General features: G+C 52.9%; 48 protein-coding genes, 1 tRNA gene and 1 pseudogene (1 of these 50 only partly in view). 33 read left to right on the top strand and 17 right to left on the bottom strand.

Annotation, left to right across the window (positions count from 1 at the left end; translation table 11 throughout):
• Window positions 1-36: 36 nt before the first annotated feature.
• Together V6575_RS03680 and V6575_RS03675 are read left to right on the top strand one after the other, a co-directional pair.
• Window positions 37-113: transfer RNA gene (locus V6575_RS03680), tRNA-Met, on the top strand.
• Between the two features lie 166 nt (window positions 114-279).
• On the top strand, window positions 280-978 hold the full coding sequence (locus tag V6575_RS03675; protein WP_340272696.1) for an SDR family oxidoreductase: 699 nt from the start codon (window positions 280-282) through the stop codon (window positions 976-978).
• A gap of 69 nt (window positions 979-1,047) precedes the next feature.
• On the opposite strand, the gene V6575_RS03670 is transcribed toward V6575_RS03675, so the two are convergent.
• Complete coding sequence (locus V6575_RS03670) at window positions 1,048-1,857, bottom strand: creatininase family protein (RefSeq protein WP_340272694.1); 810 nt, start codon at window positions 1,855-1,857, stop codon at window positions 1,048-1,050.
• A 162-nt stretch (window positions 1,858-2,019) separates the two neighbouring features.
• Here V6575_RS03670 and V6575_RS03665 point away from each other — a divergent pair, with 162 nt between their 5' ends.
• Entirely contained in the window at window positions 2,020-3,030 is a 1,011-nt protein-coding gene (locus V6575_RS03665; protein ID WP_340272693.1) for a putative metalloprotease CJM1_0395 family protein, read from the top strand.
• 170 nt (window positions 3,031-3,200) lie between these two features.
• On the top strand, window positions 3,201-4,340 hold the full coding sequence (locus tag V6575_RS03660; protein ID WP_340272692.1) for an MFS transporter: 1,140 nt from the start codon (window positions 3,201-3,203) through the stop codon (window positions 4,338-4,340).
• 77 nt (window positions 4,341-4,417) lie between these two features.
• On the opposite strand, the gene V6575_RS03655 is transcribed toward V6575_RS03660, so the two are convergent.
• Both V6575_RS03655 and V6575_RS03650 read right to left on the bottom strand, forming a co-directional pair.
• On the bottom strand, window positions 4,418-5,761 hold the full coding sequence (locus tag V6575_RS03655) for an 8-oxoguanine deaminase (protein WP_340272691.1): 1,344 nt from the start codon (window positions 5,759-5,761) through the stop codon (window positions 4,418-4,420).
• Window positions 5,762-5,951: 190 nt separating this feature from the next.
• The gene (locus V6575_RS03650) at window positions 5,952-6,338 is read right to left on the bottom strand and encodes a RidA family protein (RefSeq protein ID WP_340272689.1); all 387 of its coding nucleotides are present in this window, start codon (window positions 6,336-6,338) and stop codon (window positions 5,952-5,954) included.
• Window positions 6,339-6,705: 367 nt separating this feature from the next.
• Here V6575_RS03650 and V6575_RS03645 point away from each other — a divergent pair, with 367 nt between their 5' ends.
• The 9 genes from V6575_RS03645 to V6575_RS03605 all read left to right on the top strand — a co-directional run bounded on the left by V6575_RS03645 (window position 6,706) and on the right by V6575_RS03605 (window position 14,548).
• Window positions 6,706-7,716 (top strand): ABC transporter substrate-binding protein, encoded by a 1,011-nt coding sequence (locus tag V6575_RS03645; RefSeq protein ID WP_340272688.1) that lies wholly within the window; start codon window positions 6,706-6,708, stop codon window positions 7,714-7,716.
• Between the two features lie 59 nt (window positions 7,717-7,775).
• Complete coding sequence (locus V6575_RS03640; RefSeq protein ID WP_340272687.1) at window positions 7,776-8,591, top strand: ABC transporter ATP-binding protein; 816 nt, start codon at window positions 7,776-7,778, stop codon at window positions 8,589-8,591.
• Window positions 8,592-8,627: 36 nt separating this feature from the next.
• Complete coding sequence (locus V6575_RS03635; RefSeq protein WP_340272686.1) at window positions 8,628-9,509, top strand: ABC transporter permease; 882 nt, start codon at window positions 8,628-8,630, stop codon at window positions 9,507-9,509.
• A gap of 3 nt (window positions 9,510-9,512) precedes the next feature.
• A complete protein-coding gene (locus V6575_RS03630; RefSeq protein ID WP_340272685.1) occupies window positions 9,513-10,844 on the top strand; it encodes a cytosine deaminase in 1,332 nt (443 codons plus the stop codon).
• A complete protein-coding gene (locus V6575_RS03625; protein WP_340272684.1) occupies window positions 10,841-12,247 on the top strand; it encodes an FAD-binding oxidoreductase in 1,407 nt (468 codons plus the stop codon). Before V6575_RS03630 ends, V6575_RS03625 begins: the two co-directional genes overlap by 4 nt.
• 114 nt (window positions 12,248-12,361) lie before the next feature.
• Entirely contained in the window at window positions 12,362-12,943 is a 582-nt protein-coding gene (locus tag V6575_RS03620; protein WP_340272683.1) for an NAD(P)H-dependent oxidoreductase, read from the top strand.
• Entirely contained in the window at window positions 12,943-13,530 is a 588-nt protein-coding gene (locus V6575_RS03615) for an NAD(P)H-dependent oxidoreductase (protein WP_340272682.1), read from the top strand. The genes V6575_RS03620 and V6575_RS03615 overlap by 1 nt, the downstream gene beginning before the upstream one ends.
• Window positions 13,531-13,650: 120 nt before the next feature.
• The gene (locus tag V6575_RS03610; protein ID WP_340272681.1) at window positions 13,651-14,148 is read left to right on the top strand and encodes a MarR family winged helix-turn-helix transcriptional regulator; all 498 of its coding nucleotides are present in this window, start codon (window positions 13,651-13,653) and stop codon (window positions 14,146-14,148) included.
• A 163-nt stretch (window positions 14,149-14,311) separates the two neighbouring features.
• Window positions 14,312-14,548 carry a hypothetical protein gene (locus V6575_RS03605; protein WP_340272679.1) on the top strand — a complete coding sequence of 79 codons (237 nt, stop codon included), beginning with the start codon at window positions 14,312-14,314 and terminating at the stop codon, window positions 14,546-14,548.
• Between the two features lie 43 nt (window positions 14,549-14,591).
• Here V6575_RS03605 and V6575_RS03600 read toward each other — a convergent pair whose 3' ends face one another.
• The gene (locus tag V6575_RS03600; RefSeq protein ID WP_340272678.1) at window positions 14,592-15,059 is read right to left on the bottom strand and encodes a methylated-DNA--[protein]-cysteine S-methyltransferase; all 468 of its coding nucleotides are present in this window, start codon (window positions 15,057-15,059) and stop codon (window positions 14,592-14,594) included.
• A 148-nt stretch (window positions 15,060-15,207) separates the two neighbouring features.
• Between V6575_RS03600 and V6575_RS03595 the strand changes: the two genes are divergently transcribed.
• The 5 genes and pseudogenes from V6575_RS03595 (at window position 15,208) to V6575_RS03575 (ending at window position 19,404) form a co-directional block, all read left to right on the top strand.
• Entirely contained in the window at window positions 15,208-16,149 is a 942-nt protein-coding gene (locus V6575_RS03595) for a DMT family transporter (RefSeq protein WP_340272677.1), read from the top strand.
• Window positions 16,150-16,265: 116 nt separating this feature from the next.
• A pseudogene (locus V6575_RS03590) lies at window positions 16,266-16,911 on the top strand (L,D-transpeptidase).
• Between the two features lie 79 nt (window positions 16,912-16,990).
• A complete protein-coding gene (locus V6575_RS03585) occupies window positions 16,991-17,506 on the top strand; it encodes an OmpA family protein (protein ID WP_340272727.1) in 516 nt (171 codons plus the stop codon).
• Between the two features lie 81 nt (window positions 17,507-17,587).
• Window positions 17,588-18,736, top strand: a complete 1,149-nt coding sequence (locus V6575_RS03580; RefSeq protein ID WP_340272675.1) for a LacI family DNA-binding transcriptional regulator — start codon at window positions 17,588-17,590, stop codon at window positions 18,734-18,736.
• A gap of 125 nt (window positions 18,737-18,861) precedes the next feature.
• Window positions 18,862-19,404: an NADPH-dependent FMN reductase gene (locus V6575_RS03575; RefSeq protein WP_340272674.1), complete on the top strand. Its 543-nt coding sequence runs from the start codon at window positions 18,862-18,864 to the stop codon at window positions 19,402-19,404.
• A gap of 49 nt (window positions 19,405-19,453) precedes the next feature.
• Here the strand turns inward: V6575_RS03575 and V6575_RS03570 are convergent, their stop codons facing one another.
• From V6575_RS03570 to V6575_RS03550, 5 genes are all read right to left on the bottom strand, one after another.
• Window positions 19,454-21,646 (bottom strand): sensor domain-containing diguanylate cyclase, encoded by a 2,193-nt coding sequence (locus V6575_RS03570; protein WP_340272673.1) that lies wholly within the window; start codon window positions 21,644-21,646, stop codon window positions 19,454-19,456.
• A 119-nt stretch (window positions 21,647-21,765) separates the two neighbouring features.
• Window positions 21,766-22,644, bottom strand: a complete 879-nt coding sequence (locus V6575_RS03565; RefSeq protein WP_340272671.1) for an isocitrate lyase/PEP mutase family protein — start codon at window positions 22,642-22,644, stop codon at window positions 21,766-21,768.
• Window positions 22,645-22,654: 10 nt separating this feature from the next.
• Window positions 22,655-23,929, bottom strand: coding sequence for a TRAP transporter large permease (locus tag V6575_RS03560; RefSeq protein ID WP_340272669.1), 1,275 nt, complete (start codon window positions 23,927-23,929; stop codon window positions 22,655-22,657).
• The gene (locus V6575_RS03555; RefSeq protein WP_340272667.1) at window positions 23,926-24,429 is read right to left on the bottom strand and encodes a TRAP transporter small permease; all 504 of its coding nucleotides are present in this window, start codon (window positions 24,427-24,429) and stop codon (window positions 23,926-23,928) included. The genes V6575_RS03560 and V6575_RS03555 overlap by 4 nt, the downstream gene beginning before the upstream one ends.
• Before the next feature lie 92 nt (window positions 24,430-24,521).
• Entirely contained in the window at window positions 24,522-25,526 is a 1,005-nt protein-coding gene (locus V6575_RS03550; protein WP_340272666.1) for a TRAP transporter substrate-binding protein, read from the bottom strand.
• Window positions 25,527-25,725: 199 nt separating this feature from the next.
• Here V6575_RS03550 and V6575_RS03545 point away from each other — a divergent pair, with 199 nt between their 5' ends.
• Window positions 25,726-26,688 (top strand): 2-hydroxyacid dehydrogenase, encoded by a 963-nt coding sequence (locus tag V6575_RS03545; protein ID WP_340272665.1) that lies wholly within the window; start codon window positions 25,726-25,728, stop codon window positions 26,686-26,688.
• Between the two features lie 34 nt (window positions 26,689-26,722).
• On the opposite strand, the gene V6575_RS03540 is transcribed toward V6575_RS03545, so the two are convergent.
• Window positions 26,723-27,904, bottom strand: a complete 1,182-nt coding sequence (locus V6575_RS03540) for a pyridoxal phosphate-dependent aminotransferase (protein ID WP_340272664.1) — start codon at window positions 27,902-27,904, stop codon at window positions 26,723-26,725.
• 106 nt (window positions 27,905-28,010) lie between these two features.
• Window positions 28,011-28,724 (bottom strand): polyamine aminopropyltransferase, encoded by a 714-nt coding sequence (locus V6575_RS03535; protein ID WP_340272663.1) that lies wholly within the window; start codon window positions 28,722-28,724, stop codon window positions 28,011-28,013.
• A gap of 230 nt (window positions 28,725-28,954) precedes the next feature.
• Here V6575_RS03535 and V6575_RS03530 point away from each other — a divergent pair, with 230 nt between their 5' ends.
• The 6 genes from V6575_RS03530 to V6575_RS03505 all read left to right on the top strand — a co-directional run bounded on the left by V6575_RS03530 (window position 28,955) and on the right by V6575_RS03505 (window position 35,316).
• Window positions 28,955-29,944 (top strand): fatty acid desaturase, encoded by a 990-nt coding sequence (locus V6575_RS03530; protein ID WP_340272662.1) that lies wholly within the window; start codon window positions 28,955-28,957, stop codon window positions 29,942-29,944.
• Window positions 29,945-30,094: 150 nt separating this feature from the next.
• Window positions 30,095-31,156 (top strand): CobW family GTP-binding protein, encoded by a 1,062-nt coding sequence (locus V6575_RS03525; protein ID WP_340272661.1) that lies wholly within the window; start codon window positions 30,095-30,097, stop codon window positions 31,154-31,156.
• Window positions 31,157-31,165: 9 nt separating this feature from the next.
• Entirely contained in the window at window positions 31,166-32,140 is a 975-nt protein-coding gene (locus V6575_RS03520; RefSeq protein WP_340272660.1) for a WD40 repeat domain-containing protein, read from the top strand.
• A gap of 44 nt (window positions 32,141-32,184) precedes the next feature.
• Window positions 32,185-32,682, top strand: a complete 498-nt coding sequence (locus V6575_RS03515; protein ID WP_340272659.1) for a DUF2937 family protein — start codon at window positions 32,185-32,187, stop codon at window positions 32,680-32,682.
• Window positions 32,683-32,709: 27 nt separating this feature from the next.
• A complete protein-coding gene (locus V6575_RS03510; RefSeq protein ID WP_340272658.1) occupies window positions 32,710-34,302 on the top strand; it encodes a gamma-glutamyltransferase family protein in 1,593 nt (530 codons plus the stop codon).
• Between the two features lie 117 nt (window positions 34,303-34,419).
• Window positions 34,420-35,316, top strand: a complete 897-nt coding sequence (locus V6575_RS03505; protein ID WP_340272656.1) for a LysR family transcriptional regulator — start codon at window positions 34,420-34,422, stop codon at window positions 35,314-35,316.
• Between the two features lie 26 nt (window positions 35,317-35,342).
• On the opposite strand, the gene V6575_RS03500 is transcribed toward V6575_RS03505, so the two are convergent.
• Window positions 35,343-36,452 (bottom strand): Glu/Leu/Phe/Val dehydrogenase dimerization domain-containing protein, encoded by a 1,110-nt coding sequence (locus V6575_RS03500; protein ID WP_340272655.1) that lies wholly within the window; start codon window positions 36,450-36,452, stop codon window positions 35,343-35,345.
• A 243-nt stretch (window positions 36,453-36,695) separates the two neighbouring features.
• Here V6575_RS03500 and V6575_RS03495 point away from each other — a divergent pair, with 243 nt between their 5' ends.
• Window positions 36,696-38,528 (top strand): HoxN/HupN/NixA family nickel/cobalt transporter, encoded by a 1,833-nt coding sequence (locus tag V6575_RS03495; RefSeq protein ID WP_340272654.1) that lies wholly within the window; start codon window positions 36,696-36,698, stop codon window positions 38,526-38,528.
• Window positions 38,529-38,563: 35 nt separating this feature from the next.
• Here the strand turns inward: V6575_RS03495 and V6575_RS03490 are convergent, their stop codons facing one another.
• From V6575_RS03490 to V6575_RS03480, 3 genes are read right to left on the bottom strand one after another with little or no spacing between them, the layout of a single operon-like run.
• Window positions 38,564-39,313, bottom strand: coding sequence for a gamma-glutamyl-gamma-aminobutyrate hydrolase family protein (locus V6575_RS03490; RefSeq protein ID WP_340272653.1), 750 nt, complete (start codon window positions 39,311-39,313; stop codon window positions 38,564-38,566).
• Window positions 39,314-39,360: 47 nt separating this feature from the next.
• The gene (locus V6575_RS03485) at window positions 39,361-40,023 is read right to left on the bottom strand and encodes a response regulator transcription factor (RefSeq protein ID WP_340272652.1); all 663 of its coding nucleotides are present in this window, start codon (window positions 40,021-40,023) and stop codon (window positions 39,361-39,363) included.
• Window positions 40,016-41,386 carry a cache domain-containing protein gene (locus V6575_RS03480; protein ID WP_340272651.1) on the bottom strand — a complete coding sequence of 457 codons (1,371 nt, stop codon included), beginning with the start codon at window positions 41,384-41,386 and terminating at the stop codon, window positions 40,016-40,018. Before V6575_RS03480 ends, V6575_RS03485 begins: the two co-directional genes overlap by 8 nt.
• A 191-nt stretch (window positions 41,387-41,577) precedes the next feature.
• Here V6575_RS03480 and V6575_RS03475 point away from each other — a divergent pair, with 191 nt between their 5' ends.
• The 5 genes from V6575_RS03475 to V6575_RS03455 all read left to right on the top strand — a co-directional run bounded on the left by V6575_RS03475 (window position 41,578) and on the right by V6575_RS03455 (window position 48,665).
• A complete protein-coding gene (locus V6575_RS03475) occupies window positions 41,578-42,678 on the top strand; it encodes a TRAP transporter substrate-binding protein (RefSeq protein WP_340272650.1) in 1,101 nt (366 codons plus the stop codon).
• 85 nt (window positions 42,679-42,763) lie between these two features.
• Window positions 42,764-43,801 carry a TRAP transporter small permease subunit gene (locus V6575_RS03470; protein WP_340272649.1) on the top strand — a complete coding sequence of 346 codons (1,038 nt, stop codon included), beginning with the start codon at window positions 42,764-42,766 and terminating at the stop codon, window positions 43,799-43,801.
• A gap of 20 nt (window positions 43,802-43,821) precedes the next feature.
• On the top strand, window positions 43,822-46,488 hold the full coding sequence (locus V6575_RS03465; protein ID WP_340272648.1) for a TRAP transporter large permease subunit: 2,667 nt from the start codon (window positions 43,822-43,824) through the stop codon (window positions 46,486-46,488).
• Window positions 46,489-46,620: 132 nt separating this feature from the next.
• Window positions 46,621-47,103, top strand: a complete 483-nt coding sequence (locus V6575_RS03460; RefSeq protein WP_340272647.1) for a TRAP transporter small permease subunit — start codon at window positions 46,621-46,623, stop codon at window positions 47,101-47,103.
• Window positions 47,100-48,665: a TRAP transporter large permease gene (locus V6575_RS03455; RefSeq protein WP_422785507.1), complete on the top strand. Its 1,566-nt coding sequence runs from the start codon at window positions 47,100-47,102 to the stop codon at window positions 48,663-48,665. The genes V6575_RS03460 and V6575_RS03455 overlap by 4 nt, the downstream gene beginning before the upstream one ends.
• Window positions 48,666-48,669: 4 nt before the next feature.
• Here the strand turns inward: V6575_RS03455 and V6575_RS03450 are convergent, their stop codons facing one another.
• Window positions 48,670-49,413, bottom strand: coding sequence for a response regulator transcription factor (locus V6575_RS03450; protein ID WP_340272646.1), 744 nt, complete (start codon window positions 49,411-49,413; stop codon window positions 48,670-48,672).
• Window positions 49,410-51,371, bottom strand: coding sequence for a PAS-domain containing protein (locus V6575_RS03445; protein ID WP_340272645.1), 1,962 nt, complete (start codon window positions 51,369-51,371; stop codon window positions 49,410-49,412). The genes V6575_RS03450 and V6575_RS03445 overlap by 4 nt, the downstream gene beginning before the upstream one ends.
• A 263-nt stretch (window positions 51,372-51,634) precedes the next feature.
• Here V6575_RS03445 and V6575_RS03440 point away from each other — a divergent pair, with 263 nt between their 5' ends.
• The gene (locus V6575_RS03440; RefSeq protein WP_340272644.1) at window positions 51,635-53,620 is read left to right on the top strand and encodes an AMP-dependent synthetase/ligase; all 1,986 of its coding nucleotides are present in this window, start codon (window positions 51,635-51,637) and stop codon (window positions 53,618-53,620) included.
• Window positions 53,617-54,273, top strand: the 5' portion of a protein-coding gene (locus V6575_RS03435) for an ABC transporter ATP-binding protein (RefSeq protein WP_340272643.1). Its footprint extends 159 nt past the window's final position; 657 of the gene's 816 nt are visible here — the first part of the coding sequence; it begins with the start codon at window positions 53,617-53,619; its stop codon lies beyond the right edge, outside the window. Before V6575_RS03440 ends, V6575_RS03435 begins: the two co-directional genes overlap by 4 nt.

Here is a 54,273-nt window from a genome sequence, read left to right as displayed (position 1 = left end):
TAAGGAACTCAAGCTTCCAGTGCGCCAAAGATATAACGCGGGGTGGAGCAGCCCGGTAGCTCGTCAGGCTCATAACCTGAAGGTCGCAGGTTCAAATCCTGCCCCCGCAACCAAATATAAAACCCGCCAGCAGAAATGCTCGCGGGTTTTTTTGTCGCAAAAAAAAAGAAACCGCAGAGGAGGGCGGAAATAAACATAACCTGAGATCGCCTAATCTTAGGTCCGCTTATAGGCTTGTAATCTATTATGTCTTCACTTCATTTTGAATGGGAGGTGGCAATGACATTGAGAGATGGCTGTGCGGTTGTTGTTGGAAGTAGCGGTGGTGTTGGTGGGGCGGTTCATCAACAGCTTCTGGATTCTGGAAGGTTTCTGCAGGTTCTCGGTTTTCACCGGAACAGCAATCCTGCCCTTGATCTGTTGGACGAAGCATCCATTCAGGCGGCTGCAAGGGCTGTTTCCCAGCCCGGATACGTGCTCCGTCTGGTGGTCGATGCCACTGGTGTTCTAGCCTGGCCTGGGCATCAACCGGAAAAGAGTTTGCGTGCTCTTTCTGCTGAGGACATGGCGCATGGGTTTGCTGTCAACGCGATTGGGCCAGCTCTTTTGATGAAGCACTTCCTTCCTCTTTTACCAAAGGATGGCAAAGCCATATTTGCGACCTTGTCTGCCCGGGTTGGTAGCATTTCAGACAATCATCTGGGCGGTTGGTACAGCTACAGGGCGTCAAAGGCGGCCTTGAACCAATTGGTTCGAACTGCTGCTATCGAGCTCAGACGTAAATGCCCGGAGGCGATCTGCCTCGCTGTGCATCCGGGGACAGTCGCGACGAACCTGTCAGAGTCCTTTGCCAAGCAGGGCTTGAGTGTGCAGACACCGGAAGCTGCTGCAAAATGTCTGTTATTAACTCTGGAAGCCCTGACGGTAGAAGATAGCGGCCAGTTTTTGGATCATAATGGACAGAAAATACCATGGTAGTTGTCTATGTAGGCCTCGCTGCGGTGCTCCAGAACACCGCAGCTGTTTTGATGGTCTAATTTCTTCGACTTAAGCGACTGGTGTCCAAAGTCGGTTCATGTCAAAAGCATGGATGTCTTTGAGGAGATCCACAAACCCCTCAGCCGCGTGGTCGAGTGACAGTTTGCCCTTTTCTGCCGATGCATTTGCTGCGTTACCAAGAGCCCCCTTTGTTCCCAGATCCTGGGCCTTCCAACCGAACTGTGCTGGCCCATGTCCGCGCAGATGTTTGAATTCTTTCATGAAGTCCTGTTGGGCGGATTTGAAATCCTCGGCGTTTTCCATCCGGACTAGTTCCGGGTGCAGATGGAGCATGATCGAGGTTTCGACGTCGCCGCCATGAATTCCGTAGGTGAATTCATCTGCGGGGAAGATGCCTTCTGGCTGGCCAAATCTAGCCCACGCTGTAGCGGTGACCAGCATGTCGTGGCTGACCCTCAGCTCGCGCGCAATCGTGTCGATGATCGGCACATTGCCGCCGTGGGAATTAATCAGGACCAGTTTGCGGATCCCGGCACGGGCAACGCTTTCGCCAATTTCCAACCAGGCTTTCGTTACGGTTTCCCAGGACAGGGTCAAGGTGCCGGGCGAGGAAATATGCTCGTTTGATTTACCAATTGCTTGAGTGGGCAGGAATGTAGCCGGAACCTCGTCAGGCAACAGCTCAAGTACCCGTTTGACTTGTCCTTCTGCGATCGCGGTGTCTGTGTAAACCGGCAGATGGGGGCCATGCTGCTCGATGGCGGCAACTGGAAGAATGGCGATCCAGTCTTTTTTTCCGGCACCCTGGAAGTCCAGGGTGGTCATTTCGTGCCAATGGCGACGCGGTAAAGCGCTCATAGTCAGACCTCGATAAAGGGGTGAAGTTACCGGAGCTTAACGCAAACACATTCGTTCGTCAGGTCGATTATTGGGGAAAGATAGCAGTCTGCTCACGATAATCTGATCGATTGTCTTAAGGCGCATTAACCTTCCTATAAGGCAAGTTTGCTGAAATAGGTCATGATTTCGGCTCTTTTGACCAATTCGGCGATCAGCAGCCCACGTGGGAGTGGGATGCCGAGTGACGGCCAACGCGAAGCTGAGCGGGAAACGCTCGGCCGCGGTGTCGATCGCCCTGATGACTCTGCAGCTTCTCAACAAGCAGTATCTACCCGCTCTGGCGCCGTTCCGTCGTTGACAGCAGAAGCAGTACTCGCCCTTCAGGCTCTAGACGAGAGCAAGGGCACGGACCGGCAGCGTGGCTATGACAATGAGCAGGGTAGAGGCAATTCGTCCGGCGAGCTTATTGCGCGGGCAGGAGAAGACAGCGGTACTGCTGGGTCTGCTTCAGGCGGAGCGTTTGCAGCTGGAGCGCAAGCGGCCGGCGGGCAAGCTGCTGTTCCAGCGCCGTCTGCTGGCGGCGAAGACGAGGTCAGTGATCCTGAAGGCCTGAGCAAGGAAGAAAAAAAGCAGGTCGATGACCTGAAGCAAAGAGACCGGGAAGTGCGAGCACATGAGCAGGCTCATGCCAGAGCAGGCGGTGCTCATGCCGGTGCGCCGAGTTATACTTTCCAGCAAGGTCCAGATGGCCAACGTTACGCAATAGGCGGTGAAGTTTCGATTGATACGTCGTCAGAACGAACGCCGGAAGCGACAATTCGAAAGATGCAGATCGTTATGCGGGCCGCCACGGCACCAGCCGAGCCATCTTCTCAGGATCTGAAAGTTGCGCAGCAGGCACGGTCCCAGATGGCAGCTGCGCAAGCAGAAGCCCGCGCTGAGAGTGCAGAGGAGCTGCAGGGCGGGGACGAGGCTGCATCGGCTGATGGAGAGGTATCGCCGACGTCGGCCGTTTCATCTTCACAGGCTGCCGAAGAGGGAAGCGGGCCAACCTCGGATCCTGAGAGAGTGTCTGAAAATCTCGAGTCAGATGACCGTGATCGACGGAGTGAAGCTGAGCAGGTGTCTCGCATTTACGCACTTGCTGGCAGCGCCCAATCCGGCTCCTCAAGCATTGCAGTTGTCGCTTAGGGCTGGTCGGCGTTAATGAGGATATAAGCACAATTATAATCGGAAATGACTTATCGCGTATAACTAGGGACGCCGTGAGCCCGTGACTGCTTGTCAAAGGGACTGCTGAGCGGATAAGTGTGCTGTGGTAGAGGACTTCCCGCTGCTGCTTTTTCCGAAGAGAGACGTTCATGAACACCAGACGTGCCCGGCATGCGGTCGGCTTCGTATTTTTGCTGCTTGGTTCTCTTGTTGGCGTCTGGGCGACACGGATTCCTGATATCAAGCAGTTGCTTGGGCTGGATGATGCAGCATTCGGCTTGTTATTGTTGGCGATGGCTATCGGTGCTGTGATTGGTATCCCAATATCTGGCTATTTGATGGACCGATACGGGGCTGCCTATATCACAAAAGTAGCTTCTGTCTTTATCCTCTTCGTGTTTTCTGCCATTCCGCTGGGGGCCTCGGTTCTATATTTGGTGCCAATCATATTTATCGTTGGATTTTGCATCGGAACCCTTGATGTCTCCATGAATGGCTGGGGGGCTGAAGTAGAGCAGGCACTTAAGCAACCGGTCATGTCATCCTATCATGGGCTTTTCAGTCTGGGAGCCGGGCTTGGTGCTGGCGGCGGTGCACTTGCTATCTGGCTTGGTTTTTCTGTGGCGGTGCATTTTTCTTCTTGGTGCATGTTGATGGCGTTACCGCTTGTTTTGGTATTGAGAACAAGTTGGCTCTCTGAAACGCGGAATGAACCTGATACGAAATCCCCACTCTTTGTGTTTCCAAAGGGGGCGTTGCTGTTCGTTGCTATCATGGCACTGATTGCTGCTCTGGCTGAGGGGGCAGTGACCGATTGGGCGGCGCTTTATCAAATTCAGGAGCTTGGGTTTGAAAGTTCCCTTGCAGCGATCGGGTTTGCCGTTTTTTCAGTGGCAATGGTTGTTATGCGATTTGTTGGTGATCATCTTATCGCACGCTTTGGTCCGGTCCGCGTTGCCCGCATCAGTGGCATTGCAGCTTTTGTTGGCGCGTCGCTTTTGGTTTGGGGAGATGGTATCTGGATGGTGTGGATTGGCTGCGCTGTTATGGGGCTGGGGAATGCTGTGCTATTCCCGCTTGCAATGTCGCGGGCGGCCGCGGATCCGACCATGTCGAAGGGGGCCGCGTTGGCCTCGGTGGCGATGCTGGCTTATGGCGCTTTTTTGTTTGGCCCGCCGATGCTTGGGTTCATCGCAGATGCCATGTCCTTGCGCGCCTCTTTCGCATTTGTCGCCTGTCTTGCGCTTTTGCTACCCATGCTTGCCGGAGCACTGAAGGTCGCACGCTGATTTAGAGTCTGTGAAACTTAAATGGCCACAGTCTCAAGCAGCGCCGCGTTATTGAAATACGCGGCGCTGCTTGAGTTTTAAAGACTTTCAAGGAAGCGCTTGGAGGCAGCTCCGTGTTCATGTCGCAGTTCTGCAATATCGATTTGTGTCGGTATTCCGTCTGCAACGGTCCAGTCCCCAGCGATCATTACCCGGTCAGCTGTGTGAGCGCCACATAGCACGAGAGCTGCCAATGGATCTCCGGCTCCCGAGAACCTGAGTTCGTCCAGTTTGTAGAACGCCATGTCGGCCATCATGCCTAAGCGGATCGCGCCAATGTCTTTCCGGCCGAGGCACTTTGCAGAGCCCTCGGTTGCCCAGCGAAAGGCATCGAAGTGGGTAATGGACGCGGCATCATAGGTCAGGCGGTTGATCATCAAGGCATGACGCACACCTTCCATCAGGTTGGAATTGTCGTTAGAGGCTGAACCATCCACGCCTAACCCGACGGGGCATCCTGCTGCTTCCAATTCCTTGGTGCGGCACTGTCCGGATGCCAGAACCATGTTCGACGTCGGGCAATGGCAAATGCCGACACAGGCATGGCCAAGACGTCTGACTTCATCGTCGTTGAAATGGATGCCGTGGGCCAACCAGACACGCTCATTCAGCCAGCCGCACTCCTCAAGATAGTCAACCGGACGGCAGTTGAACTTTTCCATGCAGTAGTTGTCTTCGTCTATGGTCTCGCCCAGATGTGTGTGAAGGCGGCAGTCATATTTGTTCGCCAGATCGACGCTCTCCTGCATCAGGCGCTTGGTGACTGTGAAGGGAGCGCAAGGGGCCAGGGCGACCTGTAACTTGGAGCCTTTGGACGTGTCGTGATAGCGTGACAGAACCCGTTCGCAGTCGGCAAGGATCGTATCTTCATCCTGAACCACTGTGTCAGGCGGCAGTCCACCGTCTTTCTGGCTGAGGTTCATGGACCCGCGCGTAATGGTCATACGAACGCCGACGCGCTCTGCCTCTTCCGCCTGAATGTCCATGGCGTCTTCCAGCCCATCGGGGAACAGATAGTGGTGATCAGAGGCTGCGGTGCATCCTGACATCATCAATTCCGTAAGGGCCAGGCGGGTGCCAAGCCGGAAGTTGTCCGGCTTCACATTCTTGGCCCATATAGGATAGAGCGTTTGCAGCCAGGGGAAGAGTTCCTTGTTGATTGCATCTGGATGCGCGCGCGTCAGCGTCTGAAAGAAATGGTGGTGTGTGTTCACCAGGCCCGGCGTGATGACATGCTGTGAAGCGTCAAAGGTTTGATCCACCGGCAACATGGGCTCTTTGCCCGATGCAATCAGCTCAACGATGACGCCGTCTTCCACGATCACGCCTCGCTCTGCGCCATCGGCGAGAATTGCGATCGGGTCTTTGATCCATATGCGCATAAGAATTTGGTCCTTTTAACTGGACCTGTAGGCTTTGATAGCAGCCAGAGGTCACCGGCATGCCCGAGTTCCGAACAGGGGGTAGTAAAGTGAGGGAGGCCTCTCAATGAAGCGCTCCGATGACGTATTCTTTATGAAGTTTTCAGCCAAGCGCAAGCCTTTCTCGCCGAGCAAATGAACCTCAAACGTATTATACCTTGGCGGCGATCACTTCGACTTCAACGACAAATTCCTCACGGGTAAAACCGGAGATTATCATGAGTGTAGAAGCTGGGGCTGGATCAGATGTGAACTCATCGCGGGCTTTCATGTAGCCCTGCATGTGTTCGCGCGCTGTTACATAAGCATTGATCCGCACCAAGTGTGATAGGTCCATTTCTGCGTCAGCGAGAATGGCCTTTATGTTGTCAAAACACAGGCGCGTCTGGCTTTCCACGTCTGGGGGGATCGTGTCATCAGCCTTGATGCCCAACTGGCCTGAGGTAACAACTATTCGATGTCCGGCAGGAACTTCGATGCCATGGCTATAGCGGGCAAACGGTGGCCGGATGTTGGTTGGCGTAAGAGATCTGGTCATGGAATTGGGTGCCTGAATGAGGAGAATTCAATTTCGACCGTAAAGATCGTTTAAAGGCTCGGCAACAGAGTTGACTGATTAAGCCTGCGGCATCAAAGTGCCGCATCTGCTTAATAATCAGTCACAGCTTGGTTGTGTTTGTATTTATTATATTTAATTGGTTGCAGTGACTGTTGTTAGGCGAGTTCGTAAGTGAAGAAACTAGCCAAATGCTCTTTTAATCTGGGTTTTGGCACGCTGATTGCTTTGGTGGTCTAGCGTTAGTACATGATCCGCTCCCAGGGCCTGTGGAGGCACAGCGGTATAGTTCGTTTCTGTCTTCTTGGTTGAGGGGCGGATGTGAGCTATTTTGGAGAGGTTGGATAGCATGCGCGTACTTCAGAAAATCGGTTTCACTATGGCTGCCCTTGCTGCGTCGACGAGTGCTCATGCGCTTGAAAAAGTTAGCTTCGGGACAAACTGGGTCGCTCAGGCCGAACACGGCGGTTACTATCAGGCTTTGGCGGATGGCACTTATGAGGCATGTGGCCTTGAGGTCGAAATCAAGCCCGGTGGGCCGCAGGCCAACAACCGCATTCTTCTACCCGTCGGCAAAATTGATTTTTTGATGGGCGGCAACATGCTGCAGGCTTTCTCTGCTGTTGAGCAGAATATTCCAACGACTGTCGTGGCTGCTCATTTCCAGAAAGAGCCGCAGATTATCATGAGCCATCCTGATGCTGGTCATGATACCTGGGAAAGCCTGAAGGACATCAAGATTCTGATTGGTAAAGGTGGTTTCAATTCCTTTTACCAATGGATGATCGCTGAATACGGATTTAGTGCCGATCAGGTTCGTCCTTACACGTATAATGCAGCTCCATTTATCGCGAATAAGGACATGGGCCAGCAGGGATATGTGACATCCGAGCCGTTTGCGATCGAGACTGAAGGCGGGTTTAAGCCGAACATCTTCTTGATTGCTGATTACGGTTATAACACCTATGGCACCACAGTTGAGACGCGTAATGAACTCATCGAGACCAAGCCAGACGTGGTAAAATGTTTTGTCGATGGGTCGGCTACCGGTTGGGTTAATTTCTTGTACGGAGACAATTCCAAAGCCTTGGATCTGATCAAGAAGGATAATCCTGGCATGTCCGACGAACAGCTCGCCTTTTCTATCGAGAAGATGAAAGAATATGGCATCGTTGATTCCGGTGACAGCTTGACTATGGGCATTGGCGCAATGACCGACGAGCGTAACAAGTCATTCTTCGACAAGATGGTTGCTGCCGGTGTTGTTCACGCTGATGTCGATTACACTAAGGCTTACACCCTAGATTTTGTGAACAAGGGCGTTGGTGTGGATCTGAAAAGCAAGCTGGTCGGTAACTGATTTCAGGGGTGCCGGACAGTGTTGAATTTTGATTTAGTCCGTGGTTGTGAGGCGCTTGCATGACAGCCAAGGTAATCGGGACGGGGCAGGGTGCTTTGGCGCCTGCCCCGGCAGTTATATCCATAAAGCAGATCTCTAAGACCTTTTCGAATGGAACGGTTGCGCTGCGCGAAATGTCTTTGGACATACGTCAGGGAGAGTTTGTAAGCCTGCTGGGGCCTTCGGGCTGCGGTAAGTCGACAGTTCTCAGGATCGTTACAAGTCTGACCGGTCCGACGACGGGACGTGTGGAATGGCCCATGGAAACGGCCGCTCAGGATGATCATGGGTTGAGCTTCGTGTTTCAGGAGCCGACTTTGATGCCATGGGCGACGGTTTTTGGGAATGTCTGGCTTCCACTCAGGCTCAGGGGCGTGACCAAACGGGACGCTTATGACAGGGTGATGGAAGCTCTGGAAATGGTCGGGCTTGCTGGTTTTGCGGAGAGCTATCCGCGGGAACTGTCAGGCGGGATGAAAATGCGCGTGTCGATTGCGCGTGCATTGGTGACCAAGCCGAAGGTTCTCCTGATGGATGAACCGTTTGCGGCGCTCGACGAGATTACACGTTTCAAGCTCAACAACGATCTTCTGCATTTGTGGGAGACGTTCGGGTGGACCGTCGTGTTCGTAACCCATTCGGTTTTTGAATCTGTGTATTTGTCGAACCGGATTGTCGTCATGGCCTCCCGGCCTGGGCGGGTTGTGAATGATATGCGGCTTGATGCGCCATATCCTCGCGGCGATGAATTCCGGACGTCAGCGGAATACGGCGACTATTGCCGAACCGTTTCCGAGGCACTTCATGCAGCCATGGATGCCAACGACCACCTGTGACGCGTTCGCGCCAGTGGTATAGGAAAGAGCGAAACAATGAGTGTTCTGACTGAACAAGCTGTTGTGCTGCCTCAAGAGTCGGGGCAGGAGACACTGCTTGACCCCATGGAAATCCGCAAGGCACGTGCGGTGAAAATTGAACGTATCGGGCGTTGGGTATTGCCCGTCGTTATTCTGGCTGCGGCGATAATCCTGTGGGATCGCATATGTGTTTGGAATGAAATTCCCCACTATGTTTTGCCGCGTCCGGCTTTGGTTCTGGAGTCGCTGATCTCCGATTGGTCTATCCTCTCCGTCGCGCTCCTGAACACGTTGAAAATTACCTTTGGAGCTCTGTTTATTGCGACTTTTGGCGGGTTGGCTCTGGCGGTTCTGTTCACCCAATCGAAGTGGATAGAAATATCCTTTTTCCCGTTTGCGGTGATCCTTCAGGTCACGCCGATCATTGCGATTGCGCCACTGATTTTCATCTACGTGGATTCTGTTCAGGTTGGATTGTTGATTTGCGCCTGGATTGTGGCCTTCTTCCCTGTCTTGTCGAACACGACACTTGGACTTAATTCAGCTGATCATAATCTGAGAAACCTGTTCCAGATGTACGGGGCCACGCGATGGCAATCGCTTCGGTTTTTGAGGCTTCCTGCGGCTATGCCGTATTTCCTCGGCGGCTTGCGGATTGCTGGCGGTCTGTCCCTGATAGGGGCAATTGTCGCTGAATTCGTTGCCGGTTCTGCTGGTTCTGGGTCCGGATTGGCCAATCAGATCCTGGAGGCAAGTTATCGCCTGAACATCCCACGCATGTTCGCTGCAGTGATTTTGATATCGGCAACCGGGATTGCGATTTTCCTGGTGATGAATCTGGTTTCCCATCTTCTGTTGCGCAAGTGGCATGAGAGTGCGCTGAAGCGGGAGAATTGATTCATGGCACATGTACTTGACCGTGATGTGCAGAGCGATGGCATTCTCCACAGTGCCCATGTTCCCGCTTGTCTTTTGCCTAGCGATGTCGCGGGTTCTGACCCAACTGCTATCGTTGCCGTTGATATCGAGATCTCCGGTGGGAATCTATCGCAGATATCTCCTGCTGGAACTGGAAACTGCCAAGGAAACGCAAGCTTCAACCTCGATGGTGGTATGGTTTTGCCTGCTCTCGTCGACATGCATACGCATCTGGACAAGGGCCACATCTGGCCGCGCCAGCCCAACCAGACGGGTACTTTTGACGGCGCACTTGACGCTGTTGGGGCCGACCGCATTGCGTCCTGGACTGCAGAAGACTTGCGTGAACGTATGCAATTTGGTCTGCGCTGCGCCTATGCTTATGGCACGTCTGTCATTCGAACCCACATCGATAGCATTCCCCCTCAGGATGCGATTACCTGGCCGGTGTTCGAAGAACTGCGGGATGATTGGAAGGACCGCATCATTTTGCAGGGCTCTTGCCTCTTCGGAATTGATCGGTTGGAAGACGACTTGCCGTTTCTGGAGAGCATTGCTGATCGGATGAAATCTGCAGGCGGAGTTCTGGGAGCTGTTACCTATATGGTTCCGAATCTGGACCGGCATCTGGATGCGATCTTCAAGGCTGCCATGGATCGCGGGCTGTCGCTTGATTTCCATGTAGATGAGACGAAAGACCCGAATGCCCACAGCTTGCGGTCGATTGCTGAAGCGGCGATCCGGACGGGTTTTGACGGGAAGATAGTCTGCGGCCACTGCTGTTCTCTCGCGCAGCAAGGCGAAGATGAGATCGATGAAACGCTGGACCTGGTTGCAAAGGCTGGCATCGGCGTTGTCTCGCTGCCCATGTGCAACATGTATCTTCAGGATAGAGAGCCAGGGCGTACGCCACGGTGGCGCGGTGTGACGTTGCTGCATGAAATGAAGGCGCGCGGCATTCGGGTCGCTGTGTCCTCCGATAACACACGTGATCCATTTTATGCCTATGGCGATCTGGATTTGATAGAGGTCTACGCGCAAGCAACGCGGATCCTGCAATTGGACCATCCAATTGCAGACTGGATTTCGGCAATCTCAACGAGCCCTGCCGAGATGCTTGGTGTAGAGGCTGGGCGTTTGACTCTCGGCAAACCTGCAGACCTCATTCTGTTTCGCACTCGAAGCTGGAGTGAGCTTTTGTCCCGCCCGACAGGGGCACGCGATGTCTTGCGCCGAGGGCGTAGCTTGACCGAAAGTATTCCGGACTACCGGGAACTTGACCATTTGATGACTGGAAGCGGAGCAGTGTCATGAGCACTCTTGAAACCCTCAAAGCGACACTGGCCGGTTTGCAGATCGAGGATAATCCGCAACTGGTCAAGCAAAAAAGCCGGGATTTCTTTTGGTATTCGCCAGTTCTGAAGCGCCAGCTGGATGATGTGACAGCTGACTTTGTTGTGACGCCGAAGACCGAGGATGATGTCATTCGGGTTCTTAAGGCTTGTTATGAAGCAAATATTCCGGTCACAGCGCGTGGAACTGGGACTGGCAATTACGGTCAGGCGATGCCGTTGGCCGGTGGTGTTATCCTGAACCTCGCCGAGATGGACAAGGTGAAGGAGATCCGTCCCGGCGTTGTTGTGGTTGAAGCAGGTGCGATCATCTCAAAGATCGACGATGAATGCCGGGCTCATTCGGGGCAGGAATTACGGCTTCATCCCTCTACATATCGTACCGCGACAATCGGCGGCTTTATTGCTGGCGGATCAGGCGGCGTCGGGTCCATCAACTGGGGCGGTCTTCGTGACCTCGGCAATGTCTTGCGGCTCCGTGTGTTGACCATGGAAGCTGAGCCACGTGTCCTGGAGATGACTGGCGAAGACCTACACAAGGTCATGCATGCCTATGGGACCAACGGCATCATTACTGAAGTCGAGATGCCGTTGACCACGGCCTATGATTGGGTCGATGTGCTGGTTGGTTTTGACGCATTTATGGACGGGGTTCAATTTGCTGATGATCTTGGCAATCTGGATGGTCTGCTGGTCAAGGAAATCGCGCCGATTGCAGCCCCTTTGCCTCATGACTATTTTCTGAGACATAAGAAATTTATCGGCAAGGATCAGTCTGTCGTCGTCTGCATGGTTGCGCCTTTTGCCATGGATGCGTTTGCGTCTTTCGTGGCTCGTGATGGCAATGCATCGATTCTGTATCGTTCAGATACGGCGGAGGAGAGTGAAAAGAAGGGCCTGCCGTTTGCCTATGAGCTGGCTTGGAACCACACGACTTTGCGCGGCCTTCGCATAGATCCGAGCATTACCTATCTGCAGGTGCTTTATCCTTATCCGAACCAGATCGAAAAAGTCCGGCTCATGACGGAACTGCTCGGTGATGAGGTGCCAGGGCACCTTGAATACGTTCGTTTCGATGGCAAGATCACGTGTTTTGGGTTGCCAATCGTTCGCTATACGAGTGAAGAGCGGCTCAATGAAATCATCAAGTTGCATGAGGACAATGGCTGTCCGGTCTTTAATCCGCACCGTTACACCCTTGAAGAGGGCGGAATGAAACAAACGGATGCGATTCAGTTGTCGTTCAAGAAGGAAGCCGATCCGAAGGGGCTTCTAAACCCCGGCAAGATGATTGCCTGGGAGGACCCTTCCTACGACTATTCGTCTGAAAAGCTGTTTCTATTCCCCGGATTGCAGGGCGCATAAAACGGTTCAATTTATCCTGTCTGCCATGATCGGCCGCCTTGCTGTTTCAGCGGGCCGTCCCTTTGTCATGTCTGGACCTTAGTGTCAGGTTTGACGCAAAACATTGGAGTGACCATGCGGGTTTTGGTTTTATACGCGCATCCGGTTGAAACGAGTTTCGGAGCCTCCCTGCATAAGCAGGTTCTGACCTCACTGGCGGCCGCTGGGCATGAGATTGATGACTGTGACCTCTATGTGGAAGACTTCGACCCACGGCTGACCCGCGAGGAACGGATTGGTTATCATGATATTGAGACCAATTGTGCGCCCGTGGCTGCGTATGTTGATCGTTTGCAGGCGGCAGATGCTCTTGTGATCGTGACGCCGGTCTGGAATTTTGGTTATCCAGCCATCCTGAAAGGCTTTTTCGATCGGGTTTTCCTGCCAGGGGTTTCTTTCAAGATGAAAGATGGCAAGGCCTCGCCCTGCTTGCATAACATCAAGAAACTGGCGGTCGTCACGACCTATGGCGGCACACGTTTGCGCGCTTTTCTGGTCGGTGATCCGCCGCGAAAAATTGCAACCCGTGTTTTGCGTGCTGTGATCAAGCCTGTCGCACCAGTCGCCTATCATGCTCTTTACGATATGAACCGCCGAACGGACGCTGAATGCACGACCTTCCTCGGCAAGGTGGCGTCTGCCATGGAGAAATTTTAATGCGTGCCCTCGTCGTTTATTGTCACCCGTGTCCAGAGAGCTTCAATGCAGGCGTTCTGGAGACCGCGGTAACCACTTTGGAAGCTGCAGGCCACGAGGTAAGACTTCGTGATCTCTACAAAGAAGATTTTGCGCCGGCCATGAGTGCAGAAGAGCGCCGCGGATATCATGACATTGACGACAATGTTAAGCCGGTTCAAAAATATGTCGATGATATCTGCTGGTGCGAGATGATCGTGTTTGTCTATCCAACATGGTGGTTCGGCCTACCGGCGATGCTCAAGGGTTGGTTTGACCGGGTTTGGGTGCCGCATGTTACTTTCACAGTCCCTACGGCTACTCAAGGCATGAAGCCAAATATGCAGCATATTAAACGCATCGCTGTTGTCACCACCTGTGGTGCAACATGGTGGGTGTCCAAGTTAATAGGCGAGCCTGGGCGTAAGACCATTATGCGGGGCATGAGGGCGCTTTGTGCCCCAGTATGCAAGACGCTTTATATCGCACATTACAAGATGGACACATCCACGGATCAAACGCGTGCTCGGTATCTGGCTAAGGTCAAGAAACGCCTTTCAGCATTCTAAATATTCTTGCTTTGCAGATGATTGTCATTTGACGGTTAAATACATTCGCTAGGCTCAGCTCGAATCTGGCAATGTAATGAAGCTGGATTCTCATTCGACTGACGGGTGGGAGCCTTAGTAATGGCATTTAACTACAAGAAGAGCGTGACCTTTCGGCTTGTGCAGGCTGCTAAGGCGCAAAGGGCACGTTCAGGCAGTCATCTGATGCGGATCGGCTTGCATCCAGGTCAGGAACTTGTTCTCAAGGTCCTGGCAGACAGTGACGGGCGTACCATGAGCCAATTGGCTCTCGCGCTAGGCGTTCAGCCGCCAACGGTTACGAAAATGGTCACGCGTCTGTCCGCGCAGGGATACGTGCGTCGGCAGGTGTCTGATACAGACGGTCGTCTGGCCCGTGTCTATCTGACTGAAGAAGGCAGTGCGCTGGTTGAAGGGGTTGATCGTGCCTGGAAGCGCCTTGAGCGAGAAGCTATGGCAGGCCTTGATGACAAGGATCGCAAGAAGCTGCGCAAGCTGCTGAGGCTAATTGAAAAAAATCTTTCTCTATCCGTGGATGAAGACCCCGATCACGAAAATGATACGGACGTTGAACCAGAAACAGAGCTTGTTATCGCCTGAGATGTTTATTCAGAAGGCGGGTTAGATAACATGACGTAGAATTCGGTTTCTGAGCTTTAGCGGCTGTCCTGCTTTAACCAAACTCGCTGTCTTGTGTTGCAGGCCTTTTCCTCGATCCCTATGTGAAGTGAGAGCTTTTGAAGCGATTTCGCGAGATTGGGTTATGACACGACAAACTTTGAATGAAGAGCGCGGTGCGCGTGATGCTGCCGAATTGAAACGGCGATTTCACAAAGTTTCATCCCGTTCCAAGATCGGTGGCAGGTCGCGCTTGTTTACCGGTGGTGGTTTGAGGCCGGTGGGGCCGTCTCATGGTAAGCCAATGGGGATCGGAAAGGCTATCGTGGTTTGGTTGATGATTGGCCTGATTGCCTTTGCCATCGGCTCTTTCATCCGTTGATTTCGGAATGGTCGGCTTTGCTGCTGGCCCATGGTTCTGGTGGCTAGACTAGAAACGGATACCCTCCTTCCAATTTCAGTAGGGCTATCTTCGTTTGAACACCTCCAGAGCCTGAAAATCCGCCAAGCCCTTGGGCAGACAATACCCTGTGACACGGGATTATAATCGGGATCGGATTGGCACCACAGGCCTGCCCGACTGGCTGCCCGTAAGACTTCAGATCTTTTGCTATGTCGCCGTAGGTGCGCGTGTTTCCATAAGGTATTGCAGACATCGCACTGTAGACGGATTGATGAAACTCAGATCCCTTCGGGGCAAGCGGAAGATCGAACGTTTTTAAGGTTCCAGCGAAATAAGCATTGAGTTGGTGTGCAGCCTCCTGAAGCACGTTAGATTCAGAACTGGTACCAATATTTTCCGAAACATCCTGCCAATCCAAAGATCTGACCTTGCCCTCACTTTCGCAGATAGTGAGGTTGCCAACGGGCGATTTGATTGAAATGGATGGCATTGCGCTCTGCTTGGTCTGTATGGACTAAGCAAGACTACCCTGCGTACCGTTGGCATGGAAAGAGGCCTTTCAACGATCATCGCCCAAGCCTATCCTCGTTTGGTTATTCGGCGCTTCCGCGCGGTGCACTTTTGGAAATTTTCATATCATGGCGGGTCAGAACGAGATCAAGGTTCCAGGCGGCTCTGCCGCTGGCCCTGTCGAGGTATCTGCGAGTAACGGCGGTTTTGCGCAGACATCGCTGACAGCTATTGGACTGATCCTGCTCGCCTGCCTATGCTTTTCAGGGCTTGATGCGACGGCGAAGTACCTCAGTCAGTCTCTGCCTCCGCTTCAAATTGTCTGGATGCGTTTCGTCGTACATGTGGTTCTTGCGCTTGTTCTCTTCCGTGTCTGGAAAAACCCGAAGTTTTTTAAAACCGGACGTCCTGTCCTACAAACGGTTCGCGCATTTACCCTGTTAGGCAGCACCGTCGGCAACTTTATGGCGGTCCAGTACCTGCAATTGGCTGAGTCCATGTCGATCCTGTTTGCAGCACCGTTTGTTGTGACTGCGTTGGCGGGGCCGATGCTTGGAGAATGGGCCGGTATGCGGCGCTGGGCGGCGATTGTGGTTGGTTTCATAGGGGTTATAATTGTGACGCAGCCGGGCAGTGGCCAGATGCACTGGGCTGCCATTTACTCGGTTGGCGCGCTGGTATGTTATGCTCTCTATGCCCTATTAACCCGTAAGCTGGCAGAGACTGATTCATCTGCAAGCATGTTGTTGATCTCTGCAGCCGTTGCTGCTTCCGCAATGACGCCTGTTGGACTTTCAGTCTGGGTTGAACCACCGAGCCTGTTTCATTGGGGGCTACTGTTGTCGACGGGTGTTTATGGCTGTATCGGGCATTGGATCTTCATTCATGCGCACCGATTGGCTCCTGCGCCGGTTCTCGCTCCCTTCATTTATGTTCAAATTGTCTGGATGGTCGCGCTGGGCTATCTGGTTTTTGATGATGTTCCTGCCATAAGCACGCTTGTGGGGGCATCCGTCGTGGTGGCATCAGGGCTCTATATTCTGTACCGTGAACAGGTTAGGAAGAATTAACGGCTCCGCCTTGGCGTCGGAACGTGTTCCTGTTGACGCTTGAATGAAATTATCGCCTTAATAAGGAGCGATGATTGGAAAACCTGTCTTTTGGACAAGCAATCCGGGGGGATGCAATGTCACTGACGCGTAGAAATTTTCTTGTTGGAAGCACCTTGTTAGGTGTGGGTTCTCTTGTGAGTAGGCCTGCTTTTTCGAATGCAGCCGCGAACGCTTATTTTGATGGTTTTCGTGAGGACAACGGCTTTCGCTATCGGGTTACCAACTTCAAAAAGATCGACCCTGTTTGGCAGCGGCAGATGGTCAAGTACTTCAGCCCTTGAATCGCCCGGCACAGTGGTTGTCGATACTCGGAACCATTTTTTGTATGTTGTCTGGGAGAACAACACGGCACTTCGATATGGTGTTGGTGTCGGCCGCGAGGGCTTTCAGTGGTTTGGCCGTTCGCGGATTGATAGAAAAGCGCTGTGGCCAAGATGGGTGCCGCCGCCTGAAATGCTTCAACGCCAACCTGACTTGCCTCGTTTGGTCGAAGGCGGGGCCGCAAACAATCCGCTGGGGCCGCGTGCCCTTTACCTTTATCGGGACGGCGGGGACCTTGGCTACCGATTGCATGGCACTTTAGAGCCTTGGAGCATCGGGCGTGATGTATCCAGTGGCTGCATTCGTATGTTTCCGGAAGATATTATCGACCTTTACCAACGATGCCCAAAAGGTACGAAAGTTCTGGTTCTTAAGCATTTGGGCGCAAGTGCGGGCTAGATAATTGCATGATAAATAGGGGGCATGATTGTGCCGCCTTGCGTTTATTCTTTTGGGGGGTGATTTGACTGGTTTTGCAATGTTTGGGCGTGGTGGCATTCTGTCTGTTGTGATTGCTGGACTCTTGGTCTCTGGCTGCAACAGCGTTGGAAGTCTGAGCACGCCTGACGTCACAAATGCGACCGCACCCGGATTTGTGGATATGAAGCCGGGATCCGAAGAGGAGTTCATGCTCAACGTTGGGCGGCGTGTATACTTCGACAAGGGATCTGCGGTTGTCACAGACGAGGCGCAAATGACGATAGTGCGTCAGGCCGATTGGCTGAAGAAAAACAAAGGCTGGCTTATCAAGGTTCAGGGACATGCAGATGACCCGGGCAGTGAGGCGGTCAACAAGGCTCTTTCCGAAAAGCGCGCTGAGGCCGTCATTGCGGCTCTTGCTGCCCTTGGCGTCGACCAAAAGCGTATGTGGGCCAAGGGGTATGGCATCGAACGTCCGGTGACAAATTGTGACGACATCACGTGTCAATCGCAAAACAGGCGGGTTGTCGTGAACTTGCGTCGGGAATTCGACGATTCAGCACCTGGCCGATAAACGGATGTCTGATTGCGAGAAGCTGTCTGGCCTGTTACTGACCATTTATGTTGTTGCGCGTCGCAGGCTTGAGACTGATGTATGACCGATGATACGGCCCCTGAAAAACCGGCATCGGGTGTTTTGGCTCCTGATGGATCGGCTGTTGATGACTTTCAGGAAGATGAAGTCACAGGCGAGTTTTTCAAACCTGGAAAGCGGCTGACACTTGGGCATATTGCTGATCTTCTCGGGGTGTCGACCGCGACTGTATCGCTTGCTTTGCGAGACAGCCCTTTGGTTGCAGAGGAAACGCGCCTGAAGGTCAAGAAGACCGCCGAGGACATCGGCTACATCTACAATCGCTCTGCTGCCTCGTTGCGTACTGCCAAAAGTCAAATTGTCGGAGTTGCCGTTCACGATATTCTGAATCCCTATTTTGCTGAAGTTTTTTCCGCTCTGGAAGATGTGCTTGAAGAGCAGGGGCAGATGATTTTCATCTGCAATCACCGCGATGATGTGAAGCGCCAGAGGGCGTTCATCAACACTCTGCTGCAGCACCGGGCAGATGGGCTTATTCTGTGTCCGTCGGTTGGAACGACAACAGAAGAAATCAATCGTCTGGTTGGACAGGGCATTCCGGTTACTTTGATGTGCCGGGAGGTTCCCGGTGTTTGGGCGCCTTGTATCCGCGGCGATGATGTTACGGGTGCGTACGCAGTCACCAAACATCTTATCGACCAGGGTCATGAGAAGATCGGGATGATTGGCGGGCGACGAGAAAGTTCAGCGGGACGCTGTCGACATCATGGCTGGCGGAAAGCCCTGACGGATGCAGGGATAGACGCAACAAAGCAGCTGGATATTCCCGAGTTGATGACTCAGTCCGATGGACGGAAGATCGTGCCCGAGATCCTGAATGCCAAGAACAAGCCGACTGCGTTGATGTGCTTCAATGACTTGGTTGCCTTGGGAATGATGCCAGTGTTTCGCCGAATGGATGTGGAGCCTGGTCCCGATATGGCGATTACCGGCTATGACGATGTCGATGGAGCGGGGAGCCGGACGCCTGCCTTGACGACAGTCTGTAACCACGCTGATAAAATTGGTCGTCTGGCGGCCTTGACCCTGTTGCGCCAGATCGCAGGTGAACGGGTTCCCAACCGGCCAATTTTGATCGAGCCGGACCTTCGTATTCGAGAAAGTTCGCCTCCGCAGGGTGTTCGACTTGGGCCAAGGCTCGTCGAGTAGTCGGAGGGCAGCTGAGATTATGAGAGATCGTGAATTGCTAAATTAATGTGGTCGGTCATGATGCAGATAACGATACTAGGCAGCTTGCCCTAAGTTCGTTGAATGATCTTTTTGGGAGATGGGTTTTGTCAGGTTTAAAGCTGCTTGGAATTTCGGGTTCGCTGCGTAAAGGCTCTTTCAATACGCTTCTCGTCAAGGAATCCGCACGTTTGTTCGAGCCTGAAACGTTCATGATGGCCGATATCAGAATGCCGCTTTATGACGGGGACCTTGAAGACGCTGAGGGGATGCCAGAGGCGGCAGTCAAACTTCGGGCTGATATTGAAGCTGCGGATGCAATTGTGATCTCGACCCCGGAATACAATAAGAACCTGCCAGGCGGTTTAAAAAACGCGCTGGACTGGATCAGTCGTGCACGTCCAATGCCGATGAATGACAAGCCGGTTGCCATTTTGTCAGCCGCGGCTGGTGTTATGGGCGGCGCGCGCGCTCAATATTCCCTGCGTCATTGCCTGACGGCGTTTGCCCCCCGAGTGCTTCAGGGGCCTGAGGTTCTGATTGGTGGCGCGGCCAAGGCATTCAACGAGGCTGGCCAATTGGAAAATGACCGCAGTGTGGTGCTGTTGAAGTCGCTGATGGATGCGTTGCGGCGGGAAGTATCTCGCTAGAGCCATTTTCTGTCGGAGTATATTCGGCAATTTTTTAGTGGGGCAAAGCTCACTCCGAGATTGAAGCTGCTGCAATCTGCGGTTCAGGTCTGTAGAGGCGGCAAAGGTCTCGCCCATCTTCCTTTGCTTGATAGAGCGCTATATCAGCTCTGTTCAGCACTGTGGAGAATTCGATATCATCACGGGTAATGGGTGCAATCCCCAGACTGCAAGTCACGTCCTCACTCATCTCGGGCAGGCGGCAATTTTGACTGATTTTCTTACGCAGTCGCTCACACACCATCAATGCAGAGTCACTATCTGCGCTGTCCAGAAGGATGCAAAACTCTTCCCCCCCGATGCGCCCAAAGACATCAATTGCGCGTAGTGCACTGGTGAGCGTATCGCAAAAACGCTTGAGAACGCGATCCCCTAAGCCATGCCCATATGTGTCATTGATTGATTTGAAATTATCGATATCAAGCAGTACGGCTGAAAAGACTTTCCCCGTTCTGCGATATCTGGCGACCTCGGTGTTCGCTCGCTCCATGAAGGACCGACGATTCAAAATGCCAGTCAAATCATCAATGCTTGCAATCCGCTCCAGGCGGATCTTGGCATCCATGAGCGCCTTGTGATCTTGTTGACGCGCGATTTCGTTGCCAACCCAGTCCGCGAACTGGCGAATAATTTCCCGATCTGTTTTTGAAAAACGACGCACGTGTTTGCTTTGGCTGGAAAAATTGATAGTTCCGTAACGCTCGCCATCAACCAGAAGCGGCGCACCGATATAAGCTTCGAGTGCAAACGTCTTATAACACGGATGTTGGGCGAGGCTTGATTTGGCTGTATAGGCGATTGCGACAGGTTTGTCGGCTGCAAGAGTATGGCTGCAATAGGTATCGCCGAGCTGAAACACTGCTCCGCGCTGGATTTCATCATTGGGGCATTCAGCCCAATTTATGGCGTACTTGTCTTCGGCGATTTGACTAATGATGCCAAAAGGGAGGTCGAAATGTTCGCAGCCTATGCGAAGAATTTGCTGAATTTTCTCGTCGCTGCACAGCTCACGGGTCGAGGTCGCCGAGTAGAGCTCACTGAGTGTTGTCTCGACTTTCTTTTTTTCCGTAATGTCAGTGGAGAATATAATCAGCCCAATTGTGCCGCCAGATTCATTGGTCTTAGGGATATATTCCACCATGGCGTCACGGCGAATGCCATCTGGATAAAGCCCATTCACTTCGTGTTTGCCTCGTTCGCCAGCCAGAGCCTGAGCGAATTTCTTTTGCGTTTGAATTCTGAGGTCTTGGGACAGGATGTTCCTGATATTTTTGCCGACCAGCTCAGATGGAGCAGATGAGAACCATTGCGCGCCATATTCATTTATAAATACGCAGGTTCCATTTGGATCTACCTCGGCTATGGAGCATGATAAGCTGTCGGTCAGAATTGTAATGTCGGCGTAGGCGGTGCGCAGTTGTTCTTGTGTATTTTTAAGTTCGGTAATGTCCGTGCGAATGCCTGCAATACCGTTCGACGGCGTGCGTCGTTCGGAGATCCTGAGCCACCTGCCATCGCCGAGTTTTTGCTCTACAATGGATCCATCTGCGTTTTGGTGCCTCTCAAGCCGGGCATCAAGCCATTGGTCCATGGATTGCGAACCCGTGTCATATTGGCCATTTAGAAGACCGAACTTCAAAATGTTTTTGAAGCTTTCTCCAGGCATCATGGCCTTCGCGGAGTCGGGATATATTTTCTTGTAATTCTCATTGCAGATAACCAACTGGTCGTCTGCGTCGTACAATGCAAAACCCTCTGAAATAGATTCCATCGCATCTTGAAGGGTCGCAGCCGATTCTTCAGCCTTCTCTTCCAAGGCAATTCGATCCGAAATGTCCCTGCCAATGAAAAGAAACCCTGAATGGTCTCCTGTCTCGTTAAAAAGAGGCGTGGACATTACTTCGCAGGTAAACACCGAGCCGTTCTTGTGTTTAAACCTAACGGCGTATTTCTGACCATCTTTGTTCTGAGCTGCAGATGCATGAATTTCACCAGCTGCAGCATAGTCCTGTGGACTTGCATAGATCTGTTCGCTGGTTGCTCCAATCAATTCCTCGCCGGAATATCCAAACAGGTTTTCCATTGCGCGATTGACAAACAGTATGCGCCGACATGGGTCAACAATCGCGACGCACTCGCTCATTGCCCCAAACGTTTTTTCCAAGTCCAGACGGATGCCGCCGATTAAGTCAGGCTGATGCATCAGGAAGCCACCTTCTTATAACTCTCGCCTATACTCCTGTGTAAGTTATAATAAATTGATACCTGATGTTATTTTACTTGATATTTTGTATTTTTATTCAAGTTTAAAATAAAGTATTGTTATAATTTACACTCTCTGTTCGAGCTCTTGTATTGTTCTGAATTCGTATAATAAGAATTAAAGCCAATTTTATCGCGAAGTGTCTTGAAATCCATAAGATGTGGGTCTCTGGGGTTGTCCTTTGATAGGGCATCTAACACAGTATTCATGGCCTGCATTGCAGCGGCCATCAACGTCAGTGGGTAGGCGGCAATTGAGTAGCCGATATCTCTTAGCTCAGAATGCGGTAAATCGGGTGTTTCGCCACCTTCCACGATGTTGGCCATTTTCGGGCCTGGAAGCTCGCGGCAAAGGATCTTCATTTCTTCTTCGGTTTTGGGGGCTTCGACAAACAGTATATCTGCGCCAAGTTCCCTGAATTTCGAAGCCCGGTCGATCGCTTCAGTGAGGCCGTGATCATGCCGAGCATCTGTCCTGGCCAGGATCAGAATATCCGCGCCTTCGGCTCTGGCATCATTCGCCGCACGTATCCGGTCAAAGGCTTCCTCACGAGAAACCACCGCTTTGCCGGGCGTGTGGCCGCAGCGCTTGGGTGCCAGCTGGTCTTCGATCATAACTGCAGCTGCCCCCGCCTTTGCGAAGCCTGCGACTGTACGGCGGACATTCATGGCATTGCCATAGCCAGTGTCACCGTCCGCGATCAACGGGATCGTTGTTGCTTCGGTGATGTTGCGCGCCTGATCAAGCACCTCGCCATAGGACATCAGTCCGAGATCGGGCTGTCCGATGCGTGAGGCAGACGTGGCAAAGCCAGACATGAATGTGAGATCGAAGTTCGCCTGTTGAACCAATTTGGCTGACAGCGCGTCGAAACAACACGGCATGACATGCAGCTTGTCTTGCGCCAGAAGGGCGCGCAGCTTTTCAGCAGGGGACATGGATTCGTTCCTAGAGCTTGAAAGGAATGTAGAGAGCGAGATCGGGCCACATATACAGAAGTAATACGCTGCCCAGCATGATCAAAAGGAAGGGCATTACCCCACGGGAGACATCTGACAGGCTCGCTCGAGCCACCGATTGAATGACATAAAGGTTCAGGCCGACGGGCGGGGTGATCAGGGCACATTCCACCAGGATGACCATATACACGCCGAACCAGATGGGATCGAAGCCCATTGCAAGTGCGGCTGGCAAGAGTACTGGCGTCATGATCAGCACCATGGAGAGCGCTTCAAAAACCAACCCCATGATCAGCAGAACGATCGAGACGACAATCACAAACGCGAACGGGCTGTCGATTGTCTGGCCAATGAAGGCGGAAATGTCTTGAGGGATCCGGTACAGGGTGATGGCTTTGCCAAAGACCTTTGCTCCAGCAATGATCAGAAGAATGGCAACTGTGGTGGCCATGGCTTCAAAGGAGGCATCCCGCAGACCCTTCCAGGTCAGTGTGCGCAAAATGAATGTGGTGATGAAGAGGGCCGCTGCGAAGCCGACAGCAGCGGCCTCTGTCGGAGTTGCCGCGCCTGTATAGATTGAGCCGATTACGATGGCGGCGAGCAACATGCTAGGCAAAGCGCGTATCGTTGCCGGTTTTCGTTGTGCCCAGTTGGACGCAGGCTCTGGAGTGAAGCCACCAAACCAGCGGGCATAAATCATGGCGAAGGCAATGAAGAGAACCACCAGAAGAAGGCCCGGGCCAATGCCAGCCAGGAAAAGGGCAATGACAGACTGTTCGGTGACGAAGCCGTAGACGATCATGGGGATCGATGGCGGGATCAAAATGCCAAGCGTGCCTCCTGCAGCGAGCAGGCCATAAACGAAGCGCTTTTCATATCCGCGCTTGATCATTTCGGGAATGGCGACAGTGCCAATCGTTGCAGCTGTCGCGACAGATGATCCGGAAATGGCAGCAAATATTGCGCAGGACAAGATCGTTGCCACGGCAAGGCCACCTGGCCAATGACCGACCCATGCATGAACGGCTGCGAACAGATCTTTGCCAACGCCGCCTTTGAGCAGAACATTGGACATCAGCAGAAATAGGGGCACGGCCAGAAGAATAAAGCCATCCAAGGTCGATAGGACGGCCTGTGGTGCCATGAGAGGCGAAAATCCACCGGCAATCAGCAGAGTCAAACCGAGGCCGCCGAGTGCGAAAGCAACAGGGACGCGCAATAACAGAAGCGAAAAAAGCGCGACCAGAATCATCAAAGTGCTCATTCGTGGGCTCCTTGAGAAGGGCTGAGGTCGCGTTTGCCACTCAAGGCGCCATAGGCCTCAATCAAGGCTTGAGCACATAAAAGACCAAAACCGACAGGTATCGCCAGCTCGGAGACCCATGTTGGCATGTCGAGCATTGAGCCGGTAGTCCGGCCGCGCTCGAATGAGTCCCAGAAAATGCCTCCGCCTTTCCAAGCTACGATGAAGGAAAAACCGGCGACAAACATCATTGCAAATGTTTCTGTAAAACGGCGCTGTGTTTCTGACAGCAGGCCGACGAGTGCATCGACAGCGATATGACGTCGAGCCTCCAGCAACCAGGCCATCCCCAGCAGGGATCCCCATATCAGGGTCAATTGGGACAGCTCTGCAGCCCAAATCGTTGGGGCCGTAAAGAAGTGCCGCGCGATCACTTCATAGGTGAGCATGACGCCGGCCATCACGAAAAGACCCGCGGCTAGCCAGGCAAGCGTTTTTGTCAGGGTATTGAAATATTTCATGAAACAACAACAACAAGAGGAAATCCTCCGGGAGCAGAAAGCACCCGGAGGCTTAGGGGTCTAGCCCTGGTCAGTCAGATGTCCAGCAGGCTTTAGAGACCCTGAGCTGCTTTCATGACTTTGGCGCCGAGGTCGCCAGCTTTTTCGGTGTATGTGTCATATACAGGTTTGGACACGGCTTTCCAGGCGGCAGTCTCTTCGGCTGTTGGCCGGTAGATTGTCATGCCATTTTCTTCCGCGGCAGCGTAGGCTGCGGCTTCAATGCCGGACATCCGGTCCCGAACGTCAGCTTCGGCTTTCATGGCGGCAGCCTCAATGAGAGCCTTATGCTCATCAGAAAGGCCGTTCCAGAAATCGGTGTTCACAACAACGATGAACTCGATGTCAGCGTGGTTGGTGACGGTCACCGTGTCCATGACTTCCCAAAGCTTGCGGGACTTCACGCCAGAAATACCGGTCATGCCGATATCAACCGTGCCGCGCTGATATGCGAGGTACTGTTCGGAGCCTGACACGAGCGTTGGTGCGCCTCCAGCTGCCTTGACGAAGTCGCCGAGGGTTTTGCCAAAGACACGGACCTTTTTGCCTTCCATGTCAGCGGGTGTCTTGAGCGGGCCGCCGTTGGAAAGCAGAATGGCTCCACCATAAGCCTGCCACCAAAGGACCGTTGAACCAGTGTCTTTTATGGCTTCATCAAGAGGGCCACGAACTGGTGAGCCTTTGGCTACAGCTGCACGAACTTTTTCTTCGCTGTCAAACAGGAACGGCTGATAGAAAATGTCGACTGCCGGTATGTCGCCGACATAACGGGTCAGGGATGCAACTCCCATTTCAATGGCACCTGCGCCAACAGCTGCCGGGACTTCCTTGTCCTTGTAGAGCTGCGCGCTGTCATAGATTTCTACAGCGATCTCGCCATTGGATGTCTTTTCCACTTCTTCCTTGAAGAGGGAGAGGTTTTGTCCAAGGTGACTGGTCAGCGGAAGCTGAAGTGAAATGCGCAATGTCGTATCGGCAGCCTGGGCCGTTGAGGCATATGCTCCAGCGAACATGCCTAATGCGAGAGTGGCGCGCGCCACCCAATTAATCGTTTTCATTATTTCCTCCCAGTTATAATTGTGGGCAGATTGCCGCATGCCCTACGTATGGTCAATATGCTGATCCGAAAACCTTTTCGGGTCTGTTGGTGGGATGCTAACCGAAGGTTGAGCAGATCGCCCTTGCCATCATCAGCCAAATCCATTCAGATCCGCACAGTATGAAAAATGGGCCTTCATCGGTCTAAAGGGGATGATTATGACTAAAATTGATATTCTGGTGCCGCGGGCAATGCGTGATGTGGTCATCGACGGTCTGGCGACAAAGTTTAATCTCCACAAGACCTATGAGGCTGCTGATCCGAAGGCTGCTATCGAGGCGGTTGCCGAGCGCATCAAAGGCATTGCAGTGCTGGGTGCCAAAGTCGATGCGGATTTCCTCCAGCAGTTCCCCAGCCTTGAAATCGTTTCCAACTTCGGTGTCGGCTACGACAACATCAATGCGGTTGAATGCGGCAAACGTGGTGTCATGGTGACTAACACGCCTGATGTCTTGACCGAAGAGGTTGCGGACACTGCCATCGGGTTGCTGATCATGACTGTTCGGGAACTGTCAGCGGCTGAAAAATGGGTGCGGGACGGGAACTGGACTGGCAAAGGCAGCTACCGCCTGACCAAAGGAACACTTCGGGGTCGAACGCTCGGCATTTTGGGCCTCGGCCGAATTGGTAAGGCAATCGCATTGCGGGCTGAGGCTCTGGGCCTTGCAGTTCATTATCATGGGCGGAGCCGTCAGGCGGGTGTTGAATACCCTTATCACGACACGCTTGAAGGTATGGCGGAAGCTTGTGATACCTTGATGCTGGTCGCGCCTGGTGGGGAGGACACCCATCATCTTGTGAATGCCGAGATCCTGAAAGCGCTGGGGCCGGATGGGGTTTTGATCAACGTTGGTCGTGGAACTGTTGTTGACGAGGCGGCGCTGGCGCAGGCACTTGCTGACAACACGATCCATGCTGCGGGTCTGGACGTTTTTGAGAATGAACCCCAGGTACCGGAAGCGCTGTTGAAGCAGAGCAATCTGGTGGTGCTGCCACATGTTGGATCCGCGTCCGTTCATACCCGTGATGCGATGGGGCAACTTGTTGCAGACAACTTGTCTCAGTGGTTCGAGAAGGGCCGCGCCATCACACCGGTTGCGGAAACCCCGCAAAAGGCATGATGGCTGTCACGTTCGGAAAAGCTGGGTGCAAATCCTAGCTTTTCCGGTGTTCTGCGAGGAATGTCTCCATCCGCTTCAGGGCGCGTTGGATGTTCTCTGTCGAATTGGCGTAGCTCAGGCGAATGTACCCCTCGCCGAGGATGCCGAAATCAGGCCCGCCGATCACAGCAACACCGGCTTCTTCAAGAAGGGCGGAGGCCAATTCCTTGGCCTTCCAGCCCGTCGCCTTGATATTTGGGAAGGCATAAAAGGCTCCGAGCGGCGTGCGACAGGATGTATCGGGCAAGGCATTCAGGCCTTCTACAACCACTTTTCGGCGTTTGTCGAACTCGGCAACCATGGCGCGGGCTTCATCTTGTGGGCCTGTCAAAGCGGCCATTCCGGCATATTGCGCCGTTGCATTGACGCAGGACCATGCGTTGACGGCGAGCTTGCGTGCCTTGTCGGTCAGTTGATCGGGCCAGAGCGAATAACCCATGCGCCATCCTGTCATGGCATAGGTCTTTGACCAGCCATCCAGCAGGATCAGACGGTCACGGATTTCCGCAAAGCCAAGCAAGGAGACATGCTCCATGCCGTCGTAAGTCATCTGTCCATAGATTTCATCAGACATGATGGCGACATTCGGGAAGGCTTCCAGTCCCCTGACCAGCTTTTCGATCTCGGAGCGCGGTGTAATACCGCCGGTTGGGTTCGCCGGTGAGTTGAGGATGAGCAGCCTGGTCTTGTCGGTCAGAAGAGAGAGTGTTTCCTCCGCTGAGAACGCGAACTCATTTTCTTCGCGGATAGGAACCGGTATTGGCTTTGCACCGGTGAACTCGATCATGGACCGGTAGATCGGGAAACCCGGGTCCGGGTAGAGAATTTCCGCGCCTGGTTCTCCAAACATCAAGATGGCCATGAACATGGTCACCTTGCCGCCGGGGACGATCAGAACGTTGTCCGGGTTTGTGTCTACGCCGATGCGTTTGTGCAAATCGGAGCAAACAGCCTCACGCAATGGGAGGATGCCTGTTGCCGGGGTGTAGCCATGGTGGCCATCCCTGAGCGCCTTGATCGCGGCTTCAACAATATGACCGGGTGTTTGAAAGTCCGGCTGGCCGATGCCAAGGTTGATGATGTCCCGGCCTTCAGACGCAAGTTTTGTGGCGCGCGCCAGCACGGCGAAGGCGTTTTCTTCGCCAATACGATCAAATCCGGCGATTGTTTTAAGCATATTTCCCCCGTTGGATTTTACTGCTATTTTGAAGCGCTCAATCATCCATGTCACGAATTCATAAATGAGATCGATTGACGATTGAGCGCATATATTTGGCAGGCAGTCAGAGTGTTGCAGTATAGACTGTGTTGGTTTCCTCGACATCATTCAGCGGACTGGTGAATGGAATGACGTGGCTTTCGGTTTTTGAAAAGACGTCGTTGAGAACCGCTTCAAACCTGGCTTCAGGTGGATCATTTGACCACAGCGCGAACACCCCGCCGGGGCGAAGATGTTGCGCAAGGCTCCTCAAGCCGTCTGTGGTGTAGAATTCGAGGTTCTTCGAATCGAGCACATTTGTCGGCGAGTGGTCTATATCAACCAGGATAGCATCGAATTTTTTGCCTTGCTCCTGATTGTCAAAGCCTGAGGACGAGGCGGCCAGGTCAAAGAAGTCGCCATGCTGAAAGCGGCAGCGACCATCTGCGGTCAGTTCCTGTCCGACAGGCAGCAAACCCTGTTCGTGCCATTCGATGACTGGATCCAAAGCGTCGATCACAAGAAGCGACCCGACGCGCTTGTCCTGGAGTGCTGCTCTGGCCGTATAACCCAGGCCCAATCCGCCGACAGCAACTTGAAGGTCCTCTCCAGTTACCGCGTCCAGTCCAAGCCGAGACAGGTCTTCTTCGGCGACAACAAAGCGGCTGGACATCAGATAGGCGTCGCCCAGAATGATCTCATAATAGTCATCGCCGGAGAGCATGTCACGCCGCCGCCGCAGGCTCAGAGCTCCGATTGGGGTCGGTCGATGATCCAATTCTTCGAAAAATGCGCTCAATGGGATGACTTTCTTGTGAGCGCACATGGCGCTAAGGTTCAGCTGCGAACCATAGACAAAATGGGGTAGTTTTCCAGCATAACTGCATTTTATGGTTGGAAGTTTTGAGGAAACTGTTCATTCTGCGACAGAAGGTTCATTGACCTAAGGCCTTGCGTCTGGCTAAACCCTTGTCTCAAGGGGGTAGGTCCCGAAAAGAAAACAACAATAACGACAGTCGGGACATCCCATTGCTGAAAGATCAAATCCAGGAGCTCGCGGTCCATTGTGCGCGCTACCGCACTCCGAATGGCTGGCGCGCTGCAGGCCAAATCGCGACGACGACACTTCCGTTCTTCGCGCTCTTCTTGGCCATGTATTTCAGCCTTGATTATAGTTATTGGCTGACGCTAGCGCTTGCGGTTCCAACTGCTGGCTTGCTGATCCGCTTCTTTATCATTCAGCATGACTGTGGACACGGCTCATTCTTCTCTTCGAAGCTGGCCAATGACATCACTGGGCGTATCATCAGCATCGTGACATTGACGCCTTATGCGTATTGGCGGCGGGCTCACGCTCTTCATCACGCATCTTCTGCAAATTTGGACCGGCGTGGCATTGGTGATATCACCACTTTGACTGTCGAGGAGTATCGGGCGCTGCCGTTTTTGCGGCGGGTTGGATACCGCATTTATAGAAATCCGTTCTTTTTGACGATTGTCGGGGGTGTGTTACACTTCCTGATCATCCAACGTTTGCCGTTCACAGTGCAACGTTCATCCTGGCAGATGACAACCAGCGTTTTGGCGCTGAATGCGGCAATTGTGGCGGTGTATGGCGCGCTGGTATACGCACTTGGGTGGACTGACTTCCTGATGCTTTTTGCCCCTATCGTCGTGGTTTCATCTGCTGGCGGTGTGTGGCTCTTTTACATTCAGCACCAGTTTGAAGAGACGCATTGGTCAAATGAAGAGGAATGGGACCGGAAAACAGCTGCGGTTCTTGGATCTTCCTATTATGACCTGCCGAAAATTCTGGACTGGTTCACGGGAAATATTGGCCTGCATCACATCCATCATCTTTGCAGTCAGATCCCGAACTATCGGCTGCAGGAGTGCATGGCGGCGAAGCCTGAGTTAGCCGATATTAATCGCATGACAATTTGGGAAAGCTTGAAATGCGCTAATCTTGCGCTGTGGGACGAAAAGTCCAAACGTCTGGTTTCATTCTCTGGGGCTTGAATGCCTTGCTGCATTGGATGATGTTGATAAGGCGCAGGTAGTGTGCCTTATCGCTCGTTCTGGTAATGGGGGAATGAGTGTCTATATTCTTCAAGATTCACGGCTGGGCAGTCTGTCCAGCCATTTCTGTATCCGATCTGGGGATGTCTCATGTCTGCGTCTCAACAAACTGAAACTGCACAAATTCCGGTTACAGTACTGACTGGCTATCTTGGTTCCGGCAAAACAACGCTGTTGAACCGCATTTTGACAGAGAGTCATGGTCAGAAGTATGCCGTGATTGTCAATGAGTTTGGCGAAGTGGGGATCGATAACGATCTGCTCGTCGAATCTGACGAAGAAATTTTTGAAATGAACAACGGTTGTATTTGCTGCACGGTGCGCGGCGATCTGATCCGGACTGTTCAAAACCTTATGAAGCGCCGGGGTGCGTTCGACGCAATTATCGTCGAGACGACCGGTGTTGCAGATCCGGCTCCAGTTGCTCAGACATTCTTCATGGATGACGATGTGCGGGCTGCGTCCAAGCTTGATGCTGTGGTAACCGTTGTTGATGCACGGCATGTGCTTCAGCGCTTGAAAGACACGGAAGAAGCCGCTGACCAGATCGCCTTTGCCGATGTTATCCTGATCAACAAGACTGATCTTGTATCGAAGGAAGAACTAAGCACGGTTGAAGCACGGATCCAGTCTCTCAACCCTTATGCTGTGCGCCATCTGACAGAGCGTTGTGCGGTTGACCTGAAAGCCGTGCTTGATCGTGGTTCGTTTGATCTGGATCGTATTCTGTCGCTTGATCCGCAGTTTCTTGAAGATGATCACGGACATGACCATCATCATCACGACCATGGTCATAGCCATGATCACGACTGCGGGCCTGACTGTGATCACGAAGACCATCATCATGATGCTCCCCATTCGGTTAAAAGTATTTCGCTGACAGCGGGTGATCTCGATCCGGATCTGTTCTTTCCCTGGATCAATCAGGTAACCCAAGCTCAGGGAGCAAATATCCTGCGTTTGAAGGGCATCATTGCGTTGAAAGAAGATCCGCAACGTTATGTGATCCAGGGCGTACATATGATTGTCGAGGGAGATCATCAGCGGGACTGGAAAGAAGATGAGCCAAGACAGAGCCGCCTTGTTTTCATCGGACGCGAACTCAATTGGGATTATTTGAAGCAGAGCTTTCAAGCCTGCGTGGTGAAGTAGGGGAACAGCGTGCCGACAGTTGCTCCGATCGACGTGGACGGCTTTGTTGTCCGCGCCGGTTTTTTAAATGACAGTCCCTTCTTCGCGCTTGGCGATGGCTCCATCTGTTTCGCTGAAGGTGGTGAGCATCGTGTGCAGATGCACAAGGGTGGTCTCCTTGCCGTTGAAATGACCCTTGATGGTAAAGCGCTGGTGACTGCTGGGGATGACGGGCTAATTCAGAAGGTCACCCCTGGATGCGAGATTGTTACGCTCGCTGAGCGTCCTCGCAAGTGGATTGATCTGCTTGCCTGTGGCCCGAACGATTCGGTTGGTTTCGCATCTGGACGCACTGCCTGGGTCCGCTTTGCTGATGGCAAGGAAAAAGAATTCGCTCATGAGCGTGCTGTTGGCGGACTTGCCTTCGCGCCCAAGGGCATGAAGCTGGCTGTTGCCCGCTATGACGGAGCTACAATCTGGTGGGCCAATGCGGATGCTGCTCCGCAGGAAATGACCTGGAAAGGGGCCCATCTTGGCATCGGGTTCTCTCCGGATGGCAAATATCTGTTCACCTCCATGCAGGAAAACGCTTTGCATGGCTGGCGTCTTTCAGACGATCAGGACATGCGGATGACTGGCTATCCATCCAAGGTGAAATCCTGGAGCTGGTCGTATAAGGGGCGCTATTTGGCGACTTCTGGCGCGGCTGCTGCGATTTGCTGGCCGTTCTTCGGCAAGACCGGCCCCATGGGGCAGTCGCCATTGCAGCTGGGCACGCGCGGAGACACGATAGTGTCTTCAGTGGCCTGTCATCCAAAGGAAGATGTCATTGCGGTAGGCTATCTTGACGGGATGATCATGCTGTGCCGTTTCGAAGACAATGCAGAAGTTCTTCTGCGCCGTCCTGGCAACGGACCTGTGAGTTCGATCAGCTGGGATAGTATGGGGGAACGCATCGCGTTCGGGTCTGAAGTCGGTGAGGCAGGCATTATCGCGCTGAAGTAGTCGCGCATTAATCTGGCGTGCCGTTCGTAGGGAGGACTGGCAATATGGTGCGGATGATCATGCTGGTTTTTTCAATTCTCTGTGGGACGGCAACGTCACAGTTGCCCGAATTTGCGCAGCAATATCTTCAACGAATTGGCGGTGCGATTGATGCGCTTCAGACGGTCATGACTGATTTTGAAGATGATGCGGCGGCTTTTGGATTAAGTGTTGATGATGCCATCACCCGGCTGAAGTCTGGTGATGACGGTTTTGCTCGCGAACGGGGTGAGACCATGGAGCAGACCCAATATCGGCTTTCACAGCTTGTCGACCAACAGGAGGCGTTGGCCGCAGCTGGGCCTTTCTCCAGATTGGCAGTGGTTCTGGAATCCATGGATACAAAGCTCGCCAAGTCGACGGCAGAAGACTATGAACCTGCATTGCCTGTGACCGTAGAAGGTGCAGTCAGTGCTGGAGTGGGCGGCCTTTTAGGTTTCCTTGGCCTCAGCTTTCTGTTCTCCCTTGGGCGGTTTGCCAGACGGCGCCGAGCCCCTCAATAAGCACAAACCTCTTTCAAGGATTTGGTCATGGACACGATTACTTCGTCCAGCGGAATGGTTGTTGCTCCGCATAAGGCTGCAGCGGATGCTGGTGCCGAAATCCTTGCGGAGGGAGGATCTGCAATCGAGGCGATGATTGCAGCTGCTGCGACCATTGCAGTTGTTTATCCGCATATGAACGCCATCGGCGGTGATGGATTCTGGTTGATTTCGGAGCCTAACAAAGACCCCAAGGCACTGATGGCCTGCGGGAGTGCTGGGTCCAACGCGACGATCAATCTCTATAATGATGCTGGCTTCGGAGCGATTCCGACAAGAGGACCTCTTGCGGCGCTGACGGTTGCCGGAACTGTTGGGGGCTGGGCCAAGGCCAAAGAGGCTGCAAAGGCGATTGGCGCAGGCAAAATCCCAAATCGGGAACTATTGAGCGCCGCTGTTCGATACGCCAAAGAGGGCATCGTTGTGTCTCGCAGTCAGGCGGATCTGACAGCTGAAAAACTTGGCGAGCTCAAAGATCAGCCGGGCTTTGCCGATGTTTTCCTGGTTGATGGCAAGGCGCCGAAGCAAGGTGACATTCTCAAGCAAGAGCGGCTTGTTGATACGCTGCAGCACCTTGGCTATGATGGGTTCGAGGACTTTTATCGGGGCGATGTGAGTGCGGCGATTGCAGATGATCTTGAAAGAATCGGATCTCCTGTCACGAAGAGGGATCTTGAGAAGTTCGAAGCGCGCTTCAAGGAACCGCTGAAAGTCGATTTGAAATGCGGGACGGTGTTTAATGCACCGCCGCCAACGCAAGGCTTGGCCTCCCTGATCATTCTTGGTCTCTATGACCGCCTCTCGAAAAGCGATCGTGAAGGCTTTGATTTTGTCCATGGCCTCGTTGAGGCGACCAAACGTGCTTTTTTGGTTCGTGACCGGATCATTACAGATCCTATGCATCTGCCGGAGCCAGCGAAATCCTTCCTTACACCTGAGTGGCTGGCCGAAGAAGCTGCGAAAATTGATATGCGTCGCGCGCTGGCCTGGCCCCATGTCGGTAAAGCTGGCGATACAATCTGGATGGGCGCAGTGGATAAGAAGGGCGTCGCTGTGTCCTTCATTCAGTCGATCTACTGGGAATTCGGTTCGGGCTGCGTGCTGCCAAAGACAGGTATCACTTGGCAAAATCGCGGTGCGAGCTTCTCTCTCAGGCCTGACGCGCTGAATGTTTTGGAACCGGGTCGCCAACCATTTCACACCCTGAACCCGGCGATGGCACGGCTTTCAGACGGGCGTTTGATGACCTATGGGACCATGGGCGGGGAAGGGCAGCCACAAACGCAGGCGGCAATCTTCGCACGTCATGTTCTGAATGGTCTGCCGGTTGGCGAGGCGATCGATGAACCGCGTTGGTTGCTCGGGCGAACCTGGGGCGATGACACGACGGCTTTGCGTGTGGAAAACCGTTTTGACCCCGATCTTGTCCGTGATTTGGAAAAGGCCGGACATGAGGTGGTACAGATGCAGTCCGATTACTCTGACACCATGGGCCATGCAGGCATGATTGTACGCAATGACAAGGGGGGTCTTGAGGGCGCGCATGATCCACGTGCAGATGGCGGCGCTTCTGTCGATTGATATTTACGACGTTGTAGCCTGACTTGCAAAAAGAAGCCTTTTCAGCATGACTGTTGCAAGTGGTAACATCATTGATAGGGTCACGGCTAAGGCCTTTCTTTACTTACTGGAGAAATCATGGATGCCATTACCCGTATGCGCTGCTTTATTCAGGTGGTCGACAGCAAGGGGTTCTCGGCTGCTGCCCGAGAGATGGGGCGTTCAAAGGCACTGGTGTCCAAATACATCGGCGAACTTGAGGATGAACTTGGCGCGCGCCTTTTGAACCGCACGACGCGGCAGGTGTCCCTGACTGAAGTTGGAGAGGCTTATTACAAAGAGGCCGTTGAAATTCTGCAACGGATCGATGATCTGCAAGCCTCGGTGCAATCTTCTCAAAAAGCCGTGCGGGGGCGTCTGAAAGTTTCTGCTCCGCGCTCTATGGGGGATAGTCTCTTCAACCGGGCCATGATGGAATTTTTGGCAGCTAATCCTGATGTCACGCTGGATCTGCGCCTCGAGGACCGATTTGTTGACGTGGTGGACGAAGGTTTCGATGTGGCAATTCGCGTGACCGATATGCAGGATTCGAGTCTTATTGCGAGAAAGATTGCTCACTACAGACCGGTCATCTGCGCGACGCCTGCCGTGATTGAGAAATATGGCGTGCCGCAAGTTCCAAACGATCTTGCGTCTCGGCCATGCGTTATTGATACCAATTATCGATTTAAGCAGAACTGGGTTTTTGCAAGCAATAAGGAACGGCTGACGATATCAGTAAAGGGGCGGATAGAAGTGAACAGTGCATCTGCCGGGCGGGATGCTGCGCTCTGTCACTTAGGTTTTCTGAGAACCCCATTGTTGTTCGTGGCTGATGATATCAATGCGGGAACGCTGGTCCCTGTTCTCGAAGAATTTCAACCCGACAATTTGGGTGTGTACGCAGTCTATCCGCACAGGAAGCATCTCACTGGCAAGGTCCGCGCCTTTGTTGATTTCATCGTTACATGGTTTGCTGAGCACACGAAATCCTGAACGCAGTTCTAAAAAACGTAATTTGGCTAAGAGCTGTCTACCGCCTGTTTATCGTGAAATGAGCGCACCAGTCGTTCTTCTGCGAGCTGGTCGGCGATTTGCTCCGGTGTTGCGCCCTGAGCTGCGGATTTCTGGAAAATGCGCGCGAGCGTATCTCCGATAGTCAGTGTTTTCTCTTTGACCTTTTGAGCCCCGCCACCAGGTATCGCCAGAGCGATGGAGATCACACCGCCTGCATTGATGGCATAATCAGGCGCATAGAGAATACCGCGTTTGTTCAGCGCAAGGCCGTCTGCAGGCCTGTGCAGCTGGTTGTTGGCAGCTCCAGCAATAATCTTTGCGCTGATTTGCGGGATAGTACGGCCATTCAAGATACCACCGAGCGCGCATGGGGCAAATATGTCGGCTTCGACCTTATGAGCAGAGTTTGCATCAACGGCTTCAGCGCCAAAGGTTTCAACGGCCCTTGCGACAGCAGGTGCGTGAATGTCCGCGACTATCAATTGAGCCCCAGCGTCATGAAGATGGCGGCATAGGTCGAAGCCAACATGACCGAGACCCTGAACGGAAACACGTTTTCCAGTCAGATCGTGTGTGCCGTAAACATGGTTGGCTGCGGCTTGAAGTCCGCTGAAAACACCAAGGGCTGTAAAGGGAGACGGGTCGCCGAGACCGGACGCTTTTGTACCGCGGACATGGTTGGTTTGCAGGGCGACAGCTTCCATGTCCTGAGGGGAAACGCCAACGTCTTCCGCTGTGATGTAAGTGCCAGCAAGGCGCTCCACATGGGCTCCGAACGCTTCCATCAATTCGGGTGTTTTGTCTTTGCACGGGTCGGCGATGATGACTGCCTTGCCACCACCAAGGTCGAGGCCGGCGAGGGCGTTTTTATATGTCATGCCGCGAGACAGTCGCAATGCGTCGGTCAGAGCATCAGCCGTTGTTTGATAGGGCCAAATACGGCAGCCGCCAAGCGCAGGACCCAAAGTGGTGTCGTGAACCGCGATAATTGCAGTCAAGCCAGTTACTTTGTCTCTTACAAAAACAACGTCTTCATGGTCATCGAATTCAAAATGATCGAAGACGGTTAGACTGTTTGACAAGGAACCTGGAGCAATTTCCTGTGCGGTTATCATATCTCATGATCCTGAAATGGTGGTGCTCCAAGTATGATCTGTTGCTTAGAAATAATGTGTTTCTTACGCTTGGTTTTTCAAATTGTTCGAATGGAATCTTTCCAAATAGCTGTTTTCGGGCGATAATCCTTCATCCATCCTTGCGTTGTGTAATATTATATCGTCAGCCTTGATCCTGCCGCGTTCTCAGGGCACAGAACCTCGTCACTTTTACTATTCTTCTGGAAGTCAGGCTTTTCCGTCATGCACTTGAGCTATCTGTCTCGGCTATGTCTTACCTGTTTGGCTCTTGTGTTTGGTAGTCTTGGAGCCTTGGCTCACCCACATGTTTTTGTTGAGGCCAGAACCAAATTGGTTTTCAACGATGCGGGCGAAGCGGTCGCTGTGAAACATGTTTTCCGGTTCGATGACGCCTTTACTGCTTTCGCTATACAGGGGTTCGACAAGAACGGTGACGGGTCTTATTCGAGAGAAGAGCTTGCTGAGCTCACTCAGGTTAATATCGATAGCATGGCCGATTTCGGCTATTTTACGTTTGGTGACAACACGCGCATCGAGTTCGACTTCAACCCGCCGACAGACTACTGGCTTGAGGTCGCGACGGTTCCCTTGAAAGACTATTGGGCGATGAAACCCGAAGACTTCGAGGCGATGGCTGAAGATCAGCAGATGAATGGCACGATAATCCCGGATACAGTGCAGCTTCTTGAACTACATTTCACACTGCCTCTGACAGCAGCCTCGAAATCTGATCAGCCGATTACTCTGGATGTCTATGATCCGACCTATTATGTGGATTTTCGTTTTGCTGAAGGCGATGCTGCAACAGGCATTGAGAACGCGCCGGGACAATGCCGGATAGATCGCAAAGAGCCGCCGAAGCTTGACGACGCAACGGCCTATGCTCTGTCTCAAGTTGGGGCGGACCAAAGGGAATTGCCGCCAGAGCTGCAGTTGGCCGCCTCCAATCTTGTGAACCAAATGATCGTCACGTGTGATGTTGCATCTGATGGTGCTGCAACAAGCGATGCAGCTGTTGTTGTCTCGCAAGTGGCAGCGCCGGTCGTTGAGGCGAAGCCAGATGCGGCAACTGATGTGGAACCTGCTGCAACGGACGCTGCGTCTGTTGCAACTAAGATGAGCGCACCTGGACTTGCAGACCGCTGGTTTGGGACAATTGCGCAGCTGCAAAAAGAATTTTACCAAAAGCTGATCAGCGCAATGCGGGCGTTTCGCTCCAATCCCCATGCGGGCTGGCTGCTGATCGGCCTTTCATTTGCCTATGGGATCTTCCATGCAGCTGGTCCCGGTCATGGAAAAGCGGTGATCTCGTCCTATCTTGTTGCCAACAACGAGACCTTGAAGAAGGGCATTGCACTGTCATTTGTTTCTGCCTTTGCCCAGGCCATGACTGCTGTGCTGCTGGTTGGGGTCGCCGCCGTCTTGTTGAAGTTGACCTCAATTGCAATCCAGGACACGGCACGCTGGTTTGAGATTGGGTCTTATGCGCTGGTGACTGCATTGGGCGGTTATCTGCTCTGGCATAAGGCGATTTTGCCACTTTTCGCCCGCACCAGAGGTGGGCATCACGATCACGATCACGATCACGATCACGATCACGGGCACGGACACAACCATGCCCATCATGAACACGATCATGGGCATGAGCATTCCCATGCAATTGACGCTGATGGGGTTTGCTCGACATGCGGCCATGCTCATGCTCCCACGCCGGACATGGTCCGTGGGCGAATCACGATCGGAAAAGCAGCGTCCATTGTCGTTGCTGTGGGCTTGAGGCCATGTTCGGGTGCACTGATCGTGCTGGTATTTGCGCTTGCTCAAGGCATGCTGCTGGCCGGAATTGCGGCAACCTTTGCCATGGCCTTGGGAACAGGGATCACTGTTTCCTGTCTGGCAGGCTTGGCTGTGGGGGCGAAAGGACTGGCCGTGCGTTTGTTCGGAGATGGATCGAAAATGGCAGGGCGGGTGCACCGAACAATTGAAATTGCGGGTGCACTGGTCGTATTCTTGCTGGGTTCAACCATGTTGATTGCGACCATCGGCTGGGGCTGAGTGGGCCCAGCCGGGGCTCTAAATTCTACCCGACCCTATTTGTTCGCTGCATAATGCCTTGCTGCATCTCCGAACGCTGAAAAGAGCTTTTTCGATGGGCCGTCGCTGGCAAACCAATATTCGGGATGCCATTGGGTGGCGAGGACAAAGCCCTTGGCCCCCTTCACGGAAACAGCCTCGATGGTGCCATCTGCCGCTTGGGCTTCAATTTCCAATCCGGTGCCAAGTTCCCCGAGCGCCTGACGGTGCAGGGAGTTGACCTCAATCGACTGATTTTGGACAGCTTTACCAAGCTGGCTGGCTGGTTTTACTTCAACGGGATGAGCAATACGGAAGCGTTCATCCTGATCGCCAGACGTGGGCGCACGATGGTCTGTACGGCCTTCCAATTCTTGTATCTCAGTCAACAGTGTTCCGCCGAAAGCTACGTTCAGCTCCTGCATGCCTCTGCAGATGGCAAAAACAGGAATGCCTTTATCGATGGCCAGGCGGAGCAGGGGAAGGCTCGTTGCATCGCGGTCCAGATCATAGGGGCCGTTTGCTTCGGTCGGTTCCTGGCCATAGAGCTTCGGGTTGACATTTGACCGCGAGCCAGTTGCCAGAACGCCATCGACCCGGTTCAGTACAGCCTCGAGATCGATCTCCGTTCCAAAGGACGGCAGAATGACCGGGATCGCATTGGCCCCTTTGATCAGTGCCTGGAGATAGGTTGAGGGCGCTGCGTGCCAGTCGTAGCCGTCGAGAGGCTTGACGTCTGAGATGACGAGAATGAGTGGTTGTGTCATGGAAGGCTTAATCCAATTGTCAGGCTTGGGACTCTTAGGCTGGCAGCCTAATCTAGTAAGCCCAATTCCTGAGCGATTTTATACAATTGTGCAGCATTCTTGTTGCCGACTTTTTCTCTCAGGTTCAAGCGGTGAGATTCCACCGTCCTGACGCTGATACCAAGGTTTTTGGCAACCTCCTTATTCGGTTGGCCTTTTGCGATGCGGGAGAGGACCTGGCGTTCCCGGTCTGTTAGACCATAAGGGTCGTTGACCTGCACAGGAGGACCGCCGACGAGTGTCGGGCCAATAGCGGATGAGAAGTAATAGCCCCCCCTTGCAACGCTCGTGATGGCCGTAATCATCTCTTGAGCTGAGATGTCCTTGAGAATGTAACCCTTGGCCCCTGCTTGCACGACACCTCGGACGTATTCCGGGTTGTCGTAGATCGAGAGCACAAGAATGTTGGCTTCTGGCTGACGCTTGCGAATTTCAGTGGCCGCTTCCAGGCCATTCATGACGGGCATCGAGACGTCCATTAGGATGACGTCCGGACGCAATGCATCGGCCTTTTCAACGGCTTCTCGCCCATTGGTGGCCTCGCCGACAACTTCCAACATACTGGTTTTTGCTAGTCGGGCGCGAATACCGTCGCGGACAAGTTCGTGGTCATCTGCGAGCATGACCCTGACCGTCTCTGGAGTGAAATTAGTCGACATCTTCTCAGCCATCGTGGTGTTGCTTTTTTGCTGTCTTGTCGAGGGGCATCGTGACTTTAATGCGTGTGCCGCCTTCTGCCACGTTCTGCAGCTGGAGAAAACCATTATGGGTTTCCATACGCTCGCGCATATTGCGAATGCCCAGGCCTGCGTTGACCGGGAGTGGGCTTGGAAGGCCGCAACCATTGTCTTCGATTTTTAAGTTGAGTGTGTGGAACCCGACTTTCAGGTTGATATCTACATGTGTAGCTCCTGAATGTCGGGCAACATTTGTCATTGCCTCTTGAACCAATCGGTAAACCGCTGTTTTTGCAGCGTCAGACAGTCGATCGCGGCAGCGTTCGGCCGAGACGTCGACTCGGATACCGGATTGGGTTTCAAACTCTTTCCCCAAGCTGATCAAAGCTGTTGCCAGGCCCATGTCATCCAGAACGCTCGGGCGTAAATCTCGCGAAATGCGGCGGACTTCGGAGATTGTACTGTCCAGAATGCGCAGGCACTTATCCGCATGCGCGCGCAGATCTGGTGTCTTACTGGCTTCTGACTGGATCATTTCGATGCCATAGCGAACCGAGATCAGCAATTGGGAAATACTGTCATGGAGCTCGGTGGAGACGCGTTTGCGTTCCTGCTCCTGAACTTCAAAAATGCGGTTGGTCAATTCCTTCAGCTTGCTGTCTGCAAAGCGCTGTTCCGAAAACCGAACGCCGATAATGAGCGTGCCTGCGACAGTAATGGCCCCAAGTGTGATTGCGAAAACAACAAAAACGGTTTGGCGAATTGAGGATGCGAAATCGGCCCTGATAGCATCAACTTCCAGTGCTATGTCTCCCGTATAGAGGCCGATGCCTAACATCCACTCCCACTTTTCGAGAATAACCGCATAGGCGAGCTTTTCTTCCACTAGCCCGGTACTTGGCTTGTGCCAGACATATTCGTGGAATCCGCCGCCTTTCAGAGCTGTATCGATCAGGTTTTGGATTACGAAATCACCTTCGGGGTCCTGAAGATCCCACCATTGTCCTCCAACAAGGTTTGCAAGTTTGGGATGCACCAAATTTGTGCCATCTAGCGAGTAGACGAAAAAATAGCCATCTTCGCCGAATGTCATGTTGTTGATGATTTGTTTGACCTGCGTTTGCGCAGCGTCACGACCGCCTGGTTCTTCATCATAAATGCGATCGATAGCCGTTAAGGCTAAGCTTATGTAATTTCGAATTTCCTGTCGCTTTGCTGCGAGAATCCGGGCCTCAAGAGCTTGCGTCTGGGTGGCGATCAAGCCTCTAGCCTGGTAGTAACTGGCACCACCGATCAGCAAAGAGAGTGCGATCAAAGGCAAAATAGTGATCAGCAATAATTTTGTCTTGAAAGTCACCTGGCTCAACCGTTCGTTGCGTCTAAAGTGTTATTTAAGCGAGAGTCTTGCGGGGGTCTAAGTAGTATTGCTGAGTCTATGCGCAAAACCACGAATAGCCGTAGGCTTATAGCTTCACCTAGACATAAAGCCAGATCGGTGTAAGTGTAACCGCCGATTGGATAGATGTCCGTTTTGGGAGGAAATAGTATATGGATCGTCGTTCATTTATAAAGAAAGCTGGTCTTGGTGCCGGTGGTGTCGTTGCAGCTTCTACACTCGCAGCTCCAGCCATTGCTCAGTCGACCACTGACATGGTGATCGTGTCCACTTGGCCGCGTGATTTTCCTGGTCTCGGTATTCCTGCGCAGCGTCTTGCCGCACGCATCGGTGAATTGACCGAAGGTCGGATCAATGTTCAGTATTTTGCTGCTGGCGAACGCGTTGGTGCGTTTGACTCCTTCGATGAAGTTGCTTCCGGCAATGCTCAGGCATACATTGGCGCTGATTACTATTGGAAGGGCAAGCATCCTGGTTGGGCTGCCTTCACAGCGATTCCGTTCGGTCTAACTTATACTGAAATGGACGCCTGGATTAAGTTCGGTGGTGGACAGCAGCTCTGGGATGAGCTTGCAGGTGAATTCGGCCTCAAGAATCTCGCAATGGGTAACACCGGCGTGCAGATGGGCGGCTGGTTCAACAAGGAAATCGAATCCGCTGACGACCTAAAGGGTCTGAAAATGCGTATTCCTGGCCAGGGCGGCGACGTCATGTCCAAGCTTGGCGCATCTCCAGTTTCACTGCCTGGTGGTCAGATCTATGAAAACCTTGTTTCAGGCGCTATTGACGCTACCGAATGGGTTGGACCGTTCAATGATTACTTCATGAAGTTCTATGAAGCTGCCAAGTACTACTACTTCCCGGGCATGCACGAGCCAGGCGCTCAGCTTGCCATGGGCATGAACGCATCTTGGTGGGGTTCCCTGTCGAAGACAGATCAGGAAATCATCAAAGCTGCCTGTGCTGAAGAAAATGCAGCAACAATGGCTGAAACAAACGCCAACAATGGTGTTTACCTCCAAAAGCTCATCACCGAACATGGTGTTGAACTTCGTGAATTCTCCGATGAGGTTTACGACGCATTTGGTGAAGCTGCTGCTGAAGTTCTCGAAGAAGCGATGGATCATTCCCCGCTTTCGAAGAAGATCTTCCAGAGCGTTGTTGATGCGCGTCAGGACATCGGTAGCTGGATGGCGATTTCGGACATTGCATACAGCAACAAGCGTAACCGCGTGCTGGGCATTCCGTCCTAATCTCATGTGACTATAAAGCGTTTAGGGGACAGAAATTTTCTGTCCCCTATTTCCGTTGAATTGTGAACTAAAAGGCTTTGGCATCATGGCGTCTTTGGACAGTGTTCAAGATGGTTCGCCTGCTGTGAGAACTGACCACACGGATGCGCTGCATGGGGGACGATCGTTTCGCCTGCTTGGGTGGGTTATGTTGGCGGTCCTGGCGGCATTTTTGCTGAACAACTACCTGACCTATTGGCAAGACTTGCCAGGCATTGGACCTGTGTTTGGCCAAAAGGCGAATGGTTCCCTGCCTATGGTGTGGTCATGGCTACAACTGGGCCTCTATGCAGGTTTGGTAATTTGGGCGATTGCTCATGTCAGCTGCACACCGCACACGACGCTTCGTGAAGACAGCAAACGCATCAGCAATATCAATGCCTACCTCATCAGAGGTGCGTTTTTTGCGGTTTTGATTGTGGGTCTGACCGACACAGTCATTTCATTTTTGCGCATCGAAGAATTGCTTCCGCATGTGGTTGGTGAAGACTTGGCAACTGAGCTGGGAAGAGCGCGTTTCCGCGGTGCCTATGTGCACATGCCGTTGATCGCCTTTTCCTTCCTGATTGCGTGTTTCGTTCGAACGCTTGGATTCACCTGGCTCGCACTCATGGTCGTTGTGGCCGAACTGTTGATCGTGATAGGTCGGTTCATTTTTTCCTATGAGCAGGCATTCATGGCCGACTTGGTCCGCTTCTGGTATGCGGCGCTGTTTCTGTTTGCGAGCGCCTACACGCTCATGGAAGAAGGCCACGTTCGGGTCGATGTGTTCTATGCGGGCTTTAGCAAGAAGACCAAGGGCAAGATCAACGCCATTGGATCGGTGCTGCTTGGTATTTCCCTTTGCTGGGTCATTCTGATCATCGGGATGGGAGGCAAGCAGAATATCATCAACAGCCCAATCCTATCCTATGAAACAACACAGGCTGGTTTCGGGCTCTACGTGAAGTATCTTATGGCCGGTTTCCTGGGCGTTTTTGCTGTTTCCATGATGATCCAGTTCGTAAGCTATTTCCTGAATGCCATCGCAGATATCCGCGGCGATTCAGGCGGTCGTGATCATGACGTTCCCGCTGCCCACTAGACCATCAGAGACTGCTTGATATGGAACTTTTATTTCTCCTCCTCCTTGTGATCCTGATGGCAACGGCTCTGGGCTCTGGTTTTCCAGTTGCCTTTGCGCTTCCCGGATCAGCGATCATCACCATTGGCATTGCGGCCCTGTCCGGATACATTTTTTCGACTGGCGGCGATGCGTTTTTCAGTCACGGTGGGCCAAGTCAGTGGCTTAGCGCGGGTGTTACGAACTTTCGTGGAATCTACTGGGAGGCCGAGCGAGATACGCTGATAGCAATTCCTCTGTTCATTTTCATGGGGATCATGCTGCAAAGGTCTAAGATCGCCGAAGATCTGCTCGTGACCATGGCGCGTTTGTTCGGTCCTGTTCCTGGCGGTCTGGGAATTTCGGTTGTTTTTGTGGGAGCTCTGCTTGCCGCAACGACTGGGATTGTGGGCGCAACGGTTGTGGCCATGGGCTTGATTTCGCTTCCGGCGATGCTTCGCAACAATTACTCGGTTCCTTTGGCCACGGGAACGATTGCGGCCTCCGGTACGCTTGGGCAGATTATTCCACCGTCTATCGTTTTGATCATTCTGGCGGATCAGCTTGCCAGTGCTGTTGATCAGGCCGGATCCATTCGGCAGACACTCTACAAGCAGACGACTGGCGAAATCTCGATGCCCTCGGATTTCTCCGTCGTGTCGACCAGCGCCGGTGAAATGTTCCTGGGCGCATTTGTGCCGGGCATGGTGCTTGTCGGTCTGTACATGGTTTTCATTCTCGGCTTCGCCATTATCAATCCGAAGTCGGCGCCTGCCGTGCGCTCTGAAGGCAAATTTGACCGAAAGTTTGCGATCCAGGTTTTCGTGACACTGGTTCCGCCACTCTCGCTGATCTTTCTGGTTCTCGGATCGATCATTGCTGGTATTGCAACGGTGAACCAGGCTGGTGCGATTGGCGCAATCGGGGCCATGGTGATGGCCGGTTATCGCTTGCGCGAAGGAAAAAGCCTTACTTATGCGCCCGCTCTACTCGCAATCCTGGCTCTGTTGACAATTGCTGTGGTGGTGAGTTTCTCCGGCGGCATCAATATCAAGCGTCTTGAAACCAGTCAGGATGTTCTTTCGCTCATCATTGCCTTGATTGCAGTTTCTCTGCTGTTGATTGCAGTGTTCTGGAGCGGCTGGCGTACGCTTAATATTGAAGACACCTTGCGGGGGGTCATGGTCGAAACAGCCAAGACAACCTGTCTCGTGTTTATCATTCTGATCGGCGCGGCCATGCTGACGTCAGCATTCAGGGCCTTTGGCGGCGAAGAGCTGGTGAAGAACTTCCTGCAAGGATTGCCGGGCGGATTCTGGGCTCAGTTCCTTGTGGTCATGATGGTGATCTTCATCCTCGGCTTCTTCCTTGATTTCATTGAAATCGCCGTTGTTGTTGTTCCGATCGTTGCCCCGATCTTGCTGGCTGACCCGTCTGCGAATGTTACGGCGGTCTGGCTTGGTGTGATGATTGGTCTGAACATTCAGACATCGTTCCTGACACCTCCCTTCGGATTCGCCTTGTTCTATTTGCGCGGTGTTGCACCTGCTGTGGTCAGAACAATCGACATGTACAAGGGGGTCATCGCGTTCATCGGATTGCAGTTGTTTGCGCTCAGCATTGTTGGCTTCTTTCCGCAGCTGGTGAACTATTTGCCTTATCGGTCTTCTTTGATGTCGGAAACGGCTCCGCCACCGAAGAACCCGAGTTTGCAGTACTGCATGGAAAATCTCGTCTATGCGGATTTCCAGGAAAACGGTTCAACTATTCTCGCGGCTATCAAATCGGCTGAAGGACTTGATGTCAGTTATTTGCCGAAGGATCTGCAGAAGGATTTGGCTGATGGCTTTAAAATGGCCCAGGAGGCAATTCCCCAGATGACCGCCATTGTGGATGCAGAAATAGCCGTTGCTGCTGCTGCTGGCGATTACCGGCCTATTCATAGAACAGTTCGGGCTCTGGAACGGGATGCTCTGCGTATCGACCAGACAATTGAAGAGCTTCAGGTTATTGTCAGCCGAGCAGGTCCAACAGGTATCTATTCGGCTGAACAGGGCGCGCGCGCTCAGGATAAAATAGATGCTCTGCAGGTCCAGCATGATGCGTTGATTGCGCAGATCCCAGATGAATGGGCTGGCGTGAACAAGACCTTCTCCGAGATTCAGAAAGTTGAGACCAAGGCGCGTCTGACATATAGGCGTACCGTTGACAAGGCATATGAACCGCTTATGGAAGTTCAGATGATCTTGGCTGATGCAGATAAGTTGGCCGCCAAGGAAACTGAAATTGTCGATCTGAAAGAAGCGATCAATACTCTTGAGCCGGAGGCGGCTGTTACTCAGATTGAAGCGGTTCGCTCGTCTGTTGGCGAAGTCGAAGGGGCTAGCGATATTCGCAAAGGCCTGACTGCTGCTCGCAAGATCATGCGCGGAAAAACTCCGGATAAGTCGAAAGCCTTGGCAGAGATCGACAAGTCACTCGCTGCCTTGAAAGCCGATCTGGTCTGGCGCTCAAGAGGGGCAAAAGAATTGCTACCGCAACTGTCTGAATATGATGCTGTTGTCCGAAACAACATCGGCCTTCGCCAGCAACCGCGCCTTCCAGATGATCTCGCTCTGGGTGTTGCGAGCTGTCTGTCCGGTCATAGAGATATCTCTCTGAACTTCTAAGAGATGAGAAAATAATGATAACAGGCGGGGGGAAGGAAACTTCTCCCCGTTTTGCGTAGGTGTTCGATGGAAAGATGTCTCAAGGCTTTGACGCTGGTAAATTGTTGGGCCGCCGCCTTTGGCGGGGTGTGCTTGCTGTTGCTTGTCCTGGTACAGTTTTTGGTCGTCTTGCTCCGATATGTCTTCGATCTTGGTTTCGTCTGGATGCAGGAAGCCCTGTTGTATGGGCATGGACTCGCGGCGCTCTTGCCAATCGGTTTCACGCTTTGGGCAGGCGGACATGTCCGAGTCGACATGTTCTATCGGTCTGCGAATGAGCGCCATCAGGCATGGGTGGATTTGATCGGAAGTCTATTGTTTCTGTTACCTGTTGCGGTACTGGTCTTCTGGACGTCACTTCCTTTTGTATTGGCATCCTGGGCGGTGCACGAAGGGTCTGCGCAGCCTGCTGGCATCCATGCGGTTTTTCTCTTGAAGAGCGTGCTGCCTGTCTTCGCGGGTCTGTTGGGCTTGCAAGGAGTGGAAAGACTTGTACGAGCAGGGCGCGTCCTTTGGCGTGTGCAGTCAGTTGATCCCGGCTTGGGCGGCTACTCAGGGGGGAAACCAGAGGCGTGAGTATCCTTCTGAGCCACCTTGATTTGTTGATGCTCTTTGCGACCCTTGGGCTGTTGCTGTTGGGGTACCCTGTTGCCTTTACTCTTGGTGGTGTTGCGCTTCTCTTTGCCGCTGTTGGATATGCCTCAGGATATTCGCCCTCGCTGGGTGCGATACCGCTTCGGATATTCGGCACGATCAGCAATGAGACGCTCATCGCGGTGCCGCTATTCATCTTGATGGGCGTGGTTTTGGAAAAAGCCCGGATCGCCGAAGATCTCCTGGCTGCAATGGGTTGGGCGTTTCGCAAGGTTCCCGGAGGCTTGTCAGTTTCGGTTACCGTTGTTGGGGCTTTACTTGCGGCGTCAACCGGCATCGTCGGGGCCACAGTGGTGACCATGGGGCTCATTGCTCTGCCATCCCTGTTGAAAGCTGGTTACTCCCCACGGCTGGCAACAGGCTCCATTGCCGCCTCCGGAACGCTCGGTCAGATTATTCCGCCGTCTATTGTGTTGGTGTTCTTGGCCGATCAGTTGTCAACGGCCTATCAGGCGAGCCAGCGGGACATGGGGAACTTCGCACCGGACCCGTTTTCAGTGGCGGATCTGTTCGCTGCTTCCTTCTTACCGGGCCTGCTGCTAGTTGCCTTCTATATCTCCTATCAGATCATATTCTCGATCTGGTCTCCGCCTAAGATTGATATTGAGTCTAGTGAAGTTCCAGAGCCCAGACTTGCTGACGTCGTGCAAGCGATATTACCGCCTTTGGGGCTGGTGGTTTGCGTTCTCGGCTCGATCCTTGGCGGAGTTGCCACGCCCACGGAAGCTGCATCGCTCGGTGCTATTGGTGCATTCATTCTGGCTGGAAGCCGTCAGTCCACTCGTCGCGGCCTAGCATTAGGACTGCCTCTGACCGGGGCCGTCGTCCTGGTGTTTTTTGTGACGATGAAAGAGCATGGAGTTGCGATCACTGAGGGGTCTTTGGGCGTTGGTGTTGCAGTCATTGCAAGCGGGGCTGTGCTGGTTGGCCTGTTTTCCTGCCTGGCAAGTCTTCTGAGAAATGGATTGTTGATGCCTGCGCTCAGATCCTCAATCGAATTCACCGCAATGGTTTTCGCAATCATGATTGGGGCGACTATTTTTTCGCTGATTTTTCGCGATCTCGGGGGCGATGAAACGGTTCAGTCGCTGCTTCAGGATTTGCCGGGGGGAACGCTCGGTGCTGTTCTGATCGTTATGGCGGTGATGTTCGCCTTGGGGTTCTTTCTGGATTTTTTGGAAATTGTATTTGTCGTTGTGCCTTTGGTCGCACCAATCCTGCTGAAACTTCCAATGCCGGATGGGACGCCGATGAACCCTGCCTGGCTTGGTGTCATGATGGCAATCAATCTGCAGACGTCATTTTTGACTCCGCCTTTCGGATTCGCACTGTTTTACCTACGCGGTGCTGCACCAGACAGTGTCAGGACATCGGATATCTACCGCGGTGTTGCACCCTTCGTCGGGCTCCAACTGCTGGCCCTTGTCTTCATCTGGTTCTTCCCGCAGATCGCCACTTGGTTGCCGTCCTACATGCTATCTTGATTGCTCAAGACCATTCAACCGCTGCTGCTAGCATGTAGCCTGAACCGTAAATCGTCCGTATCAAACTTGGCTTGTCTTGGGTACTGAGCTTCTTGCGTATCCTTGAAATCCGGACATCGATTGAGCGGTCCATGCTCTCGTCACGGCCGCCGTGCTCCAACAGATAGTCGCGGGTCAGTACTCGTTTGGGCGCGCGCAGAAGGGCGTCTAGCAAAGTGGCTTCTCCGGTCGACAAGTAAGTTTCTTCGCCATCCGGCGAAGTCAGGGAATGGGAAGAGGGAAGATAGCTCCAGCCTTCGAAACTGGCGCGATCTATCAATTGTTTTATTGCTGTAGGTTCTGCCGAACGTCTGAGGATGGAGCGAATTCTGGCGACCACTTCACGAGGGTCAAAGGGTTTTACCACATAGTCATCAGCGCCCATTTCTAACCCCATGACCCTGTCGGATGAGTGGTTTCTAGCGGATAAAACCAGGATCGGCACTGAAGACGTTTGGCGGATTTCGTTGATCAAAGACATGCCGTCGATGTCCGGAAGTCCCAGATCAATCAGACAGACATCCGGTGTATCAAGGCGCAGCGCATCAAGAAGACTGCGACCTGTTGTGAAGGCCTTGCCCGAAATATTGAAAGGTTTCATTGCTTCCAGAATCAGCGCGCAAATCTCGGGCTCATCGTCAACGATGAATGCCACGGGGGAGGCTGTTGCCGTGTTTTGTGCAAGCTGATGTGTGTCGATGGAATTCATGTGGCAACAATCTGTCTTAATGCTCTGGCAAGGCTGTTATTTCTCATCGGTTTGGTCAGTATTGGAAACCCTACATCGCGCTCGTCTGGTTCCAGGACATTCCAATCAGCATAGCCCGTCATGAGGGTGATACCGATGTCGGTTCGTTTTTCGCGGATTTTGCGGGCCAGAACCAGACCATTCATTTGACCGGGCATTATAATGTCACTCACAACACCTCGAATTTCAGATAAAGCTTCGGCCAATGACAAGGCGTCATCGGCGTTTTCTGCCAGAAGAACCTTGTAGCCCAGGTCGCGGATTTGCTCCGCCAGAACCTCGGCAACATCAGTATTGTCTTCTACAAGTAGCAAAAGCTCGCCGTTGCCTCTCGCTAGTTGCGATGTATCATTAGGATCTGCCTGATGAGTGGTTTGTGACAGGGTGGTTGCCGGAAGAGCTGGCACGAACAGCTTGATTTCTGTACCCTGGCCAATGGATGATGAAACCTGAATTGCACCGCCTGACTGTTGCATGAAGCCATAGACCATTGATAGACCCAGGCCGCTGCCAGTTCCGAAGGTTTTCGTTGTGAAAAACGGTTCGAATATGCGTAGGCGGGTGTCTTCGTCCATACCTGATCCGGTATCGGTGACGGTGATGCAGGCGTAAGCGCCGGGCAGTACACCCAAAACACTCGCATGCCGTTCGTCGATGGTGAGTTCATCAATTCCGAAGCGGATCTCGCCGCCCTCGCGCATCGCGTCCCGGGCGTTGAAGGCAAGGTTGATCAGTGCGGTTTCCATTTGTGTCGGGTCAATTCTGGACGCGGTCATTTGCTCAGGCTCATTGACCAGCACCTCTATTGAAGCGGGGAGGGATCCGCGCAACAGAGCTGAAACATTATCGATGATCTTGGACAGCGGTACTATTTGCGGGTCGACCGGACGGCCACGACTGAACGCGAGCAACCGTTGTGTCAGCTCCGCGCCTCGCTGGGTCGCTTGCATCATGGGCGAGATGCGGGCTTTCAAAGCCTCAGGTGTGAGTTGACCATCCTGTCTGCTGAGACTCAAAAGGTTGCCCATGAGAATCGTGAGCAAGTTGTTGAAATCATGCGCAAGCCCTCCAGTCAATTTTCCGACTGCGTCCATGCGCTGAGATTGCATCAGCGTGGCTTCGCTCTGCTTTTGGTCGGTTGCATCCAGCGACAGTACGAAGATACCCAACGTTCTTCCATCGACGGTCATGTCGGGAATAAGCGTTGATCGCATGGATACGTCTTTGCCATCCGGGCGTTTGCGCAAATACTCATAGGAAACGGCATTGCCCCTGAAAGCATGTGAAATGTGGGGCGATAATTCTTGAAATAGTTTCTCCCCAATGACCTCGCTGGCTGGTTTACCATTGATGGAGGCGACTGATTGGCCGAACCATTCCGCATAGCGGCGGTTCGCGAATCTGAAGATTGGTCCTGGAGCGATATAGGCAATCAAGGCCGGGATGTTGTCAGTGACCAGTCGGAGCCAGTCTTCGCTTTGGCGCAGGGCGCGGGTTCGTTCCTCGACCGTGCGTTCGAGTTTTTTCTGACGCCTACGGTCTTCTGTAACGTCCGAATAGGTCGTGACAAAGCCACCTTGTGGCAAAGGTGTGCCGCTGACCGCGATGACTTGCCCATTGGGCCGAATGCGCTCGAAATAGTGAGATTTGAAAAGGCGTGCCCTGGTCAGTCGCCTCTGTATTTTACCCTCAACGTCTCCGGGGCCATATTCGCCGCGTTCCGTATTGACCCTAAGAAAGTTTTCGAGATGTGTGCCGCGTACAGCTAGAGACTTTGGAAAATCAAGCATTTCCCAGAGGCCTCTGTTCCAGGCAACAAGTCGCAATTCCTTGTCAAAAACAGAAAAGCCTTGATTGACGTGGTCCAGAGCGGCCTGAAGCAAGTCGATCTGAGCTTGAACTGTTTTGAGATCCTCCATTCACAAATCCTATTTCGGCTTCCACTGAATGGCCAGAACCTTTCCTAGTGAATGTATGGAGATTTTCCCGACACATTTCGTCACAATTCAAACATACTAGTGAAATCCAGCCCGCTTAGCATTTCTATCAAGACTTACGGCTCAACCCGTTGTTTGAAAAATAAAAGAAAAACACCTTGAATGGTGTGGCAAATGGGTTGTTTCATAGGACTATAAAATTTGACCCCGGGAAACGGGGCAAACCTAAAAGGGATGGAACCGCCATGGCAGGGTTGGCCGAAGTCGCATCATGCGGCGAGGACACCTTTCCGAAGATTTTGTTGCGTAATGCAATAGACTTTGGAACCCGAACCGCTTTTCGGGAAAAGAATTTCGGAATCTGGCAGAGCTGGACATGGTCTGATGTTCTCAACGAAATTCGTAGCTTTTCGCTTGGTCTCAAAGAGCTAGGCCTTCAGCCTGGCGATAAGGTTGCCATCGTCGGAGCAAACCGTCCAAGGCTCTATTGGTCGATGGTTGCAGCCCAGGCCGTTGGGGCGGTTCCAGTGCCTGTTTACGCAGATTCAGTCGCCGAAGAAATGGCTTATGTTCTGGGACATGCAGAAGTTCGTTTTGCGGTCGTCGAGGACCAAGAGCAAGTCGACAAACTGCAGTCCATGTCGACCGAAGTGCCAAGCCTGACACAGATCATCTATGATGAGACCCGTGGTTTGCGCGACTACGACCATACGAACCTGCATGATTTTTCAGTTGTTCAGGAGCGTGGCCGGAAAGTTCTGGCTGCCGATGCTGGCGCTGAAAAAGCATGGGCTGATGGATTTTCCGCGGCGACCGGGACTGACATTGCAGTGATGCTTTATACGTCCGGTACAACGGGCCGCCCTAAAGGCGTGATGCTGTCCTTTGACAATCTGGTTATCTCTGCCCGCAACGGCAACACGTTTGATAGCCTGGATGAGAGCGAGGAAGTACTCGCCTATCTGCCGATGGCATGGATTGGCGATCACGTGTTCTCACTGGCTCAGGCATTCACAGCTGCATACTGCGTGAACTGCCCGGAGAACATGGATACCATCGAGGTGGATCGCCTCGAGATCGCTCCGTCCTACTTCTTTGCGCCACCGCGCGTGTTTGAAAACATGCTGACCTCTATTTTGGTCAAGATGGAAGATGCAGGGCCAACCAAGAAAAAACTGTTCGATTATTTCCTGGGCGTCGCCCGCAATTGCGGAGAAAAAATCCTGAACGGCGAAAGCGTGCCGTTGAAGGATCGTTTTCTCTATGGCCTTGGAAATTTCTTTGTCTATGCCCCGCTGAAAAACCGTATGGGCCTGACACGTCTTAAGGTCGGATACACTGCTGGCGAGGCCATCGGGCCTGAGATTTTTCAGTTCTATAGAGGCCTTGGGCTCAACCTGAAGCAGCTTTACGGTCAGACCGAAGCCAGCGTCTATATCACGCTGCAGCCTGATGGTGAGATCTACGGCGATACGGTGGGCAAGCCAGCTCCGGATGTTGAGCTGAAGATCGCCGATAATGGTGAAGTTCTTTATCGGTCTCCGGGCGTGTTTGTCGGATATTTCAAGAACGACGAAGCAACTCGTTCGACAAAAACGGAAGATGGCTGGGTTCACACTGGCGATGCCGGTTTTATTGCAGACAACGGTCATTTGAAGATCATCGACCGGGCCAAAGATGTCGGCAAACTGACCAGTGGGGCTTTGTTCGCGCCGAAATATATCGAGAACAAGCTGAAATTCTTCCCGAACATCAAAGAAGCTGTTGCTTTCGGCAATGAGCGGGACATGGTCGGCGTGTTCATTAATATCGATCTGACGTCGGTCGGGTCATGGGCCGAACGTCATAACGTGAACTATGCAAGCTATCAGGAACTTGCAGCTCACCCCGACGTCTATGCGATGATCGAAGGTCATGTGGATCAGGTGAACCGAGATCTTGCGGCTGAGCCGATGATGGCGGGCGCACAGATTCAGCGCTTCTTGATCCTGCATAAGGAATTGGACGCCGATGACGGGGAGTTGACCCGAACGCAGAAAGTGCGCCGTACTTTCATCGCAGATCGTTATGCGCCTTTGATTGAAGCGCTTTATGACGGCTCGACGCAAAAATATGTGAAGACCGAAGTGACATTTGAAGACGGTCGGATCGGCGCTATTGAGGCAACTGTCGAGATCCGCAATCTGACGCCGCATCCGGTTGGCGCAATCCAGCAGGAGGCCGCCGAATGAACGCGATTTCAAGCAGTATTCCAGAGGCGGCGCAGGCCCTTGAGCGGGAAGATCTTTTGAGAGTAGACAATGTGTCGCTTTCTTTTGGCGGTGTGAAAGCTGTCACCAACATTTCCTTTGATATCAAGAAGGGCGAGATCCGCGCCATTATCGGCCCCAATGGCGCTGGTAAGACATCCATGTTGAACGTCATCAACGGGTTCTATCACCCGCAGGAAGGCACGATCACCTGGCAGGGCAAAGTGCGGCGGAAAATGAAGCCGTATGAAGCGGCAAAGCAAGGCATCGCGCGGACCTTTCAAAATGTAGCGCTGTTCAAGGGGATGACCACATTGGACAATATAATGTCCGGTCGTTCGCTCAAGATGCACCGCAATCTCTTCTGGCAGATGGCGTGGTTTGGTCCCGCCCGTGTAGAAGAAATAGAGCATCGCAAGAAGGTCGAGGAAATTATTGATTTTCTCGAAATTCAGGCCATTCGAAAGACACCTGTCGGGCGATTGCCATACGGATTGCAAAAGCGGGTTGAGCTGGGACGAGCACTTGCAATGGAGCCAGAGCTGCTTCTGCTGGATGAACCAATGGCGGGCATGAACCTTGAAGAAAAAGAGGACATGAGCCGTTTCATTATCGATGTGAACCAGGAGTTCGGC

It is taken from the genome of Roseibium algae (assembly GCF_037783265.1).
Classification (GTDB): Bacteria; Pseudomonadota; Alphaproteobacteria; order Rhizobiales; family Stappiaceae; genus Roseibium; species Roseibium algae.
This window is presented reverse-complemented; position numbering and strand designations above follow the sequence as displayed.

Bases quoted from the DNA above. Each gene is read 5' to 3' on its own strand.
- V6575_RS03555 (WP_340272667.1), bottom strand. From the start codon at position 24,429: ATGAAATATTTCAATACCCTGACAAAAACGCTTGCCTGGCTAGCCGCG.
- V6575_RS03525 (WP_340272661.1), top strand. From the start codon at position 30,095: ATGTCTGCGTCTCAACAAACTGAAACTGCACAAATTCCGGTTACAGTA.
- V6575_RS03660 (WP_340272692.1), top strand. From the start codon at position 3,201: ATGAACACCAGACGTGCCCGGCATGCGGTCGGCTTCGTATTTTTGCTG.
- V6575_RS03675 (WP_340272696.1), top strand. From the start codon at position 280: ATGACATTGAGAGATGGCTGTGCGGTTGTTGTTGGAAGTAGCGGTGGT.
- V6575_RS03510 (WP_340272658.1), top strand. From the start codon at position 32,710: ATGGACACGATTACTTCGTCCAGCGGAATGGTTGTTGCTCCGCATAAG.
- V6575_RS03665 (WP_340272693.1), top strand. From the start codon at position 2,020: ATGATTTCGGCTCTTTTGACCAATTCGGCGATCAGCAGCCCACGTGGG.
- V6575_RS03620 (WP_340272683.1), top strand. From the start codon at position 12,362: ATGCGGGTTTTGGTTTTATACGCGCATCCGGTTGAAACGAGTTTCGGA.
- V6575_RS03515 (WP_340272659.1), top strand. From the start codon at position 32,185: ATGGTGCGGATGATCATGCTGGTTTTTTCAATTCTCTGTGGGACGGCA.
- V6575_RS03645 (WP_340272688.1), top strand. From the start codon at position 6,706: ATGCGCGTACTTCAGAAAATCGGTTTCACTATGGCTGCCCTTGCTGCG.
- V6575_RS03565 (WP_340272671.1), bottom strand. From the start codon at position 22,644: ATGTCCCCTGCTGAAAAGCTGCGCGCCCTTCTGGCGCAAGACAAGCTG.
- V6575_RS03540 (WP_340272664.1), bottom strand. From the start codon at position 27,904: ATGCTTAAAACAATCGCCGGATTTGATCGTATTGGCGAAGAAAACGCC.
- V6575_RS03545 (WP_340272665.1), top strand. From the start codon at position 25,726: ATGACTAAAATTGATATTCTGGTGCCGCGGGCAATGCGTGATGTGGTC.
- V6575_RS03580 (WP_340272675.1), top strand. From the start codon at position 17,588: ATGACCGATGATACGGCCCCTGAAAAACCGGCATCGGGTGTTTTGGCT.
- V6575_RS03445 (WP_340272645.1), bottom strand. From the start codon at position 51,371: ATGGAGGATCTCAAAACAGTTCAAGCTCAGATCGACTTGCTTCAGGCC.
- V6575_RS03585 (WP_340272727.1), top strand. From the start codon at position 16,991: ATGTTTGGGCGTGGTGGCATTCTGTCTGTTGTGATTGCTGGACTCTTG.
- V6575_RS03615 (WP_340272682.1), top strand. From the start codon at position 12,943: ATGCGTGCCCTCGTCGTTTATTGTCACCCGTGTCCAGAGAGCTTCAAT.
- V6575_RS03475 (WP_340272650.1), top strand. From the start codon at position 41,578: ATGGATCGTCGTTCATTTATAAAGAAAGCTGGTCTTGGTGCCGGTGGT.
- V6575_RS03490 (WP_340272653.1), bottom strand. From the start codon at position 39,313: ATGACACAACCACTCATTCTCGTCATCTCAGACGTCAAGCCTCTCGAC.
- V6575_RS03640 (WP_340272687.1), top strand. From the start codon at position 7,776: ATGACAGCCAAGGTAATCGGGACGGGGCAGGGTGCTTTGGCGCCTGCC.
- V6575_RS03495 (WP_340272654.1), top strand. From the start codon at position 36,696: ATGCACTTGAGCTATCTGTCTCGGCTATGTCTTACCTGTTTGGCTCTT.
- V6575_RS03470 (WP_340272649.1), top strand. From the start codon at position 42,764: ATGGCGTCTTTGGACAGTGTTCAAGATGGTTCGCCTGCTGTGAGAACT.
- V6575_RS03595 (WP_340272677.1), top strand. From the start codon at position 15,208: ATGGCGGGTCAGAACGAGATCAAGGTTCCAGGCGGCTCTGCCGCTGGC.
- V6575_RS03550 (WP_340272666.1), bottom strand. From the start codon at position 25,526: ATGAAAACGATTAATTGGGTGGCGCGCGCCACTCTCGCATTAGGCATG.
- V6575_RS03610 (WP_340272681.1), top strand. From the start codon at position 13,651: ATGGCATTTAACTACAAGAAGAGCGTGACCTTTCGGCTTGTGCAGGCT.
- V6575_RS03625 (WP_340272684.1), top strand. From the start codon at position 10,841: ATGAGCACTCTTGAAACCCTCAAAGCGACACTGGCCGGTTTGCAGATC.
- V6575_RS03570 (WP_340272673.1), bottom strand. From the start codon at position 21,646: ATGCATCAGCCTGACTTAATCGGCGGCATCCGTCTGGACTTGGAAAAA.
- V6575_RS03670 (WP_340272694.1), bottom strand. From the start codon at position 1,857: ATGAGCGCTTTACCGCGTCGCCATTGGCACGAAATGACCACCCTGGAC.
- V6575_RS03635 (WP_340272686.1), top strand. From the start codon at position 8,628: ATGAGTGTTCTGACTGAACAAGCTGTTGTGCTGCCTCAAGAGTCGGGG.
- V6575_RS03440 (WP_340272644.1), top strand. From the start codon at position 51,635: ATGGCAGGGTTGGCCGAAGTCGCATCATGCGGCGAGGACACCTTTCCG.
- V6575_RS03605 (WP_340272679.1), top strand. From the start codon at position 14,312: ATGACACGACAAACTTTGAATGAAGAGCGCGGTGCGCGTGATGCTGCC.
- V6575_RS03505 (WP_340272656.1), top strand. From the start codon at position 34,420: ATGGATGCCATTACCCGTATGCGCTGCTTTATTCAGGTGGTCGACAGC.
- V6575_RS03600 (WP_340272678.1), bottom strand. From the start codon at position 15,059: ATGCCATCCATTTCAATCAAATCGCCCGTTGGCAACCTCACTATCTGC.
- V6575_RS03500 (WP_340272655.1), bottom strand. From the start codon at position 36,452: ATGATAACCGCACAGGAAATTGCTCCAGGTTCCTTGTCAAACAGTCTA.
- V6575_RS03450 (WP_340272646.1), bottom strand. From the start codon at position 49,413: ATGAATTCCATCGACACACATCAGCTTGCACAAAACACGGCAACAGCC.
- V6575_RS03655 (WP_340272691.1), bottom strand. From the start codon at position 5,761: ATGCGCATATGGATCAAAGACCCGATCGCAATTCTCGCCGATGGCGCA.
- V6575_RS03485 (WP_340272652.1), bottom strand. From the start codon at position 40,023: ATGGCTGAGAAGATGTCGACTAATTTCACTCCAGAGACGGTCAGGGTC.
- V6575_RS03560 (WP_340272669.1), bottom strand. From the start codon at position 23,929: ATGAGCACTTTGATGATTCTGGTCGCGCTTTTTTCGCTTCTGTTATTG.
- V6575_RS03630 (WP_340272685.1), top strand. From the start codon at position 9,513: ATGGCACATGTACTTGACCGTGATGTGCAGAGCGATGGCATTCTCCAC.
- V6575_RS03465 (WP_340272648.1), top strand. From the start codon at position 43,822: ATGGAACTTTTATTTCTCCTCCTCCTTGTGATCCTGATGGCAACGGCT.
- V6575_RS03650 (WP_340272689.1), bottom strand. From the start codon at position 6,338: ATGACCAGATCTCTTACGCCAACCAACATCCGGCCACCGTTTGCCCGC.